The following is a 57,671-nucleotide window of genomic DNA, read 5'->3' as shown; positions in this document are numbered from 1 at the left end:
TGTGGCGGCCCGGACCCCAGCGGATATCGGTGCCGTGCTGCTTCAGACGATGCGCACCGCGGAACATGTCGTCCACCGTCAGCATGTCGTAGGCGACATGGTTGAGGCACGGCGGCCCGGGCAGGATGGCGACGCGGTGGTGCGCTTCGTTGCAGCGCAGGAAGCACATGAAGTCGCCCAGCCAGTCGCTGACCTTGAAGCCCAGCACATCGGTGAAGAACTTCACCAGCGCCTGGTGATCCGGCGAGTGCATGACGATATGGCTGATCTTGACCGGCATGCCTTCCCAGCGCTCCATCGATCGCTTGGTCGAACGCTCGACATCGGCGGAGATTTCAAAAGGCAGACCATCGGGTGAGAAGAAGCGGAAGCCATAGCCGCCGCCCGGTGCGGTGAGATCACGGGGGCCGTGAATCATCTTGCAGCCTGCTGCGACGACCTTGTCGTGCAGAGCATCGACGTCGGCACGGGTATCTGCTGCGAACGCCATCACTTCGACGTAGCTGGCATCGGCCTTGTGCAGGCGCACGACGTGATGTTCATCGTGGCCCTGCGTCTTGAACCATGCCATGCCGTCTTCTGCTGCCACTTCGGTCAGGCCCCAGTCGTCGATATAAAAGGCGCGTTCGGCGTCGAAGTCCTCGACACCATATCCAACATAGCGGATTTCGGTTACTCGGGTCATGGGTCAGTCCTTGCGTAATCAAATGGGCTGCGAGACGACGGCAAACATCTCGGCTGTAGCTTTGTGGTTATCGACCGGCGGCCCCTTGCCGATCTGGCCGCGGCAGATCTCCAGCGACTTCTCGACGATATAGCGGCAGCGTTCGAAACGGCGGTCGCGGTAGGCGGTGAAGGCGGCCTCGGGATCGTCATGGCGACCGAGTTCCTCGGCCAGCACCAGCGCGTCCTCGATCGCCATGCCGGCGCCTTGCCCCAGATGCGGCGTCGTCGCGTGGACGGCATCGCCCAGCAGCACGACCCGGCCCGCATGCCAGGGCCCCTCGACCATCAGCCCCTCCAGCGGGCGATAGACAACACCGGCATCGTCGGTGATCTGCGCGGCCAAGGCCTGGATCTGAGGCGCGGTGTTCGCCAGCTTCGAGCGCATCGCGGCGGCGAGTCCCTCGCGCGGATAATGCGGGTTACCCGGCTCGGGGCTGGTGGCGAAGAGGTACATCTGCTCTGCGCTCATCGGTACCAGGCCGACGCCGATCGGGCCGTTGTAGACGTGCAGGGCGTCGAGATCGGCCGGGCGCGGGAAGTTGTAGCGCCATACCCCCTGACCGGTAAACTCGGGAGCTGCGGCATCGGGCAGGATCGCCTCGCGCGTCTGCGAGTAGACTCCATCGGCGCCGACGACGAGATCGAACCGCTGGGTGCTGCCGTCCGAGAAATCCACAGCGACACCCTTTCCGTCGTCGTCGAAGCCAGTCGCGGTTACGCCAAGCCGGATCTCGGTGCCCAGCGCCTTCGCGCAGTCGCCCAGGACTTTTTGCAGGGCGCGCCGGCCGATGCCGACGTTTGCCGGCTTGCCGGACACCAGACTGGGGGCGGGAATACGCGCCACCCGCGTGCCGTCGGGAATATAGATTTCCACTGCGTCGAAGCCGCAGGCGGCTTCCAGAAACGCGTCGAGGACACCAAGCTGGTCCATTGCCCGCACGACATTGGCCTGCTGGATGATGCCGACACCGTAGACAGACCACTCCGGGTCGCGCTCGATCACCGTTACCGCATGGCCCGCACGGCTGAGCGCGATTGCTGCGGAAAGACCGCCGATCCCGCCGCCGATAACGAGGACGTTCAGGTCATGCATGGCGGACAACGACCTCTCCTGCGACCCCACGAATTCGCCGCATGCTTCTCTCCCGGGACTCATGGTCCTGATCGGCGAGGCCTGATACCTCGGCTCGATAAATTAGAACGATATTTCTAATTATTGATTTGTAGGTCGTCAAGAGATTGACAGCACCGCTGCCCGCGTTCAAATACGAATTTCTATTCCAATTAAAGACGGCCGCAACGCCGCGTATCCGGGAGAAGCGACAGGCCATGGCCGAAAGCGCTTTCGTATGCCGCTGCGAACCGGCCCCTTCGAAAGGGCCATAATGTCCAAAATCCAGCGGGGTGTAAGTCTCTACAGTTTCCAGGAGGAGATGTTCCTGGGCAAGATGAGCGTGGAGGACGTCGTCGCCTTCGCCGCATCGATAGGTGCACCGGGCATCGAGATTCTGCCCGAGCAGAACATGCCGACGTTCCCCAACATCACCGATGCCCAGATCGGCGAATGGCAGAACCTGCTGGCCCGTCACGGTGCGCACTTCACCTGCTACGACATGTTCCTCGACACCAAGCTGCGCAAGGGCGAATTCCTGTCCGACGAGGAGCAGGTGGAAAGCATCAGGCGGGACCTGACTCTGTGCAACCGCCTCGGCATCCGCAACATGCGCGTGCTGATCTTCGTACGCCCGGACATTCTCGAAAAGTGCGTCCCCTATGCCGAGCAGATGGACGTTCACATGGGCGTGGAGGTCCACGCTCCCTGGCATCTGGAACATGCCTGGATCCTGCGCACGATCGATGTCGCCGACCGTCTCGGCACCCGGCACCTCGGCATCCTGCCCGACATGGGCGTGTTCATGAAGCACTACCCACCCGAGTTCCGCGCCCGCTTCGAACGCCAGGGCGCCCGCCCGGAAGTCGCACAGTTCATCGTCGACCAGCACGAACAGAAGATCATGTGCGAATACACGATCTACGAAGTGGCGGTGAAGATGGGCGGCAACAAGGCGGAGATCGCCATGGCCGAGACGCTGCGCCACGCACCTTACGCAAATCCCAGGCGGATCAAGGACTATGCTCCCTATTTCCGCCATATCCAGGCCAAGTTCTACGGCATGACCGAGGACTGCACCGACCCGACCATCGCCTACGACGACGTGATCCCAGAACTGGTCAAGTGCGGCTGGCAAGGCACGCTTTCCAGCGAATACGAAGGCAACCGCTGGATACAGGACGTGGAAGAGGTGAACAGCCGCGAACAGGTGCGCCGCCAGCACGTCATGTTCGAAACCCTCATCGCCAAGGCGGAAGCTGCGCTGGAGACCGCCTGATGTTCGACAAGTACCTGATCGACGCCGCCAGCCTGCGCAATACCGGCCCGGCCGACGCCCCCACCGGCTTCGCCTTCGAAGCCAAGCTGGGCTACTATCGCGGCCTCGGCCTCTCGATGATCGAGAAGCTGGACGTCGCGATCGACGGCGAGACCATCGCACGCGAGGCCGTACGCTTCGACGAAGGAAACGGCGCCCTGACACTGGACGAGATGGAGCTGGCCTACGACCGTCGCTGGCCTTTCGGGACGCCCGCGACCATCCTCGTCGACCGTCCGGGCGGCTTCCCGGCGGGCGAACACGAACTCTCGCTGCTGCAACAGTTGCGTGTCTCCTATCTGCCCTTCCCTTCGGTCAATACCGACAAGAAGACCGTGACGGTGGCCGCATGATCGATCGGCGCGATGCCCTGCGCCTCGGCGCCCTCGCGGGACTGGCGGCGGGGAGCGGCTCCCCTGCCCTTGCCGCGGCAGCGAAAGCCCCTCCTGCAGGCGTCGAAGGCCAGCGCCGTGCCGATCTCGGCGACGGGACTTATCTCAATCCGATCCTGGCGGGCGACGACCTTGCCAGCCTGCGCCCCGCGCTGTTCGCCAGCGGCCGGGGCATGGCGCGCTTTCGCGACTACCGCTACCGTGCCCTGAAAGAGCGTTGAGAGAGGGCTGAAGCATGACGATCGACAGGCGCGGGATGCTGGCGGGTACGATAGGTGCGGCCCTTGCCATGCCGGGCAAGGCTTCGGCGGTGGACTTCAAGCCGATCCCGCAGCGGCCCTCCGTGCGGGTGATTGCCGACAACGACTACGCCGGTGATCCCGACGCGCTCGTGGCGCTCGCACATCAGGTGCTCAGCCCGAAGGCGCGCACGGTGCTCGTCACCGGCTCCGCGCTCGATCGTAAGTTTCCCTCGCAGGTCCCCGCCGACCAGACGGCCCGGATCGGCACCGGCATCGCCGCCGAACTGATCGAGCGGCTGGGCCTGCCCGCCATCCCGACGGTCGCGGGTTCCGAAGCGCTGGGTGATCTCGGTACCTCGCCAGCCGCCCAGGCTATCGTTGCCGAAGCCATGCGCGAGGACAAGCTGCCGCTCGTCTTCACCTGCGGCGGGCCGCTCACGAACCTGGCGGCAGCGCTGGAACTGGAACCGCGCATCGCCGGACGTTTGAAAGCGTTCTGGATCGGCGGCGGCGATTATCCCGAGGGGGGCTGGGAATACAACCTGATGGCGGATCTCCCAGCGGCCCGCCGCGTGCTTGGCGATCCGTCGCTGGAACTGACGCAGATACCGCAGTCGACCTATCGGCAGATGCAGATGTCGATCGCCGACATGCAGGCCCGGCTGCGCCCGATCTCTCCCTTCACCCAATGGCTCTACGACCGCTTCACCTCGCCGCCGGATTTCGTCGATGTCGGCGGGGCCTGGCCGATGGGCGATACGCCGACAGTCGTGCTCGGTACGCTGACACAGGAAAGCAGCGCATTCGAAACGGTCACGGCGCGCACGATCAAGGACGACGGAAGCTACGGCACGGAAATTCCCGGTCGCCGTCTCCGGGTCTGCACGCGGATCGATGCGCGACTGGCCTTCGACGACTTCCTCGCGCTGCTGATACTGAACGCCCGGAAGCAGTAGAAGCGCGAGGGTCGCTCGCGCTTCCGGCCGATTACGCAGCCTCCGCCCGGCGTAGCTGCATCAGCCGCCTGCGTGCCCGGATAGCCCCCGCATCGGTTTCCAGGATCGCCGGGCGCGCCTCCCAGAAATCCTGCGTGCCAAGCGCTTCCTGCGCTGCCTCGATCATCGGCTCGTCCTCCTCGACGAACACGCGGCGGGCCAGTGCCTCGGCCTCGGGCGTGGCTTCGTGATCGTAGAAGTAGTGCGAACTCGTCTGCGTTTCCGGCGTGATGATGTGCGGGTTGACCATCTGCGGCACCACGAGGTCGGCCCGCTGCGTCCCCGCCCGCGCGAGCCCCACCGTCAAAGCCATCGAGGCCGGAGCGTGCCAGCGCATATGCAGCCACTGGTCTACCCGCTCGCCCTCGGCCAGCATCGGTGCGGCCCACATCGGCGGCGTGACGGCTTCCATGTCCCAGTTGTTCCAGATCGCCTCGTCCGGGTCGTTTCGAACCGATTGGACACCCTCGAATATCGAGCCGTTCACCCCGAAGCTCGCGACGTGAAGGAACTCGGCATGGGTCAGGTCCATGAGGTTGTCGCTCACCAGTTCGTAATTCCCCCCGATGGTGAGGCTGCTGCGCTGCATCCCGGCGCGGTCGACGAAGGAGAAGTCCGGAATGAGCGCCGGATCCGCCCTGTCGGGATCGCCCGGCCAGAACCACAATCCGCGATGGACATGAACCACCGGCATCGTGCGCGCCCGCGCATGGGCGGGCGGCGGCGCGGGAAACGGATTATGGACGCAGGCGCCGGTGCGATCGAAGCCGAGGCCGTGATAGGGGCAATGGATCACATCGCCTTCCAGCCGCCCCCGACTCAAAGGCACGAAGCGGTGCGGGCAACGGTCCGCCAGCATGGTGTAGCTGCCGTCGGACAGGCGCGCGATCAGCCACTTCCCGTCGAGCAAGGTGCGCGACAGCATGCCGCTCGCCGGGATTTCGTGATCCCAGGCAGCCATGTACCATAAGTTGCGCACATATTCGGGCATCGTCTTCTCCCCTCTCGGTCATGGATCGGGGAGGAGGTGCGCCTTTTCACAACTGCATCGCCCCATCCCGATCGGGATCGTCCCGAAGGACACGGGGCCTGCAGCTGACGGCGCGGAATGCGCCGCCGTCCCAAGCGGTCGCAAGACCGCTACCAGGCTCGGTTCAAAGAGTAATTGGAACAAAAATTCCAGTCAAGCATCATGCTCGGGAAACAGCCGCACGGGCAAACGGATTGCGAGCAGCAGGCAACTTGCCAGCAAAACCTCGATCGCCGAGAGGGCAGGCCATACAGCGCCGACCTGACCTTTCGGCGCTCCGGCGAAAAAGGCCGTACCGACGATCGCTATGCCCAGCGCCATGCCGAGTTCCTGAACCGTCTTGATAAGCCCGCTGGCCGCGCCCGCATGCCGGGTATCGACACGGGCAAGGATTATCGGCGTCAGCGGCCCGGTGGTCATCCCCATGCCCGTTCCGGCCAGAGCCAGACAGGGCAGCGCCCATATCCACGGGCTTCCCCAGCCGACCCATCCGAGCGAGGCGCCCGCGAACACCGCCATGACTCCGGTGCCCAGCACCAGGACGCCCTTGCCGCGACTCATCAGCAGCTTACGGCCGAGGAAGGCAATTCCCAGCATCACGCCCGCACTGAACGGAATGTGCAGGAGGCCTGTTTCCAGCGGAGAATAGCCCAGCAGCTTCTGCGCCCCGAACGCGAAGACGAACAGGAACCCGCCGGTCGCCGCGCCGAACAGCAGGGCCATGGCAAGCCCCAGCGCGAACTGCCGCTCGGCGAAAAGCTCGGGAGCGAACAGGGTGGCCGCCCCTCTCCCCGCCCGCGCAGAGGTTCGCCGCCAGACCAGCACCAGCAGAACCGGCGCGGAGGCCAGCAAGGCGAAATGCCACACCTGCCAGCCGAAGTCGGCGCCGCGCACCAGCGGGACCAGCAGTGCCGCCATCGCGCCTGCAAACAACAGCGTCCCGCCGAGATCGACACCCCGCGCATTCGGCGATCGTGCGTCCGGCAGCAGGCGCCAACCGACCACGATGGCGAACAGGCCCACCGGTCCATTGATCAGGAACACGCTGCGCCAACCCAGTCCGAACATGTCGGCATGAATCAGCAATCCGCCCAGGATCGGTCCGCAGATCGCCGAGAGCCCGCCGATCACGCCAACCCATGCAAGCTTGGCGACGCGCTCCAGCGGCTCGAACAACACTTGCACCAGCGCCATCACCTGCGGCGCCATCATCGCTCCCGCCGATCCCTGCAACACGCGCGCGGCGATCAATTCTTCGGGGCTTCCGGAAAGACCGCATAGGATCGAGGCCAACGTGAAGCCGCCCACCCCTCCCACGAAAAGCCGTCGGTAGCCCAGCGCATCGCCCAGCCTTCCCCCCAGCATCAGCAACAGCGCAAAGGCCAGCGAATACCCCGCCGCCACCCACTGCGCCTGCGCCGCCATGGCCCCGAAATCCCGCTCGATTACCGGCAAGGCGGTATTGACAATAGTGACGTCGACGATCTCCAGCACCAGCGCCACCATCAGCGTCAGATAGGCGAGAGACTTCTGCCGGTCGCCCAGACCCGAACCGTGCTTCACCGCGAGCGGCGGCGACGCGGCAGCCGTCAAATCGCACCTTCCCTGAGCATCCCTACCGCCGTGTGGCAGGCCCGCGCCGTGAGAGCCATGTAGGTGAGCGAGGGATTCTGGCAGGCCGAGGAACTCATCTGCGCGCCGTCGGTCACGAAAAGGTTGGGCACGTCATGCGCCTGGCTCCAACGGTTGAGCACGGAAGTCCCTGGATCCCAGCCCATGCGGGCGCCGCCCATCTCGTGGATCGAAGTGCCGCCGTGGCCCGGCCGGTCGAAGCCCATGACGACATGGCCGCCCGCAGCGGTCAGCATAGCTGCCGCCTCGGTCTTGGCATCGGCCAGCGCGGCGAGTTCCTCCTTGCCGTGCTCGAAAGCGATTTCGAGTTGGCGCACGCCGCGCGGATCGATGCGCTTGCTCAGGGTCAGGCGATTGCTGGCGCGCGGCATCGAATCGGCGAAGACCACCAGCACCATCGTCCAGTGTCCGATCTCGTGCAGTGCGTCCTTGTAGGCATCGCCGATCCCGGCCATGCGCTTGCCGCGCGTCCAGGTACCCTGCAAAGCCCCGCCCTGGAACGAATAGCCGCGCGTGAAGCCCTTGCCGTCCAGCGTCTCGAGGTTGCGAAAGCGCGGAATGACGATCCCGGTCGGTCGGTTACCGAACGTCGTGCGCCCCTCGAAGCCCGGCATTACGGCCATCCCCGCCATCGTGTTGGCATGGTCCATGATATGCGTGCCCAGCACGCCGCTGCTGTTGGCAAGACCCTGCGGCATCGCCTCGCTCGCCGAGTTGAGCAGGAGGTGGACCGAGTTGAACGCCCCGGCATTGAGGAACACGATGCGCGAATGCGCCCGCTTGCGCTCGCCGGTCTTCGTATCGATCCAGTGAACGGCGGAGACGCGCTTCGTCGCCGGATCGTAGTCGAGCTTGTGGACCTGGGCGTCCGTCACCACGGTCAGCCGCCCGGTCTTCTGCGCGGCGGGCAAAGTGGCGGACTGGGTCGAGAAATAGGCGCCGTAGGAGCACCCGCGCGCGCAGATGCTGCGATACTGGCAATGGGCGCGCCCCTGTTCCGGCCGTGCTTCGGTGAGATTGGCGGTGCGCCCGATCGTCATTACCCGGTCGGGATACTTGGCAAGAATCCGCTCGCGGGTTGCCTGCTCGACGCAGTTCAGCTCCATCGGCGGCAGGAAGCGCCCGTCCGGAAGCTGCGCCAGCCCCTCAGCCGCCCCGGAGACACCGACGAATTCCTCGACCTTATCGTACCATGGCGCGAGGTCGGCATAACGGATCGGCCAGTCGGTGCCGAAACCGTCACGCTTGTTGGCGCCGAAATCGTAGTCGGACCAGCGGTAGCACTGACGCCCCCAGGTCAGCGAACGCCCGCCCAGCTGATAGGAGCGGAACCAGTCGAATTCCTTGCCTTGCGCTTTCTGGTAAGGCTGCTCGGCATCGTTGACGAAATGGTTTTCGGTGAACTCGTTGAAATGCCGATTGAGCATCTGCACCGGATATTCGCGGGCATAGAGCGCGGCATCGCCTTGTCCGCGAAACGGCATGTCCCACGGGGCCTTCGTCTCGGTCTCGTAGTCGACCTGATGTTCGATCTTGCGTCCGCGCTCGATCATCAGGACGGTAAGTCCGGCCTCGGTCAGTTCCTTCGCCGCCCAGCCCCCGGTAATTCCCGAGCCGACGACGATGGCGTCGAATTGCGTGTTGTTGCCTGTCATCAACCAAAGTCCACTGCCGTCCAGTCGCTGGAGAAAGCCCGCATGCCGGGCGTGATCGGAATGTCCCATTCCCATTTGCCGGGCACGAGTTCGTAGCGTAGCTCCTGCGATCCGCCCGCCTCGCTGGTGTAGTAGCCGGTCAGGATCAGGCCCTTGATCGCGGTCCAGGGCGAGAAGGCCGCGCCCGGCGCGAAAGCCCCGGCATCGAGCGCAGTGAGCACTTCCACCCTCCGCTCGCGGGGCTGGCGCAGAAAATCGCCACCCGCCGCGCGATCGAGCGCATGTTCCAGCCAGGCGAGATGGCGCAGCGAACCGTCACGGCGGCGGAACGGCGCCAGCGCGGCGCTTGTCGTAGCCGCCGTCATGGGCGCGCGGGTGCCCCCCAGGCCGTGTGCCAAGGCAAGGATGACGAAATCCCCCACGCCCACATCCGCCGCGCCGGGCGTATCGCTTCGCGGGATGACGAGTTCGGAAACGTCCACCATCAGTCGCTGCTGGCGATCGCTGGGCACATCCTCTGCGGCCAGGTCGGTCAGCTTCACGGCGGCGGCGGGAATCCCCAACGCCAGTGCGAAGAGAGCGACACCGCCGGTAAAGTCTCGCCGGGTCCAGCCTGCGTTTACGGCCCGGTTCACCGATCGATTCCTGCGATTCGAACAAGGCAGACCTGATTCAATTCGCCGATCATACCCATCCGCAAGCGCCCTATCATCTGAACCTCAGCCCATTTTTATAATTATCATTCTAATTTTTAGAACGCGATGTCGTCAAGTCCGTTCCGGCGAAACAAGTGCATTGACCAAGCGCCTGCAGGCAGATACCAAAAAGCGAATACAAATTCTAATATGCGCCACTCCAGAGCGCAGTTGGGAGTAGCATGAACCCGGTATCCCGTTTCTTCAGCAGGCTGACGATGCGCCCACAGGGCGTGACCCTGGTGGCCGCAGCGTTCCTGCCCATCTTCGCCATCGTCTCGATGTTCCCGATCGTCGCCTCGATGATCCAGCACTTCGCGACCGATCCCGATGCGGCCTCGAAAGTGCCGCTCATGGTCACCGCGCCGGGCCTGACGATCGCGATACTGGCCCCCTTCGCCGGTTACTTCGTAGACAAGTTCGGACGGCGACGCCTGCTACTGGGCTGCACGCTGTTCTACGGCCTGTTCGGCACGGCACCGTTCTTCCTCGACGATCTCGACCAGATCTTCGCCACGCGCCTGATGCTGGGCGTCTGCGAGGCCGGAATCCTGACCATCGTGAATACCCTGATCGCGGACTACTGGGACGATACCGGCCGGCGCGACTGGCTGTTCCTTCAGGGCGTGGTCGGGCCGTTCCTTGCCTCCGGCGTGATCCTGCTGTCGGGCACCGTTGCCTCGCTGCGCTGGAACGGCGGTTTCCTGGTCTATCTGGTCGCCGTGCCGATCTTCTTCTCGATGCTGGCCTTCATGTTCGAACCGAAAAAGACGACGGCTTCCCGAACGGCGCAGGCCGCGGCCCCAAGTCCGACCGTCTCGATCTTCCCCGGTGCAGCGGCGGCAATCGTCGCGGCGGTCACGCTGTTTTCCTCCGCACTTTACTACGTCTTCATCGTCAACGGCAGCATCGCCTTCGGCGAAGTCGGCGTGAACGACCCGGCCACGGTGAGCCGGATGAGCTTCCTGCCCAGCCTGTTCGTCATCCCCGGCGCACTCCTGTTCCGCCTGCTGTCGAACCGTTCCAATGCGGCGCAGCTTGCCGCGTTCTTCGGCATCCTCGGCACCGGCCTTGCCGTGATCGGCCTCGCCCGCACTTCCGGCGAAATGGTCGTCGGCCTGGCCATCCAGCAGACCGGCGCGGGGATGGCAGTACCGATGCTGGTGGCTTGGGCGCAGACCAAGTTTCCCTTCGAGCATCGCGGACGCGGCATGGGTATCTGGACCGGCGCGTTCTTCTTCGGCCAGTTCAGCTCGCCGTGGATCGTTCATCAGCTCAATCTTGCCAGCGGCTCGATGCAGGGCGCCTTCGTCATCAGCGGCTGCGCGGCCCTGGCCGGAATGATCGCGGCTATCGCGATCGCCCTGCGTGGCGGTCATGGTGCACCCCGCACCGCCTGACGAGGTTATCTCCTATCTCAAAAGAAGCGGTCGGCAGGATGAATATCCTGCCGACCGCTTCTTTGTGCCGCGTTAGCCTGTCAGAGGAAATCGGCGACCGCGATTTCCACCGGGAAGCCTTTATCCTCACAGTGGCGCGCGATGCGAACCGTCAGTCGGTCCGCCACCGGCTCCCAGCCCTGGGTTCCCCAGATGCGCAGTGCCTTGCCTTCGAGCGGAACGCGAAAGCGGCGGGTCTCGCCCGGCGCCAGCACGGCCCGAGCGAAACCGACGAGCGCGCATTCCGGAGCGTCGCGATAGACCTGCACGATCTCGCAGGTCTCGCGCGCCCCCGCATTGCTGAGCGCGACCGACAACGCGCCGTCCTCCACCCGCGCGTCGGACCAGTTCACGGGCGTATAGCCCATGCCGCTGCCGAAAGGATGACGCGCCGGGCGCCCCGCGGCCATCATGCCCCGATAGCCGAAGCGGGTACCCTCAGCGTATACCAGCGTGCCGTCGCTCGCCGGCTGGAGCGCAAAGACGGGATAATCCGCTTCGGCAGCCGCAATCGAGACGGGCAGCCGCCCGCGCGGTTCGCCGCGCCCGGAGAGCACTTCGGTCAGGGCCTCCGCAAACCCCTGCCCCGGATACCAGACCGACAGGACGGCGGCGGCATTCTCCTCCCAGGCGCAGTCGAAGGCATGACCGACGTTGACAATCACCGCCGTGCGCGGATTGACCGCGCAGACCTCGGCAATCAGCCGCTCCTGCATCTGCGGCAATCGGGTATCGTCACGGTCCTTGCTCTCGACGCTCGAATCCGAAGTCTCACCGACCAGCAACAGCACCGCATCGGCACCGCGCGCCGCCTCCACCGCACGGGCCAACATGGCCTCCGCGCTGTCGGGGCTGCGCACCCCGTACCACAGCCCCTGCACACGTCCGCCAACCCAGTCGAACTCGACGGTGACGGTAACCTGCTGTCCTTCGGTCAATTCGATCGCCGCTACGTCGGCATCGCCGCGCTTGAGCACGCCCATGATCTCGGACGCCGGTACTTCCCCGCCGGCAGCAAGCACTTCCTGCCCGTCGACAAGGATGCGCGCCTTGCCCGTCGAGCCAAGATGGAAGGCATAGTGCCCCGCCGCCCCGGCCGTGAACCGCCCTGTGGCGCGCAGCGAACCGGGCCGGGTGAACTCCGCCTGATCGTGCACGCCCACGAACCAGACCAGCGAATTGGTATCGCGTGTCTCGCGCGAGAGCACTTCGCCGCGACAGCCGGGCCCGGCGAAATACTCCAGCGACATCCCGCGCGCAGCTCCATCCCCGATCTCGATTGCCGGGACGACCGGCATCGCCGGAAGGCGCGGCTGGGGATCGACGCCCGGCTCGAACACCAGTTCGCAGCTGCCGCCATAAGTCTCCCGCAGCGTCTCGACCGGCGTCGGCGCATCGGGCGAGATCGATATCTTCGCGAAAGTCCCGCCCTGGAAGCACGGCGCATAGGCATTGGGACCGATCACCGCCAACCGCTTCACCGTACCCGGCACCAGCGGGAGCATGGCTCCCTCGTTGCGCAGCAGCGTGAAACCGGCGGCAGCGGCCTCTACCAGCAGGGCTTCCGCCGCTTCGCGCGGTGGCGGCGCAGCTTTCGTCGCCTTCAGGCGCTGCGCCACGGCAGAGACGCGTGCCGCGGCATCCTCCACGCGGGCGCGCAAAACCGACCCCGCCTCCACCGCCGCCTCGACTTTCGCCCCAAGGAACCGCGCCGGTCCGGGCATTTCAAGATCGAGACCGGCGTTGATCGAACCCTCGGTCGAATGGGTGCCGAACCAGTCGCTCATGACGAGACCGCCGAACGCCCACTCGCCCTTGACGATGCCGGTCAGCACATGGGCCTGCTCCGCGCACCACGAACCGTTGACGCGGTTATAGGCCGCCAGCATGCCGACGCAGCCGGCAAGCGCCGCGTATTCGAAAGGCAGCAGATAGACTTCGCGCAAGGTCCGCTCGTCGACGCGCACATCGACCTCATCGCGCGCCGTCTCGCTGTCGTTGCAGACGAGATGCTTGGCGACCGCGCCGGTGCCTGTCGATTGCAGGCCTGTCGCCCAGGCGGCACCGAGGACACCCGCGAGGACCGGATCTTCCGAGAAATACTCGAAGGCACGTCCGGCCAGCGGACTGCGCGCGAGATTGAGATTGGGGGCCAGCACAGCGTCCACGTTGCGTGCGACCGCCTCGTGCCCGACAAGCTCGCCAACCCGGCGACACAAGTCACGGTCCCACGTTGCCCCCAGCAATGTCGAACATGGGCTGAGCAGCGCAATATCGCGCTCATCCACCCGACCGCTGGCAATACCGAGCGGACCATCGGACATCGTGAAGGCGGGAATGCCCGCCTCGGGCAACGCGACCGAAGACCACATGGCGCCGCCCGCCGTAAGCGCACTCGCCTGTGCAAGCGTGATGTCCGTCATGCCGCTCCTCCGAATGCAAATCCCATGATCTGCTGCGCCTGTGCACGTACCGCGCGGGCAATGCTCTCGTCTTTAAGCGCCCCGTCGGGCGCGAACGGCCGTTGCTCGACCGAATTGACCGCAATGCCGACCGGAGTCGGCCAGCCACGCATCGCATGGACGACATCCCGCAGCGCCGAAAGCGTCGTTCCGCAGGCCTGCCAGCCTGCCGCCGTCACGACCAGACCGACCGGCAGTCCGTCGAAATAGACGCGGGCATCCCCGCGCAACTCCTCAAGGAGATCGACCGCGTTCTTCACCAGTCCGGAATAGCCGCCGTGATAGCCGGGGCTGCCGATGACCAAAGCGTCACAGGCGCGCACAGCCTCTACCAGAGCCCGCTCCTCCTCGGTCCGGTCTGGATTTTCCGGATTGAAGTGGGGCAACCGCGCGAGCGAGGGACCGTCGAACATCTCGATCTCGGCGCCCATCGCCGCGCATTCGGCAAGGACCGCCCGCACGATCCGCTCGCTGGACGAAGCCTGACGGAAAGTCCCGCCAAGCCCGACAACCCGTTTGCCGCGGGGGGATGAATTTCCGGTCACTACGCGCTCTCCTGGATATGCGGGCGGCCTTGTCGCGGCACCCTGTCGTCTTGATCGTAATTGTCGCCTCGGAACGCTCAGCCCCTGAGAGCGGGCATCACCTTCTCCGAAAGCAGACGCAGGGTCTGGTTGCCCAGCTTCAAGCGCTCTTCGGTGAGCGGGCCGGTCGTAGTCCCGCACAGGACATTGCCGATGCCAAGCTCACGGTAGGGCAGCAGATGTTCGGCTACCGTTTCCGGTGATCCGTAAAGGCACCAGGTCCCGATCCAGTCCTCGGTCAATGCGTTGGGCGTGCGATCGGTCTTCCTGTTGGCGTCGTCGCTTTCGGCGCGGGCGTTGAATTCGGCCTCGCGCTCGACCGCTTCCTGATAGCTGCGCAGGATCACTTCCAGTTCCTCGCGCGCCTGATCGTCGGTCTCGGCGACATGGACGACCTGGTAGGTATGCGTCGTCCAGTCGAGTGCGGACGCGATCACCTCCTCGCTGTGACCGGCTTCGAGCAGGAAGCCCTTGTAGATGTCGAACCACTTCTTGACGTGGACGAATGGCTCGGTGCCACCGATCTTGGGCGGAGTGAAGGCCGGAATGAAGGCGGGCCAGCCGTTCTCTGCCGCGCGCCGCGCGCTGGCCTCCTTCATCGCCACGGGCATGAGCCGCGCGTGGCCGGGCGTGTATGCCGCGGGCGTGATACGCTGGAGGACGCGGCCGTTGTACGGTCCGTTCTCGATCACCACGGCAGGGTCTTCCATGCGCTTGGCCCAGAGCTGCTCGGCGATCGCAAGATTGTTCTCCGCGATGGCACCGGCATCCCTGTAGTCCACGGCAAAGCCGATCATCTCTTCCGGCGTAGTGCCCGAACCGACGCCGACGAGCAGCTTGCCGTCGGTCAGCTGGTCGAGGACATTGATCCGCTCGGCAAATCGCACCGGATGGTGCAGCGGCACCGAGACGACCGAAAAGCCGAAATGCATGTGCGGCATCTGCGCGGCGAGATAGCCCGCAAAGATGAAGCTGTCGCTGGCCACCGGCATGTAGCCGTTGAAGTGGTGGTCGGGAAGGAAGATGGCATCGTAGCCAAGCGAGGCGGCAAGTTTCGCGTGCCCCTCGAGATCCTTCATCAGCTTGCGGTCCTGGTCGGGACCGAGCGAACGGGCGTTCAGGAAGACGGAAAAGCGCATGTACCCTCCCAAGGGAATCATCGCGACAGAGATATGCCGCTAAATTAGAATTGACGTTCTTATTTTGATAATGTGTTTATTGCCGTCATGTCAACACGCTCCAAATCCCGCACCTCGGAAAAAAAACTCGCTGTCGAGACGCTCAGCCGCACCCCGCAACAGGGGCGCAGCAAAGCCTCGTTCGAGCGGATGCTGGTCGCCGCCGAAAAACTGATGCTCGAACGCGGGAGCGAGGAATTCACGCTTCAGGACGTGAGCCAGAGCGGCAACGTCTCGATCGGCTCGATTTACCTGCGCTTCAAGAGCAAGGAGAACCTCGTCCGCGCGGTGATCGCCAATCACCTCGAACGTATGGCCGCGGACGAGGATGCGATGATGGCGGCGGTCAAGGCCAAGGCGACCTCGCTCGACACCTTCGTACCGCGCTACGTGCAGGCCTTTGCAGAAGTGCTGCGCGAACACGCGCCGCTGCTGCGCCTGAGCATGCAGCGCGCCTCTTTCGACCCGCTGGTGTCCGAGCCGGGCAAGCAGAGCGCGAACCGCGCCGCTGCGATGGGCATCGCCGCCATGCTCGAATATCGCGAGACGTTCGGCGGAGACGACCATGAACTGAAGGCCTATGCCGCCTACCAGATCATCTTCGCCACGCTCGCCCGCCAGTTGAGCCTCGGCTCCACCACCGAGTCCGCCTATTCTCACGACTGGGGGCAATTGGACACCGAACTCGGGCGGATGTGCCTTGCCTATTTGAAAGCGTCTGTCTGACGGCAGGCGCCCGGTTTTCCGGCCGTCCGTCTCCGACAGACGATGGAATAGAGGGGCGCGGCAGAGATGCCGCGCCCCTTCAGTTTGCCGCAAGGCCGCAAGGAGGAGAAGGCGCGGCCCTGCGACGAAGACTTTCCAAGCGTCAGAAGTTGACGCTGGCACGCACGCCGTAAGTGCGCGGCGGCTGGAACTGATAGTTGTTGGTGTGTGAGACGAAGTTCTGCTGAGCATAGGCCAGCACGTTCTTGTCGAAGATGTTCCTCACGAACGCGATCACCTTCCAGCCACCGCGATCCGGTTCGTAACCGAGCGAGGCATTGGCGATGACGAAGTTGTCGGTCGAGATATCGTCGAGGTTGAAGGCCGAGAAATAGTACTTCGACGAATACTTTGCATCGGCATGTGCCGTGATCTTGCCAGAACCGATGGCAATATCCTGGTCGAACGAACCGGTCAGCGTGAACGATGGCGCATTGGGCAGCCGGTTGCCGCTGATGTCCTGCGGATTGCCGTCTCCGTCGTTGACGACGATGTCGTTTCCGAACTTCGTATGCAGGTAGGCCGCATTCACACCTATGCGTGTGCCCTCGCCCAGCAAAGCCTTGACCTCGGCCTCGGCACCGAAGATCTTGGCCGAACCGACGTTGAAAATGCCACTTCCCTGCAGCACATCCGAAGTCTGCGACGCCTGGTAGCCCCGGTACTTCGAATAGAACACGTCACCGTTGATCTGTAGGGTATTGCCCAGCAGCGAGTTCTTGGTACCGATCTCGAAGGCATCCAGCTGTTCGGGATCGTAGGGCACCGATGCAGAACTGCCGTTCGAGTTGAACCCGCCCGACTTGTAGCCGCGATCGTACTTGGCATAGATCAGGGTGTTCGGCATCGGACGATAGTTCAGGCCGGCATGCCAGGTAGGCTGGCTGTCGCTCAGATGTCCGTCGCCGGGGGTGGTGAGACGCAGCGCCGGGGCGAAGGGACTGGCAAGCGCGGGCAGGAACAACAGGGCCTCGCCGGTACGATCCTTCTTGTCCCAGGTGTATCGGCCACCGAGGCTGATCTCCAACTGGTCGGTCAGATCGTAATCGATCTGTGCAAAGACTGCCTGCGAGCGTGTACGGATCTTGTAGTCGAACTTGATGCCATACTGGTCTGGCTGTGCCAGAGCCTCTAGCGGACCGCCCGGCGCAAACAGGCCGGTCATGTCGAGATTGAACAGCCCGGAATCGACCGTGTTGTTCTCGGTAAAGCGGAAGTAACCCGCCTGGAAAAACAGTTTGGAACTGCTGTCGTTGCTCACCCGAAATTCATGGTTCCAGGTCTTTGGGCGTTCGTTCTGGCGGAACTGGCGATTGGCCGGATACTCGGGGCCGGTCGCATCCAGAACATTGACCCAGTTCTGGCTGTCGTAGCCGCCAGCATAGATGAAGTTCAGGTTGTTGTCGGTCGAATAGGCGAGCTCCCAGCGAATGCGGTCGCCCTCCAGCGTGGTCTTCTGCGAAGCACTGCCCGGGAATGCGCCCAGATCGCCGAAGCTGGGCTTCGGTCCACCCAGAGTGCCGCGCAGGATCGCATCGCCGTTCACCGTGCGGGAATCATGCTGATACGAAACCCAGGCTGAAAGGCCGCCGGAGTTGTAAAGCGCCTGGATACGGCCCGACGCAAAGTCCTCGTCGTCGCCGCTTCTGGTAGGGCCGTCGATCTTGCGATAGCCGTTATGGCTGAGATAAGTGCCCGAGGCGCGGATCGCGAAAGTATCGCTGACGGCAAGGTTGGCGCCCATTTCACCGTTGAAGGTTCCGAAGTTGGCGGCCTCGACCGAAGCGTAGCCTCCATTTTCGAACTTCGGCCGGTTGGTAATGATGCTGACCAAACCACCCGTCGAGTTGCGGCCATTCAAAGTGCCCTGCGGCCCCTTGAGAACCTCTATGCGCGCAAGGTCGTACATCGAGGAATTCAGCGAGAACGAACGGTTGGTGTAGAAGCCGTCGCGGGCGACAGGCACCGAGGGGTCGCCGATCTCGGTCACGTCGGTTGAGGCGATGCCGCGCACGGCGACATAGGCCGCCCCTGCCGACGGCGAGATGTTGACGCTGGGATCGATCGCCGCGAGGTCTCGCACCGATGCGATGCCCGCATCGCGCAGCGCGTCTCCAGAATAGACGTTGAGCGCCGTCGGCGTGTCCTGCGCGCTGGAAGCAGTGCGGTTGGCGGTGACGATGATGTCACCCAGACCGGACTGATCCTGCGATTCGCCGCCCGCATTCTGTGCCATGGCCGTAGCTGGCAGTGCGAATGCGGATACGGAAACAAGCAGGAAATTCAGCTTCATAGACTCCTCCCCAATTGTACCGGCCGTCCTTGTGGACAGCCTTTATAAAACCAGAATGCCTATTCTAATTATGAAAAGCAAGATCGATCGTCAAGCGGAACGCAGTCAGATCCGGAACGATGCTGGCTACCCTCGAATCCAAGTCGCTCAAAAAGCGCATGGACGCCCTTTCCGGCGCCCAGAGAATCCCAGTTCGATATCGAGAGGCACCGCGCCCTCAGCTTCTTTGAAAAGCCGGAATGCTCGACCCCGGCCAGCGATCGGGGCCTCTTGAACTTTGCCGGGCTTGCCTGCCTGAGAAAATTAGATCATTCATTCCAATTAACAGCATCGCGCAGCAAATGCTGACGAAAACATCAGGAGAGAATGCATGATCGACCGCCGCACCATGCTGGCCGCTGCGACTACAGCAGCCGCTGCTGCAGTTTCGCCAGCGTTCGCCCGCCCGCGCTATCCGGTCGACTCCCGGTTTCCGGATGACTTCCTGTGGGGGGCGGCAACCGCTGCTCATCAAGTCGAAGGCAACAACGTCAACAGCGATGTGTGGGCCATGGAACATGCCAGCCCGACGGTCTATTCCGAACCTTCCGGAGATGCCGCCAACAGCTTCGCGCTCTGGCCGGTAGACCTGGACCTGGTGAAGGGACTCGGCCTCAATACCTACCGCTTCAGTCTGGAATGGGCGCGGATCGAACCAGCAAAGGGCGAGTTTTCGCCGGCTATGCTCGATCACTACAAGGCGATGATTGACGGCTGCCACGAACGCGGCCTCAATCCGATGGTCACGTTCAACCACTTCACCACCCCAGCCTGGTTCGCCGCTCAAGGCGGCTGGTCCAATTCCGAGGCCCCTGCCCTCTTTGCCCGCTACTGCGAGCGCGCAGCGCGCCATCTCGCTGCTGGAATCAGCCACGCCACCACACTGAACGAGCCCAACCTCAGCGGCCTGCTCGACGTGGTCCTTCCGGGCGACATCGGCCCGCGTCTATTGGGGGCGGACAAGGCTATGCAGGAAGCCGCCGCGCGCGAACATGGCGTCGCCCGCTTCCTGGCCGGCAACCCGCTCTTTGTTGCCGATCCGCTTGTGGTTCAGGCCAACTTGCTGGCTGGTCACAAGGCAGGACGCGATGCGATCAAAGCCGTACGCGGAGATCTGCCGGTGGGCGTGAGCCTTGCTATCATCGACGACCAGGCCACGGGCCGGAACAGCTTGCGCGACGCCATGCGCGCGAAGCTCTATCAGCCTTGGCTGGAAGCGGCGCGCGGCGACGATTTTGTCGGCGTCCAGAATTACGAACGCACCGTCTGGAACGACAAGGGCCGACTTCCCGCTCCCAACGGCGCTGAGACAAACGATGCAGGATCGGAAGTTTACCCTGCCTCTCTTGCTGGAGCGGTCCGCTATGCCCATGCGGTAAGCGGGGTGCCGGTAATCGTTACAGAACACGGCATCAATTCCGCCGACGACGACAAGCGCGCCCGCCTGATTCCGGCCGCATTGGCCGAACTGAAGCGCGCCATGGTGGAAGACAAAGTACCTGTGCTGGGTTACATGCACTGGTCGCTGGTGGACAATTTCGAATGGGTTTTCGGATACAAGCCACAGTTCGGTTTGCACGCGCTTGATCGCACGACCTTCAAACGAACCGCCAAGCCGAGCGCAGCCGTACTGGGCAACATTGCACGGCGGAACTCGCTTTAACATACTGCGGGGACAGACGCGAAAACGGTCGTCATTTCCGATTAGATGTCAAAGACTTGCGCCAATACAAACAGTAGAATGCAGCTGACCGTCTTCGCAGACCGTTAGAGACAAGGCGCTTCGAGGATGATGGACGCGGTTAGGGTAAAGATCGATGACCTTCTCGATACCGAGGCGCTGGAGCGAGTTCTCAGCCGCGCTGCGAATGAATTCCGGGCGATTGTCGAGGCTCCAGTCGTCGGCCTCTCAGGCGTCCGCGCATAGCCGAACTTGGTGGCGATCACCGCCCGGTCCCGGTTCGCCTGGATGAAGGGCGCCAGGAAACATGGCCAAGGGCCTGCTGAGGCCCGAGCGCAGCGCACGGAAAGGCGGAGCCAATCCCTATCAGGTGTTCAGCGCGGACGACGTGACCGCTGCCCAGATGATCCGGCTGCAGCAGCCGCTCGGCTACTCGCTCTCGGAGATCGGCGCGCTCGCCGAGGAATACCGCCGAGGTGCCGGCTCGCCGGAGCGGACCGGGGAAGTCTTGCGCAATCAGATCGTCAGGCTTGAGGAACGCCAGTGCGAACTCGATGCCGCGCTGGCGTTCCTCAAGGGCAAGCTGGAATGGGTGGAAGCAGGCCAGCCCGGCACAGCTCCCCAACCCAACGCCTACTTCTGCTGATCTCCGCCGGCGGAAGCGAGGCGCTTGAGCTCCGCCATGCCTTCGTCGACCGAAACCACCGGGGCATATCCAAGATCGCGCTTGGCCTTGGTGATGTCTAGCGTCACCTCGACCGCCATCGTCGCCAGATCCTGCCGGGTGACCGGAGGCTTGATCCGGCCTCCGGAAAGCCGTGCCGCGAACTCACCCACGCGGGCTACGGTGCCGACCAGCCAGGATGGCACCGCCTTTTCGGGTGGAGCGATCCCCTGCGTTTCCAGCAAGCGGGAGACAAAGCTGCGGAACGTCGAGGGTTCGCCGTCGGTGATGAAGTACGCCTCGCCTGCACGGCCCTTCAGCAGCGCCAGTTCGATGCCATGGCAGGCATTGGCAACATGCGTGGCTGACGTCAGGTATTCGCCGCCGTTGATCCACGCCAGCTGCCCCGAGCGCGCCGCTTGCGTCAGGATCGGCAAGGCGGTGGTGTCGTCGCGCCCCCAAACGAAGCGCGGCCGCACGATGACAGCCTCGAAGCCATTGCCGCTCTTCGCGCGTACGATACGCTCCGCCTCGGCCTTGGTCCGCGAGTAGGCGCCGGGAAAGCACGCCGGCATCGCCCGGTTCTCATCGACGTTGACCAGCGCCCGGCCGTCCAGAAGAACCGATTCCGTACTGACGTGCACCGCCCGCCGCACACCTGCCTGCCGGGCCATGGCAAATATGGCGCGGGTTCCTTCGACATTGACCTGGACATGCTCGGGCGTCTCGGGACCATGGCCCGTATGGGCCGCAGCATGGACCAGCGAACGACACCCTTTTATGGCCTCGGCCACGGCCGGGCTGGAGAGCTGCGCGACAATGGGCCTTGCGCCGAGCGCGCAGACCAGATCGGCGGACTTCTGCGAGCGAACGAGGGCGACGACCTCGAAGCCCTTGGCGACGAAATGGCGGATCAGGTTCCGCCCGAGATAGCCGCTGCCCCCGGTCACAAAGAGCGGAGACAGCAGTTCCGGATCGGAGGCGCGATCGCCTCCGATGGCTTGGTAGTCGTTCATGGGATTTTATGCCTTGTAGGTTACGGGCAAAGGCCCGGCACGATCAGCCCGGAGGGCCGGATGCGAGCCAGCGGATATCGTCGAGCAGCGCTTCGCGCTCTTCGTCGGACCATTGGTGGTAATCGAGGGTTTCGAGCAACTTGAGACCTTCGAGCGCGAGATAGGCGAGCATCGGTCCTCTCGCCGGCCCCGCTTCCTCGCGAATGCGGTCGATCACGGCGGTCTGGTTCTTCTGGATGGCAGCGCGTAGCGAGCGGTCCTGGGCCAGTGCCGCGCAAATGTTCAGCGCGACCGCGCGAAACTCGTCGGGAAACGGCTGGCTCGCTGCGGATATCCGGCCCTTCAGCGTCGCGTTGTCGCTGCCTGCAAAGGGTTCTGCGGCGGCCTGGTTGAAGGCATTGTCGCGCACGACCGCACGTTCGACCATCGCCTCGATCAGGGCCTGCTTGGTGCCGTAGTCATAGACCACGCTGCCCTTGCTGATCCCGGCCTCCTGAGCGACCCCATCCAGCGTAAGGCGCGCTGCGCCTACCCTGGCAACGACGACTTCGGCCGCATCGAGAATGCGGTTCTGATCGATACTCTTCTTGCGCCCCATCGATGCCATCCATTTATATCTGACCAGATGGATATAAATTTGTGATGCGGGATCGTCAAGTCTCCAGCCTCTCAACCGGTGGGGCGAAACCGCGCATTCAGCCCCCGCTCAAGAGAGTCCACGCTAGCGAACAACCGCATGGTGATTGCCGCTAAGAAGAGACCCCGGGGCCTATGGTCGCGACCTGTCGATAGCGCCCTCCGCCAACGGAACAGCCATTCGCCGATCCGGTTCGACCACCTCAAAGTTGTCGTACGTTTTTGGCCTCGAATGCGATCCCGGTTTTTCCTTCGATTACGCTCTCAGCGATCGATAGAACTTCCGTGCGGCCATCCGCGCGAAGATAGCGAACTGCCGTGTCTTGCAGGTCAACAGCCGTAATCGAACGCAGACGATCGGTCGCTCCCTCGAACCGGGAGGTGCGTTCCGGCTCCGATTGCGACCGCGCGACAAGGCGCATCCAGCTGCCATTGCTTTTGAGCGCGTTGGCAAGCCGCTGCAGCATGGGTTCACGGGCCCGCTGCAGGGTGTCGGCATCGACGGGACCGGCGCGCAATCCGGCAACGACCTCCTCGATCGCGTTGCGGACCGCTGGGATATCGACGGCATCGATCGACGCGTTGACCTGGAAATATCCGTACCCCTTCCAGACATGCGAGGTGAAGCTGGCCGACCCGGGCGAATAGGCCTTGCCCAGCTTTTCGCGCAGTTGATCGGTCAGCCGGATATTCATGACTTCATGGAGCAGTTCGAGCCGTGCCACTTCGAGAAGATCGGTATCGTCGCGAGTGGGCCAGAGCACTCGCAGGATCGCCTGGTTCGCCGGCCCCCTGTGACGGACCACGTGACTGGCAGCGGCTTTCGGGAAAATGCGCGGCGGCTGTCCGTCATGCGTGCCAAAGGCCGCCTCGCGCTGGGGGAGTGCGCCAAAAGTGCGCGCAACCAGTGCAATCGCGGGGTCCTCGTCAACGTCACCGACAAGGCCGATCTCGATCGCGCCGTGAGCAAGGCGATCGCCGATATCGGCCTTGAGGCGGCTAAAAGAGAGGCTGCGATAGTCGTCGGGCGATCCCAGCGAGAAACGCGGATCGCCGCTGCTGGTGATGTTGCCAAACTGAGCCTGCAATGCCGATCTGGGGGTCGCATCGATCTGGGCGAAGCGGTTGTCGATCGACTGGCGATAGCCGACCTCACCCTCGGGCCGATAGCCTGGGTCGGTAATAAGCGCGGCCAACAGCTGCAATTGCAGTTCCAGATCGCGCGGGATGGTGACGCCCCCGGCATCGAAGGAATCCTCCCCGCTGCCCAGCCCCATGCCGACACTGCGCCCGGCAAGGATGGACCGCAATTCGTCGGCACTGTGCCGACCAAGGCCGCCTCCTGCGAGGCTGGATACAAGCTGGGTCGCGCGCGGATTTTCCCGTGTATTCAATCTACTACCGCCGTCGAGCGCGAGGCTGAAACGGATGCGCCCCTTTTCAAGCCCGGTCTTGCGCAAGTTGACCATGACCCCGTTGGCAAAACGAACCTGGCGGATGCCCAGATCCGATCGCTTGTCACTGACGACCTGCCCCGCCGGACCGAACGTGGTGTAGGCAAAAGGCCGTGGCTTCGCCTCGCCGCCTTTGCCGATCTTCGACTGCTGGACCGAGGCCCATGCGGCCCGCAGTGCGCCCTCGCCGCCTTCAGGCGCCTTTCGCCCGGTGAAGCGGATCAGCGGCTGTTCCAGCGGGACGGCCTCGCGAAGCATCGCCTGCAAGACATCCTCGGGTGTGATCCGGGGCGCCAGTTCCTCAATGCGCTCCAGCGCGGATTGCGGCGTTGAAGGCACGACCCGGCCGTCCACCAAGCCAAGTGCCAGTTGGGCCAGCCCCTTGTTGCTGCGGGTCTCTGCCGAGGCGGCGGCATTCTGCGCCCCGGTCAGCAGCCGCGCGACCTGCTCCGCCACCTCGGCCTCAGTGAAGCCATGTTCCAGCGCGCGCCGGTATTCGAGACCGGCCGCGTTCATGCCCGCCCGCCACGCGCCGTCGACGGTGCTGATGCCAAGCACCGTCGCGCGCGCCGTTTCGAACAGATCGCCGGTTCCGAAACTGGCGCTGCGGAAGGGAGGCTTGGTACCGTTGGCAAGCCGGCTCAGGCGCCGGTTGACGATGGCATATCCTACCGCGCGCAGAATGGCCTGCTCCCGGTTTTCCAGCGTGTCCGCCTCATCGATATAGGCGCCGTTACGCTGGATCGTCACATGTTCGGACAAGGCCGGTGCCGTGTAGATACGCACGCGGTCGGCATCGGCGGGATCGATTGGCCCCGCACCGGGCTGGGCTTCGGCAGGGCGTGATTGCCAATCACCGAAGAGGCGCGCGATGTCCGCCTCCACCGCATCGACATCGATATCGCCCACAACGATGAGCGTCGCATGTGCGGGCACATATTCGCGTTCATAGAAGGCACGAAGCGACGCGGCCGTCGCGGCCTCCAGCGTCTCGGTCGTGCCGATCGGCAGACGCTGCGTGTAGAGCGAACCGGGATAGAAGAAATCCATTCCATCCAGGGTGCTGCGGAATGCGGGTGAATCGCGGTCGCGCATTTCCGCCAGCACGACCCCGCGTTCACGCGCCACGGCATCCTGCGCGATCGTGAGATTGCCGGCCGTTTCCCGCATCAGCATCAGGGCAGTACCGAGAAGCGCGGGATCCGCGCGCGGCAGGTCCAGCTTGTAGAGCGTGCGATTGAAATTGGTCGAAGCGTTGGTGTCCGACCCGAACGCCAGCCCCGCCCGCTCCAGCAAGGGCACCATCTGGCCTTCCGGGACATTGCGCGATCCGTTGAAGGCCATGTGTTCGAGGAAATGCGCAAAACCACGCTCGCCGGGTGCTTCATCCAGCGAGCCGACATTCATGTCCATGCGCACGACCACCGTACCCGCCGGCGTGCCATTGCGGCGCAGCACATAGCGCATGCCATTGGCGAGGCGGCCGACGCGGAAGCCCGCATCCATGGGAACATCGCTGCTTTCGAACGCCCATGAGGTATCGTCGATAGGGGCGGGCTCAACTGCCGCGAGGGGGCTGGCGGCAAGAAGGAATGCGATGGGAATAAGCGAGGTTTTCATGGTCTGGCACGAGGCTCCGTTGGAGAGGCTGCAAGCCTGGAGCGGGACAACGGTCATGGGTCCGTTGCCCGCTCATCGGCGTGATGGCTGAAAGGGTTTCGGCTGGCGCCGATCGGCGCGAACGACGGTGTTCAGGTTGAGGGGCGATAGGTCATGGGTACGAGGAAATGGAGCTGCGCGGCGCTCAGCTCTTTCGGCGGACGGGGATAGGGGACCGCGCCGCGGATCTGCTCCAGCGCCAACCCGTCAAGCGCGGCAACGCCGCTGCTCTTGACGATGAGGATATCGATGACCTCACCCGCTCCCGTGAGGTTGAAACGCACGAGCACCCGGCCGCGAATGCCTGCCTGAGCGAGACGGGAGGGGAATTCCTTCTTCCTCAGGATATGACGGAAAACCTTGACGGCGTAGCTGTTGCTACCCGTGCTGGATCTTGCCGGAGCGGACGTCTCCGATGCCGCGGAGGCAGCGTCAGGACGGCAGTCATCGGATGCCGCGACCGATGCCTGCGGCGATGCTGCCGCCGAAGCCGCATTCGGGCTCTCCGCACCCTGCTTTCCCCCGCCCTCGGAAAGCTGGACCGGCCTTGGCAGCGGCAGCTGCGAAACCACAGGGCGTAATGACGGCAACGAGAGGGACGGCGCCTGCGATGCAACCGGCTCGGCCACGCTCTCCGCCTCGCGCGCCGGCGTCTCCTGCTTTGGTTGCGGTTCGCTGGCTTCGTCCGGCGCGGCGGCAACCGACACGGTGGTCAAGTGCGCGCCACCCACAGGGCCTTGCATTCCCGCTTCAGGCGCGTGCCACACTGCCAGCAGCAGGAGCACGGCGGCGGCATGAACGGATATCGCAAGACATGCCGATGTGATCCGGGAACTCATCGGGCCCGAACCTCGCCAATTTGCCACTGGCGCGCGGTCAAGCCCGTCGCTGTAGTCGACAAGTTCATAGTCACAGGACCTTGAGGAAAGCCACGAGCGCGTCGCGCTCCTCGCGCGTAAGCTTGAGCGGCGTCAGCAAAGGATCGTGGAGGGGGGCGGGCACGTCGGCCTTGCCCTTGGCCCGATCCTTGCCCCCTCCGGCATTGTAGAGCGACACCACATCTTCAAGGCTCGGAAACAGGCCATTGTGCATGTAAGGCGCGGTCCGGCTCAGTCCGAGCAATGATGCGGTGCGAAAGCGGCCCACATCGGCCGGGTCGCCGGTCACTTCATAACGCCCGAGGTCTTCGCGAGGACGCCCGTAGAAGCTGATGCCGAGATTGTGGAACTGCCCGTCGCTCAGCGTCGGTCCGCTATGGCAGGCCGCGCAGCCCGCCTTGGTGCGGAACAGGTGCAGGCCTTCGAGTTCCTGATCGGTCAACACCGAAACGCCCCGTTCCATGACCCGACTCCAGCGCGAGCGCGGCGGCCGCAAGGTCCGCTCGAACGCCGCGACCGCGGTGGCCGCGTCCTGCAATGTCACCCGGCGATGGCCGCCAAGCGCGCGAAAGGCCGTGCGGTAATCCTTGTCCCGATTGATGCGCGCCTCAATCAGACGGGCCGTGCCCGCCATTTCCTTGCCATCGAGCATGGGGCCGATCGCCTGATCCTCCAGGGTCGCGGCGCGCCCGTCCCAGAACAAAGGGCCCATCCAGGCGGCGGCATAAAGCGACTGGGCATTACGGCGCCCGCGCTGCCGGTCATGCCCGAATGCGGTGCGCAAGCCGTCCCCCATTCCCAGTTCCGGGCTGTGACACGATGCGCAGGCGATCTGTCCGGAGCGTGACAGCGCGGGATCGTCGAACAGGCGCTTGCCGATATCCGCCAGCGCCTTTTCGCGTGGCATGGGTTCGGGCAGCCGGGGGAGAGCGCCGAACTCGGTGAAACGCGCCCCCTCCCCCAGCCGGGGGCGCGGCCATGTGGCTGGCGCGCCCGCATAAAGCGCGCGCAATGCTCCTGCCTGCGGATCGCCGCCATCGATTGCCTGCTGCGCACGCCCCACGACACTCCCCGCGATCGCCAGGATCGCGAGCGTCATCACAAGGCGCGGCAGGTTAGGAAAACGGAACATCGAAAGGATCAGAACCGGTAGTTGAGACCAACCCAGAACGAGCGTCCATACTGGTAGGGCTGCGATGTCGCGGTGCTGTTCGGCGAAGGAATCCGGTCGAACAGGTTCGCCACGCGCACATCGGCGGTCAGCACGCCGTAGCTGGAACGGACGAGTTCGGCCTGCGCGTTGAGGTTCACGTCGATGGAACGCGGATACTTCACATAGTCGTAGACGTCGTAGCTGGTGCCATCGATCGCCTCATTGGCGCCGGTATCCTCGATACGCTTGAACTTGTCGGTATAGCGCAAGTTGACGTTGGTGGTAATCCGATCGTCCAGCCAGAGCGCGGTCCAGGTCATGTTGGCCATGAACGGCACCGCCATGTCAGGACGCTGGTTGAGCGCGATGAGCTCTGAATAGCTCAGAACCTTGCCCTGGAACGATACCATCAAGTTCGCAAGGTCATCGTCCACGTTCACCATGTAATCGTCGTTGGAGGAGGTAGTCTTTGAGAAGTTGGTATTGAAGGCGACCGAATGCTTGCCGAAGCTGCGGACCCATTCAACCGAAGCGCCCCGGTACTTGCTGTAACCGTCGTTGGCGACGACGTACTGCGTATAAGTCGAAATCTTTCCGTTATCGAGCGTCTTGGTCACCTTCTCACCGGCAGAGCGGGTAAACTCGTCATGCCCTTCGCGGTAAATGCCCTTGATCCGCAGGTTGCCGCCAAGAATGCGCGCCGACAGCGCGGCTGAAAGTTCGTCCGAATAGGGCGTCTTCTTCTTGCCATCCGAATAGCTGGTCGAATGGCTGGTGGAGGACAAATACCAGTCTGCGTCGGAATACGTGGTGAGCCCTCCGCTCGTGACACCCTTGCGCATATAGACATAGTTGTCCGGGTACTGCTCACGCAGGGCATACCCCAGCATGGAACGCCCATAATAGCGGTTCGCGCCAAGGGTGACGCTCCAGCCGTCCCACGGCAGCGCGTAAGTGGCCGAAAAACGCGGCGATACGTTGTGGTTGCCCAGGAAGCTCTCGTAATCGTAGCGCAGTCCCCCGCGCAGCATGAAATTCCCGATCTCGGCAGTGTACTCGGCCCAGCCGGCCACGCTGTCGAGGTTCACGCGGGCGCGGTAGGCCTGATAGAGCGAAGAGGTCGTCAGCGCGTATTCGCCGGTGGTGCAGGTCAGGCTGTCCGGCTGCGCGCAGACAATGGTGGCGGCCGCGGACTGGGCCGTCGTCCCCCGGTAGGAATAGTTGTCCTCAAGGCGGCTGCGCATCGCCTCGATCCGCTGGTAATCGAAACCGGCAGAAAGACGGCCCGGCCCAAGGCGCATCGACCAGCGCCCGGTCAGCGCATAATTGTTCTGCCACTGCCGGATATCGCCGAAGCTGCCGATCACGCAGTTGGTCGAGGTCGAGCATCCCCTGCCCGCTTCGGTCCACGAGGAGATGGTATATAGGGTTCCGGGTGCGTCGCGGCTGGTGTCGCTGTGCGAGAAACTGGCGGAGAGCGACCAGTTAGTTTCGCCTGACTTCGCCAGTTCAAGCCGGCTGGTCACGCCCCCGCCGTGCGAGACCATCTGTGAATCGATGGAGTTGTCGACCTCGGCTTCGCTCTCGTAAGGCGTGTAGGAGAACTGCCCGGTCAATTTCAGGTCGCCGGCAAGGTCCGCGTCTGCCTTGGCGAGGAAATTTTCGCTGGTGCTGGACTGGCCGTAAGGCTTGCTGCCGTAGGCTGCCGTCTTGGTATAGGTCACCCGCGATTGCGAACGGTTGTAGCCGAGCAACAAACCGACGGCGCTGCTGATGGGAAGATCTACAGTCGCACCGTAGCGCCACTTTTCGAACGAGGGTTTTGCCGGAAGCTCCCCGTCCAGCTTTTCGCGCGATCCATCGGAAATCTTGAAGTTGGTCAGGGCGTCGGCACTGTAGGACACCGAGCTTGAAAAACCGAACTCGCGCTTCGGGGCACGGGTCTTGATATCCAGCGCGCCGCCGGTGAAGCGGCCATATTCAGCCGAGACATTGGAATCCCTTAGCGTCACCTCGCCGATCAGGTTGGTATCTACCCAGAGCGCCTGCGCGGATGCGCCTGTCGGTTCGGCATAGTCAGCTGTCTTGTTCTCCGTGATATCGACCCGCGCATTGGCATCGATGCCGTCAAGGGTGATGAGGTTTTCATAAAAGCGCCCGCCCGAGATCGAGATATCGGAAGGGCGGATATCCTGGATATCCTCGCGCGTGGCCATGTTTTCGTCGCGGCGGAACTGAACGGTCGGCAACGCCTTCAGAAGCTGGTTGGCATCGCCCGAACCCGGCGCGCGGACGCGGATTTCCTTTTCGGTGATGCGCGTGGTGCCGGCTTGCGCTCCGGTGCCCATGACATAGCTTTCATCGGCACGGTCGCCGTCAGCCACGACTTCAGGGAGTGCCTGCGCGCTGGCTTCATTCGTCACCACCGCCTTCTGGCCACCGCCCGCCGAGAACGAGGCGACCAGCACGTTGCCCCTCGCGGCCTGAGCAACGGGCTCCAGCGCCACGGTGCGATCGTCGATCCAACGCCAGGCGAGGCCGGTTCCCGACAGCATGATCCCGAGCGCTTCCGACGTCTCGAAATCCCCGGTGACCGCCGCCGCGGTCCGGTCCGAAACAAGTCCGCCTTCGGCGGTAATCTGGATGCCCGACTGGCGGTTGAACTGCGCGATAGCGCGTAGCAGCGGTTGCGAGGGAATATCGAAACGGCGCACCGCATTGCTCTGGGTCACGGCGGGGGCGGCAGTCGCCGTCATGGCCATTGCCGAGGTTGCCAGGAGCGCGGCAGCCATCACGGCCCGCTTCATTCCCCTGTTGCTCACTGCCCCACGCATCGATCTAATCTCCTGAAAAACGAATTTGATGCTATTGCGATGCAATTGCACAAATCGGTTGGTCAGAGTGAGACGACCGCCACGCCCGATTTTCCAAAAAAAATTTCAGGCCACGAAACAAATTTCCGCAAAAAGCCCAGAAAACGCCGATTTTCAGGAGATCAAGATTATCCAAGGCGTAATGCGCTGCACCTTGCCGCCCCCGCGCGCGACCATCGCCGCCAGCGCGCTTTCAGGTTCACGGGCATTGAAGACACCATCGATGCGGCTGCCCCCAAGCGCACGGTTCAAGAGCACGATGCGCCCCCCAAACCACGGCCGCAGTTCGTCGATCACTTCTGCAACCGGCCGATTGCGGGCAATGATCGCCCCGCCCTGCCACGCGCCAAGCAGCGCCGGATCATCCTCACCAGCCTCAACCCTGTGCGCCTCGTCAACCCGAACCCATTGGCCGGGAGACAGGTCCCGGGCAGTTCCCTCAGTCGTCACCCGCACGCGCCCACGTTTCAGGGAAACCGCGGTCGCACCGCCGACGCGCCGGACATCGAAGCTGGTTCCCAGCACGGTCGTCCGCACGTCACCGGCGATGACGCGAAAGGGCACTGCGGGATTGTGCTCGACATCGAACCAGGCCTCACCCGCCAACAGCCGAACCGAACGTGCCTTGTCACTATAATTGACGGCAAGCGCGCTGCCCGGCCCCAATTTCACGGTGCTGCCGTCCGCCAGTGTCACGCTGCGAAGTTCACCGGGCCCCGTCACATAGTCAGACTGCAGGTGCAGCACGGCGGCAGGCGCGAACCAAAGCGCAAGCGCCGCTGCGACTGCACCCACGACAGGTCGGCCGGGCCGAATGGCTGCTAAACGGCCGGAGTTGCGCTGTCGCCATCGCGGCACACGCAAGGGCGCTATGGCCACCTCCCGCCACTGACCATCAAGTTCCGGCCCGACTTCGGAGATTGTCTCGAAGCTCTCGGAAATGGCAACCCATGCGCAGGCATGCACGGGATCGTCATCGAGCCAGGTCTCGAACCGCCCCTGGAGCGAGGCGCTCTCCGGTTCCTCACGCAGAAGAATGAGCCAATCGGCCGCCTGCTGTTCGGCGGTGCGCGGGCTATCATTCACAGGCGATCTCAATTCCGCGTCGGACAACAGCTTCAGCCGTCCGATGTGCTTCACAAAAGAGCGGCGCGCAAACCTCATGAGAGCAAGACGCTTCAGTGTATCGATTTTCCAGAGAAAAGTTTCTCATGAAAAATTCCCCCGGCCGATACCGCACCTTGTGGTGCAGGCCGCGAGGCCGTCTGCGATCAACACGTGGGCAAGTGACACGGAAATTCCCAGATGATCCGCGATTTCGCGCAACTTGTAGTCGGCAAACCGATACATCTCGATCGCTACGCGCTGGCGCTCCGGCAAGCTGCGAAGCACACACATCACACACGCGAGATCGCGCCGGACGAAAGCTGTCTTTTCGGGATTCGCCTGCCCGTCGACCGCGGAACGGGCCGCGCTTTCCAAATCGCCGCCCATCAAACGGGACTCACGGACACGTTGCCGCAGCGTGTCGATAGCGAGGTTTCGGACGGTCGTACGCAAATAGCCGAGAGGCTCGCGCACATCATTTTCCTCACCACGCCGTGACAGCGTCAACCAGGCTTCTTGAACGATGTCCTCGGCCTGTTCGCGATTGCCGACGACCTTCGAAGCATAGTCAACGAGCGCTGAACGATGCGCCATGTAGGCACGCATCGTCGGCGGTTCGACTTCAGGGGCTGGCGATTTGCGACTCTTCAACGGGCATCCTTTCGTGCCCGCTGATACCGGAACGATCGAAGGCCGGCCATTATTGCGATTCATTCGCAGGCGCAACAGTGAAAGGCAAACATCATTCAAGATGCCTGAAAGTCAGTTCAAACTAATGTCGCTTTTCCGGCACCGGAACACGCTAACGGAGCCGGCGGGTGTGGCGGCATCCAACCTAGAACATTTGCTCATAGCGCGTCTTACCCGGGAGAAAGGCTGCACATCGCAGGGATGCCGGCCGCGCTTGGAAAGCTCTGAGATGCTCCCGCTTTTCTGGACAGGATAGCAAACTAATCCCCGACCTGATGGATTGGTACGGGAATGAAGGCGACGGTGGCGCACCGCTTCCCGCGCCGATCATGCGGGATCTGCGCATCTACATTCGATGTGATGAGGGAGAAGCGGTCGATGCCTGCTGGTCCGCCGTATACCTTGCGGTCGATGGACTCATAGCATCATGGGAAGCGCCCCTACCCCCTCTTAGAATTTGCCCGTCAACGTTACGCGAAAGCTGCGCGGCGCGCCCGGCGTGGTCCAGACATTCGTATAGCTGCTGGTAATATAGTAAGTGTCGAAGAGATTATCGACGTCGAACCGCGCCCCAAACCGATCATTGATTTCGTACGACAGGTCGGCCCGGGCGATCGTGTAGCGCGGAAGAATGTAGCCCGACGCATATGGGTCGCCATTCCGTTCTCCCACGTAGCTCACGCCTGCACCGACAGCGAGACGGCCCAGGCGCTGGTTGGCATAAATGGCCGCCAGGTCATTGGGCACATTGCTGAGCCGGGTGCCGATGAGAGCGGCATTATTGTCATTCTCGACCGTAGCCTTGAGGTGCGTATAAGTAGCGCTGACGAAGAGCCCGCTGGGAAGATTGAGCGTAAGTTCCGTCTCGACACCGCGCGAGCGCTGCCGCCCAATCTGGGTCTTGATAAACGGATCGGTGGCATTGGGATTGAGAACGTTGCGTTTGTTCATATCGAACAGCGCGACTTGCCCGGAGAGCCTGCCTCCGAACAGCCTGTACTTGGCACCGATCTCGGCGGAATCACTTTTTTCCGCATCGAACGTGCTGACGCCATCCGACGGGTTGAGCCGAAGCGATTCACCCCAGCTCGAATAAAGCGACAAACCGTCCAGCAATTGCCATGTCAGGGCCGCGCGCGGCGTAAAGCCGCGATTCTCCGTTTGCAGCAAGGCATCGCTTCGCAGATGGTTCGTCAGGGTTTCGCGGAAGCTGTTCCAACGCCCGCCAAGCAACAATGTAAACTGCCCCAGCTCGATCAGGTCCTGGGCGTAAATGCTCTCGCTGCGGAAGGAATCATGCCAGTTCTGAAGGGGGGCGAACGAACTGCTGGTCTTCCCGTAGACCGGATTGAACGCATCGATGGTCAGGATCGGAGCTGCCGCCGTGCCTCGGGCTTGCGTCATCAGCTTGTCCAGGCCGTGCCGCACGCGATCAAAGCCGATGCGCACATCATGGGAAAGGCCGAGGAAGTCGAATTTGGAAACCAGTTCAACCCGTGCCGAAAGATCGTTCCAGGAAAAATCGTGGTAGCGGCGCATACGACCGATGGTGCGACCGTCCGCCTGCAACCCCCTCGCGCCGAAATCGGCGATCGTTCCATAGCCGCGCAGGCTGCCGATACGATGCGATAGCCCCACTTCGAGAGACAGGTTCTCTGCAAGCGAAGCGAACATGCTTCCCTGTTGCCAGAAGATCTTCTGGTTCATACGGCCGTCACCAGGCTCACCCAGGAATGTATCGCGATCCATGGCACGCGCGTCACCGCCGATCGCGACCACGCCCCGGTCCATGTGCGCGCGATTGCGCATATATTCGGCCTGATAAAGAAACCGGAGCTTGTCGCTTGGCGTGAAAGCGATGGACGGAGCAATCAGCTCACGGTTGCTGTGAACGTAATTGCGAAAACTGTCCTTGTCTTCGACGACGCCGATCAGACGCACCGCAAGCATGTCGTTGATCGGACCTCCGATATCTCCCGTCGCGCGGAAGGCATTCCAACTCCCGTAACTCAAGCTGGCGTTTGCCTGAAATTCCTCGGGCGGTGCCTTGGTGACAATGTTGAGCGAGCCGCCGGGCTCCCCTCGCCCTGATAGTGCCGCGGCGGCTCCCTTCAGGAATTCGAAACGCTCGACCGTCGCGACATCGATCGGAGGTGTGAAACCCAAGTTGCTGGCGAAGCGATTGATCAGAATATCCGGACCGCCGTTCTCATCACCCGCGAAACCGCGGATGGAATACTTGTCCCAAAGTCCGCCAAAATCGTTCTGACGCGCCACCCCGCCGGCCAGATCGAGCGCCGCGTCCAATCGCGTTGCGCCGATTTTTTCGAGCATTGCGGAATCGATGACGCTGATACTTTGCGGATAGCGGAGAACGGTAACGTCGCTGCCGGTGATGCTCGCATTCGCATCGCGAGAACCCGTGACAACGATATCCGCGTCGTCATTGCCCTGGGTCTGCGCAAAGGCCGATGGTCCCAGTGTCAAGGCAGACATGATTATGGCAAACGATGATGCTCGGTACTGGTTCATGGATCCCTCGAAGGCAAGGTAGCTGCGCGGATACCCGCCCCGCAATGCTAATGCGAGCTAGTCGCACATGCGCAGCTGCCGTTAACAATGGTTGGAGAATTGTCCAGCCGCTAATGCCTGCATTGGGAAAGTGTAATCTTCGTCCCTTTGCGAAGGCTTCCCGGCATGACGCCGGGACGCCGCGCCGCTCAGGTCTTCGCCGCCTGAGCGGCAAGCTCGTCGGTCGGTCTGTCCTTCGGCAGGGTCAATCGGACCAGAATAGGCATCGCCAGCAGTACCACGCATAGCCTGGCCTGGCCCACCAAGTGCGAGCACCGCCATCGTAAGCGGCATGTACCCGTCATTATCGACGATATCCTGAGGAAAGGCTTGGTACCAGCCATCACCCGTCCGGATGGCCTCTCGTGACCTGTACGCCGTAGCATAGACGTTTCGGTCGAGCGCCCTGAAACGCTTCATCGGATGTCGCGGCCGTCACGATCGCGCTGGGCGAAGCCGCCAGGGCCGAGCCTGCTGCCATTGCGGGGCTCGCCGAAAGTACCAGGAGTGCAATTCGCAAAGTGAAGTTCCGGATCATGTTGTGCTGCTCCCTGAGCCTGAATGGCTGCGGCGTCGGTGGGATTCGAATAGCGCAGAGCACAATGCGCGCGCTGCCAGCCGCATGGCCATCAACCTCGTCCATGCGGCTGCCTAGCTCATTCCTGGGTATGAGTTGCTTGCGGCTAGCGCCCGCCGCCGGATGACGGCAGGCGGGTGCTTGTGAACCACGGGAAACCCGATCAGATCTGAACCTGACCGCCATCGACGAAGAGTTCGACGCCGTTGACGAAGCTGGCCTCTTCCGAACTGAGGAACAGCACGGCCTTGGCGATTTCCGCGGGCTGGCCGATGCGTCCGGCCGGGATCAGCCCTGCAAGATAGGCCTTGGTGTTCTCGGCATCCTCGCCGCCGCCGAACAGTTCATCGACACCCGGCGTATCGGTGACGCCGGGGCTTACCGCGTTGACGCGGATGCGGCGTTCCTTGAGGTCGAGGATCCAGTTGCGCGCGAAGTTGCGCACCGCTGCCTTGCTGGCGCTATAGACGCTCAGCGCAGGCGTGCCCGAAATGCTGACGGTCGAGGCGGTCAGAACCACCGAGGCCCCGTCGCGCAGCAAAGGCAGCGCCTTCTGCACCGTGAACAGCACGCCCTTCACATTGGTGTCGAAAGTCCTTTCGTAGTGTTCCTCGGTGATCGCGCCGAGCGGTGCGAATTCGCCGCCTCCGGCATTGGCGAAGAGCACGTCGATGGCAGCATGCTGCTGCTGGACCGCGTCGTAAAGGCGGTCGACATCGCCCAGCTTGCTCATGTCCGCGCGCACGCCGGTAACTTTGCCACCGATCGCCTTGACTGCTGCGTCAAGGGCTTCCTGCCGCCGTCCGGTGATGAACACCGAGGCGCCTTCCTCGGCGAAGGCCTTTGCCGTCGCCAGACCGATTCCCGTCGTGCCGCCCGTGACCACGACAATCTTGTTTGCGAACTTGTCAGCCATGTCATTCTCCATTCTGCTTTCGGCGGGAACCGTTTCCCTGCCGCTGAAGAACAAATGCATCCGGAACGATCTTGGCTGTAGATGGCAAAATCGCTACCCATCGTTCCACTAGAAGAACGATGGGTAACCTGCATGGCCGACTTCAACGATTACGCCTATTTCGCCGAAGTCGTGAAACATGGCGGCTTCGCGCCTGCCGGGCGCGCCTTGCGCACACCGAAATCGAAGCTGAGCCGCCGGATCGCGGCGCTGGAGGAGCGCCTTGGCACCCGTCTGATCGAGCGATCCTCGCGCCGCTTCCGCGTCACCGAAGTCGGCGAGGCCTTTTACGCGCGCTGCCGCGCCATGCTGGAGGAGGCAGAGCAAGCCGAGGCGCTCGTCGCCCAGGTGCAGGCCGAACCGCAAGGCAGGATCCGCTTCAGCTGTCCGCGCGGCATGGTCGAAGTGCTATCCCCCCATATTCCTGTATTCCTTGCGCGCTACCCCAAAGTCTCGTTGCAACTCGTCGCCACCGACCGCCCGGTCGACCTCATAGCCGAGCGCATCGATGTCGCCCTGCGTGTGCGCGTTACGCTCGATACCGACGCTTCGCTGACGATGCGCACGCTCGGTCAATCGCGGCGAATACTGGTCGCAGGTCCGGCGCTGGCAGCGGGCCTGCGCGACGATGCAATAGCCGGGCTTGCTACTCTGCCCACGCTGGGGTCGAGCGACGAGATCGGCGAAATCACATGGCATCTCTCCGGCCTCGACGGTTCGACCGTCGACCACCGTCACGAACCGCGCATGACCTGCGAGGACTTCGCTGCTTTGCGCGAGGCCGCCATGGCGAACCTGGGGGTCGCATTATTGCCCGACCATTCCTGCCGAGACGATCTCGCCGCGGGCAGGCTGGTGCGCCTATTGCCCGAGTGGGGCGGCCAGCGCGGCATCGTCCATCTCGTCTTCACCACGCGGCGCGGCCTCCCGCCCGCCGTGCGCGCCTTCATCGACCATCTCGCAGCGACATTCCGCGCATTGGATGCCGCAAGCTGAGGAGTTTTCGTCTCCGCAGATATTCCGCAGAGATCATGCCGGCCATACGAAGGGATGGTTTCGAATGGCGCGCCCTTCTGATGGAATCCCTTCCGAGCGAGCATAGACGGCTGACTCATCATTCAACTTCATAGAACCTCCGATGCGATTTTATCCCGCTTTTCCGAATGAGGGATCTCCGCCAGAAATCTCTTCAACGGGCGGCGAACAACGGCCCCACCCCATCTGCCTGATCACACCCACATGAAGGAATTCCCGCATGGCATATGTAACCACCAAGGACGGCGTCGAAATCTTCTTCAAGGACTGGGGCCCGAAGGATGCCCAGCCGATCGTCTTCCACCACGGCTGGCCGCTCTCGTCGGACGACTGGGATGCGCAGATGCTGTTCTTTCTTTCCAAGGGTTACCGCGTCGTCGCCCATGATCGCCGGGGCCATGGCCGCTCGGAACAGGTGAGCGACGGTCACGACATGGACCACTACGCCGCCGATGCCGCAGCCGTGATGGAACACCTCGACCTCAAGAACGCCGTCCACATCGGCCACTCGACCGGCGGCGGTGAAGTCGCGGCCTATGTCGCCCGCTACGGCATTCCGCAGGGCCGCGTCGCCAAGGCCGTGCTGGTCAGCGCCGTACCGCCGATCATGCTCAAGACCGAACGCTATCCGGGCGGCCTGCCGATCGAAGTGTTCGACGGCCTGCGCGCCGGACTTGCCGCCAACCGCTCGCAGTTCTTCCGCGATGTCGCCGCAGGGCCTTTCTACGGCTTCAACCGTGAAGGCGCCGATGTGAAACCCGCCGTGATCGACAACTGGTGGCGTCAGGGCATGACCGGCAGCGCCAAGGCCCACTACGACGGCATCAAGGCCTTCTCGGAAACCGACCAGACCGACGATCTGAAGGCGATCACCGTCCCCACCCTCGTGCTCCACGGCGATGACGATCAGGTCGTGCCCTACAAGAACGCCGGTGTCCTCCAGGCCGAGATTCTGCCGAACGCCACGCTCAAGATCTACGAGGGCTTCTCGCACGGCATGCTCACCGTCAACGCCGATACCATCAATCCCGACCTGCTCGCCTTCGTGCAGGGTTGAGCAATGAGCGCCGGGGCCTCTGGCCGCATGCCCCGGCGCCGCATTTGGCAGTCTGACGTCAGATCCACCGATGCCGGGATAGTCTCGTCGGCGATGCCGATGCCCGCTACAGTCCCGGTATGAATGATACGATGCCTATGCTGACGACGCTGGAACATCTGCGCATTTTCGTTGCCGTCGCCGAACGTGAGCACGTGACGAAGGCTGCGGGAGCTCTTCACGTCACCCAATCGGCCGCCAGCGGCGCCATCGCCATGATCGAGGCACGTCACGACATCAAGCTGTTCAACCGCGTTGGACGCCGGATCGAATTGACCGAAGCCGGCCGCGTGTTCCTGACGGAAGCGCGCGCCGTATTGGCACGGGCAGCCGATGCCGAAAGAACCCTGGCTGAATTTCAGGGCCTCCAGCGCGGTTCGCTGCGCCTCGTGGCCAGCCAGACGATTGCCAGCTATTGGCTCCCGCCCATTCTGGCCCACTTCCACACCAGATACCCGAAAGTTGACGTGTCCATTGCGCTCGCCAACACCGAAAGCGCTGCCGACACCGTTCTTTCAGGAGCGGCCGAACTGGGCTTCATCGAGGGGGAAATGGATGATCCCGCACTCGCGCACTGGCAGGTCGCAACGGACGCGATGGTGTTGGTAAGTCGGCATGGCGAAACTCCTCCAGTGACGCCAGCAACACTGCGGGAAGCGCACTGGATCATGCGCGAGAGAGGCTCGGGCACGCGGTCCACATTCGAGCAGGCGATGCGCGGAATGGAAATTGATCCGGACCTGCTCGACATCGCCCTCACTCTGCCCTCCAACGAAGCCGTCCTGGCCGCAGTCCGCGAAGGCGTGGGCTGCGCGGCCTTATCCCAGCGCGTCGTCGAGGCCGCAGTGGCAGCCCGGATGGTGCAAATTCTGCCGATTTCACTACCGGAACGCCCATTTTACGCCATTCGGCAAATCGAACGCTACCAAAGCCGGGCCGCGGATGCGTTTCTGGAAACCATCAAGCTGGCGACCGAACCGGGCGCCTGAAAATCAATCTCCTACCGAGATTGGAACCATACAAATTCACCGTTAGAACCCAATGCGCCGAGGGCTCATCTGCCTCTCCATAAAGGAGATGCTCAATGTTGCCCCTGACACTTCCCCTGCCTCAGCCCTCCGGTTCGACCGCGTTGGCCCGTGTAGCGCCAGGACTCGGCTTGTGCCTCGCAGTGACCGGGGCTGCGTATGCGCTACAGGCCATCGAATTGCATCTTTTAGGCCGCGCATGGCTCGAAGCGCTGGTTCTGGCGATCCTGACGGGGACCCTGGTACGATCTGTCTGGACACCTTCGCACCACTGGCACCCGGGGATCGGTTTCTGTGCCAAATTCTTGCTTGAAGTGGCCGTCGTATTGCTCGGCGCCTCGGTCAGCGCAGCGACTATTCTGGCGGCGGGTCCGTGGATGCTGCTCGGCATTGCCAGCGTCGTGATCCTGGCCATTGCGATCAGCTATGGCATCGGTCGCAGTCTACGACTCCCTCAACGAATGGCACTGCTGATCGCCTGCGGCAATTCCATTTGCGGCAACTCCGCAATCGCGGCCGTAGCACCTGTGATCGGCGCAGAGGGAGAGGATGTAGCGGCATCGATCGGATTTACAGCAGTGCTGGGCGTTGCCGTCGTACTCGGCCTGCCGCTGCTCGCCGCAGTGCTCCAACTCACGCCGCTCCAATCGGGTGCACTCGCCGGATTAACGGTCTACGCGGTGCCGCAAGTCCTGGCCGCCGCAGCGCCGATGGGACATGTCGCAGTGCAGATCGGCACGCTGGTCAAGCTGGTGCGCGTGCTGATGCTGGGGCCGGTCTGCCTGCTGCTATCGCTGCTCGCGCCGCGGCTGCGAGAAGAAGCGGACGAGGTCGAACCCGGTGTCACCACCGGCAACCGCCCTGCTCTCGGCCATCTACCTGTCCATCACCTCGTGCCGTGGTTCATTCTCGGTTTCCTTGCGCTGATCACGCTGCGTTCGCTGGACCTGGTGCCGCATGCACTGTTGGCTCCCGCTGAAACTCTTGCGAGCACGTTGACGGTTGTTTCCATGGCCGCGCTCGGCCTTGGAGTCGATGTTCGCTCAGTCGCCGGGGCCGGTATCCGGGTCACCGCTACGGTTGTCCTGTCTCTCGCCGGGCTGACCTTCATCAGCGCCGCGTTGATCGGTTTTCTCCATCTCGCCTGAGTTAGGCATTCGGGCGTGACGGAATCCGGTTGTTCCCTCATGCCGCGCATGTTTAGGAGAATGCAGTCAGTCACCCTTGAAGCCGGAAAGATGCAGCGATGATCCATGTACTGGTGGTCGACGATCACCCCGTCGTTTGCGAGGGCCCGAGAACCATCTCGCCAGCCAGGCCGGAAAGCCAAGGCAGATCGGATATGCCCTGCGTGAAGGAACCCGCGTCAGGATGGAAGCACCCGCGTCTGGTCGGGATTCGACCGTCAGGCTGGCCCCGATACTTCCCACACGCTTCTGCATCCCGATGAGACCATAGCCGGATTCGACATCCCTGCGACTGTCAAAACCCGAACCGTTGTCGGCCACGACTACCTCCAGAGCGCGCGCACCGAACCTCACCTCGACCGTGACGGTCTGCGCGCGGGCATGGCACGCCGCATTGAACAGCGCTCCGCCACGATCTCGCGCACTTCGCGGATGACCACCACATCGACCGGTCGAGCGTGCCCATTTATCGAGACGGACCGTTCAACATCGGCCGCAAACGGCAGCTCCATCATGACCTGCTGCAGCATGGCATGGAGGTCGGCTGGGCTGCTCTCCAGATCCAGGTCGTGAACGCGCAGTTTGCCCTCGGCAATGAGGGCATCGGCCCTGTCGAGACTTGCTCCAGTTCCTTTCGATTGGGATCGGGAGCCTGCATCCTGGAGGTAATCGCCTGAACGCGCATGACCGCCCCCTGCATGCCTTGCAACAGAGTGTCGTGAATATCGCGGGCGATATGCTCGCGCTCATTCGTGCGTTCGGCTGCCTGGCTACGAACCCGTCGCGCCACCTGTGCGACATGCCAGCGCACGGCAAGCCAGAGACCAACCAACAGGGCCAGCGCTGCGGATGCAGCAAACCACCAAGTCTGCCAGTAATGCGGCGCCACATCGAACTCGATGGTCTGGCCCCTGTGATTCCAGACGCCGTGAGAATTGGCACCTATGACTTCGAGCCGATAATGTCCGGGCGGCAACTGCGTGAACATTGCGGCGCGTCGCCACGGGATTGTCGAAATCGACGACGGCAAGCTGTATCCGCAGCCGTCCGGTGCCCGGCGGCAGCTCCAGTCTGGCGCTCACCGGCATGACCCGGTCATCTGCTTCGATTGCCGTCACGAGCACGGGTGGCGGCGGCCCGTCCGCAGGCGCGGTGGCGGGATCGAACACGGCGATCCCATTGCTCGTCGAAACCCAGATGCGCCCGCTGCCGTCGGCGGCCAGACCGGACATGTTCGCACAAGTCGGCGGACCGGGCACGCCGTCTGTCAGACACAAATTGCCATTGCCGATATAGGCAAGCACCCATCCGTCGCGCCACGCAGAATAGGTACGCACGGCCTGCCAAAAAATAAGGATTATCGTACCGCGTGATCAATCGACAGCTTTACCATTATATTCAAATGTAATCCCTACTACAATTCGCCTTCGGCATTCTGATTGGAGTTGAATTTCAGATAGTATCTCTCGATCAAGGCTCTGGCTGCTTTGCCGATCTTCGCGTAGTCAGTCTCATTGAGGTTGGCGAGCGAAACTCGTCCCGCCGGTGTCAATCCACCGAAACCGGTGCCAGGCAGCAGCACTACGCCGGAATCCTTCGCCAGTTCGAAAAGCAGCGAGCGCGGTTCGACGGTTCGCAGCAGCCACTCCGCAAATGGCTTCCCGAACGCCTTTGCGCTTAAATCACCAAGATCAAGCAGGGTGTAATATCCGACATCGTCCGGGTTTGCGTCAGGCGTTACCCCGATCTCGCGGTAGAGCGCGTGCTCACGGCCGCGGATCAGGCGCTTCATAGCTGCCTTGTAGGTGTTGGGAATGTCCATCAGCGCGAAGAGCGAAAACAGTACCATCTGTACTTGCTGCGGCGTCGAGAGACCTGCGGTATGGTTGAGTGCGACGGTGCGGCTGTCGGCAACGAGACGATCGATGAATTTCAAATCGCGGGGCGTGGTGGTGATCGACGAATAACGTTCGTCGAGTTCCCTTTTCACGTCGTCCGGCAACGCGGCGATCGCACGGTCGAGAACATTGTCGCTGTGTGTCGCGATCGTGCCGAGGCGCCAGCCCGTCGCCCCGAAATATTTCGAATAGGAATAGACGAGAATGGTATTGTGAGGTGCCACCGCGAACAGCGATACGAATTCGTCCGCGAACGTGCCGTAGACGTCGTCCGTCAGCAGGATGAGATCGGGCCGATCCTTCACGATCGCCGCGATTTGCTCCAGCGTCTTTGTCGAGATGCGCGCGGAAGGCGGGTTGCTCGGATTGACGAGGAAGAAGGCTTTGACGGCGGGATCCCGAAGCTTGTCGATCTCGGACGCGGGATATTGCCAGCCCTGCGCGGGGTCAGCTTCGATCAGGACTTTTTTGAGCCGGTAGTCGTTGAGGTCCGGAATTTCGATATAGGGCGTGAAGATCGGCATGCCGATAGCGATGCTGTCGCCGAGTAACAGCAGCCGGTTTTCGCGCATGGTATTGCGCCAGCGGTTTGATTCAAGGCTTCCTTTTGGAGGCAGGCTTGAGCCGGGGGTGATCTATGCGAAGCGGCATAGCGGCTTTGAAAGACTTGTTTGATGCATTCCGCTCGTGGATGCAGTTTCGCGGGCTTATGGATTCAAAGAGGGATCACAACAAATGAAAGTGGAGGACAGGAGGCGTCATTAGGCGGCCGCTCACAGGCTCGGTCTTGTTACGGGCAAGTAACCGGAATGGGCGCCGAACCGCCAAAGGCCTTCCCTCCCCCCATCTGAAGCCGCCGACAGAACGGTCGTTGACCGGGGCAAGCGCCTCCCCGAATGCTGCCCTTCGTTCATGCGGCTCGTCAGGCCGCAACGAGAATATCCGGTAAAGAGGAGCAATTACGCGTCCTTTACTATTTGACCATCGTATCGTGGTGATACGCACGTTCGACATCTGTAATTACGCCAAGCAAATTAGCGGTTAACTAGAAGGACGATGCGTTACGGATTTAACAGTGTGCGCATGATAAGCAAGCGAGGGCGGTTTCGATCGCACTCGCTGCTCATCATACTCGCGTATGCCTACTTCCCTGCCACCTTCGGCTTGCGGAAGCGCGCCCGGAAGTCGGTGAGATCGATCGTGAAATCGTCGGCCTGCATGTATTCGGCATCGGTCAGCTTGGGCTTTTCCTCGGCCTTGTACCACTTGGCGTAGTCCGGCGCGTCGACGCTGTTGACCTTGTAGTGCGTCGAATAGGTGCGGACCTTTACCTGCGGCACCTTGGCGCCCATGTCGAAAGTCATCAGGCGCAGCCAGCCATCGCCGATGCCCATGCCAGGCTGCATCGTGGCGCCCGCGTCCTAGGCGGTCTGTGCGCGGTCCTGATAGTCGGCCAGGACCTGATAGACCGGATGCCCCAGCTTGTTGGTATCGGTACGAAACGCCTGCGCGTGTTCGTGACCGCAGAGGACCATGAAGATCTGGTCGTTCTGGCTGATGAACTTGTCCCAGATCATCTGCGGGCTGTTGTCTTCCGGATCGACCGCCGCGTTGTCGATGATCGGGTTGGGCAGGCGGTTGCCGGCGGTGTCGAGGAAGTCGTGCATCGAAACGATGGTCGGCAGGCCGGGATAGCGCTTGATGATTTCTGCCGCCCACCGGAGCGAGGAATTGGGCGCATCGAACTGAAGACCGATATGCAGGAAGCGATAGCCGCCTGCGGTAAAGATCTGCGCGCTGTCGGCACCGTCGTCATGGCTGGCAACGTACCAGGACTGGCCCTTGAAGTACTTCGACTGGTCGGAGAATACCTTCTTCCAGTTGTTCAACCCGCCCGAATGCAGCATGCCCACGTCTGCCGCGCTGCGCACCTGGGGGGCTGGCGGATGGTTTGAATCCGTCCACATCGCATCGTAGTCGTGATTGCCGGGTACGACGGAGAACGGAACCTTGCCGATCAGTTTGTCCCAGCCCTCGCTAACAGTCGGCATTTCCACGGTGTGAACCTTCTCGGTCGGCGCGAAGTGAGCGTCCATCATCGGGTTCGGCGCCCTCTTGAAACCGCGCGCGGCATGGGCCGGGTCGATCATCAGCGACTGGTGCTGCCAGTTGTCACCCAGACCGTCGACGAAGGCGATATCGCCGCCGGCGCTCTTCAGGTTGGCGGCGACGAAAGCCATCTGGTCGAGGAACAGCTTGCTGGCGTCGAAAGCAAAGCCCGCGCCGGTCTGGTGAGTATAGTCGACGTAGTTCTGCGTGTCCGGGATCACCGCGATAGTGAAGCTGTCGTCGGCGGTCTCGTCCACCGCGCCGGCGGGTACGGAGGCAAAAGCGATGCCGGTAAGGCAGGTGCAGGCGGCGAGCAGGCGGGAAAGCGGTTTCATGTCAGGATGGCTCCGATGAATTTCAGGAAAGGGTTCAGAACGAAAAGCGCAGCGTCGCGCCGTAAGTCGCCGGATCGCCGAAGAACGCGACATAAGTCCCCGGCAGGACAGAGCCGTAGTTGAAGTAGTTGGTGGCGTACTTCTTGTCCGTGACATTGCGGCCCCAGACCGAGAGATCCCAGCTGTCGTCCAGGCGCACGCCCGCGCGCAAATTCAACAAACCGTAGCCGCCGGTGCGGGTGAGCTCGGAATCGTCGAGCGAGCCAAAGTATTTCGAGCGATAGGAGAGTTCGGCGCTGGCATAGCCGGTCAGCCCGGATGCGATTTCATGCTCGTAGGAACCGTTGATGCCGGCCGTCCACTTTGGCGCGCCGGCGATCGGGCGGCCCGAAAGGTCGCAAGTCGCCTGCCCGGTGGTTTCCACCGGGCACGGGCCTTCGGCGTATTCGCGGTACTTGGCATCGTTGTAGGCAACGAAACCGTGGAGCGTGAAACCTTGCACCGGGCGCAGCGTCGCTTCGGCTTCCACACCTTGCGTGCGGGCGCTGCCGGCATTGGTCAGAAGTTGCACGACCTGCCCGCCCACTTCCATCAGCACGTTGGCCTGATAGTTGCGGATGTCAGTGCGGAATACGTCCAGATTGAGCGTCAGCGCATGGTTCAGGAAGTCGCCCTTGATGCCGGCTTCGTAGCTGGTGGCCGTCTCCGGCTTCACCTTGAGCGCATCGGCACCCAGTCCCGTTGGCGGCAGCGTGGTGTTGAGCCCGCCCGCCTTCTGCCCGCGCGACACAAGCGCATAGGCCATGATGGAGGGGCTGAAGCGATAATCAGTGCTGATCAGGAAAGACGGCGCGGTGTTTGAAATCCGCGCATGGATCGGCCCCGCCGCCTGCGATGCCAGCGCGGAGACCGGATCGCCCGTCGTATTGCTGACCGGCACCGGACGAGTCACGTCCTCCTGCTTGGTCTCGTAAGTCAGGCGCAGACCACCGGTCACGTTCCACTGCGGCGTAACGTGCCAGTTGACCTGACCGAAGCCGGCGATGCTGTTGGTCTCCGGCGCGGCCTTGGTATCCCAGCGGGTGCCGTTATAGGCGAGCAGAGTCGCCAGTGCCGCCGAGTACGGCGCATAGGCCTTGATCGTCGCGGTCGGCATGCCTGCCAGCCACGCAGCTGCATCCTGGCCATAGGAGACGTACTGCGTCGTATCGACCTTCTGGTAGAAGTAGTAGAGCCCGGCGACGGCATCGACGTTGCCCATACGCGGAAAGGCCAGGCGGACCTCCTGCGTGAACTGATCGTTCTTGATGTGATAGCCGCCGTACATGACATCGGCGCTGCTGCCTTCGGTGTCGGACGCACTGTCGTACTGCCAGTAGCGGTAGGCGGTGAGCGAGGTGAGCGTGAAGCCGCTGCCGAAGTTCCAGTTCACCTCAGCCGAGCCCGCACCCTGCCGGGTGCCCGTGCTGTAGGGGCCGCCGGCGGCCGTGGTCAGTCCGTTCGGATCGATGGTCAGCGTCGCGCCGGTGGCGTTCAGCTTGGTCTGGATCGCGGCCGGGGTTAGCCCCCAGCTTGGGATCACCGTCACCGCGCCGGAGCTTTGCTGTTCACGCGCATATTCGCCGATCAACCGCACGCTGAGGTCGCTGGACGGCTTGTAGAGCAATTGAAGCCGCGCACCGCGGCGCCCCAGATCGCTGACCTTGTCGCCATTGCTGATGTTCTTGACGATGCCATCGCGCGTGGTGTCATAGCCGGTCAGGCGGAACGCCAGATCCTGACTGATCGGGCCGGTGACGGTGCCCTGGTACTGCTGATAATTGAAGCGCCCGTAGGTTACCGCCGCGCGGCCGCCCCAATCGAACTTCGGCAGCTCGGTGGTGATGTTCACCGCACCGGCCGTCGTGTTCTTGCCGAACAGCGTGCCCTGCGGCCCGCGCAGCACTTCGACTTGCGCGATATCGATCAGGTCGCTCGCGGCCATACCGGGGCGACCGAGATATATGCCGTCGATAAAGACGCCCGCGCTGTTTTCCAACCCATCGCTGCCTGGGTTGTTGCCGACTCCGCGGATCGAGATGCTGGTCTGGTGACCATTGGTGACGACGACATTGGTGCTGGGGACGAGCTGGTTGAGGTCCTCCAGCCGGATGTGGTCGTTCCGGCGAAGATCCTCCCCGCCGATCGCGGTAATGGCGAGCGGAACGTCGCCGATTTTCTCCTTCACCTTGCGGGCGGTGACGACGATGTCGCCGGCAGAACCATCTTCCGCCGGCAGAAGTGCCGAAGGGGTCTCCTCAGCGTAAGCCTGCCCAGCGCTGAGCGCCAGAACACTCGAGAACAAAGCAAATTTTCCGACCACGACCCGAATCCTCTTTTACAATTCCGAAATACGGGACGATCGTGTATCGTTATTATGTGACAGATTTGTGAGACTGAATCGGCTAGAGGGAAATCGATGACAGAAGAAACGGAAGCACCAGCACGGGGTCGCGGGCGCCCCCGCGATGAGGAAAAGGACGTGGCCATTGCTGAGGCCACGTGGCGGATTCTTGCCGAAAAAGGCTATGAAGGCCTAACCTTCGAAGGTGTGTCCGAATTGGCAGGCTGCAGCCGTTCCACGCTCTATCGCCGCTTCGCCAACAAGGCCGAACTGGTTGAGGCGATACTCGGCGAGACCTCACGTCGGATTGAGCCGAAAACCGACGAAACAATGATGCCGCGCGCAATCCTGCTCGCCCACGCGCGCGCGTTGTGCACTTACATGGCCGGTCCACGCGGTCCGGCCACACTGATGATGTCGGTCAGTGCGGAATACCACCCTGACCTTGCCGCTGCTCTCGGCCGACACGGAGAGAAAGAGCAGGCGTTCTACTTGCGCGAGCTGGAACGCGCCCGTCCCGGTACCAGCGAACAGGTGCGCGACTTCGCCTTCAACACGCTAATCGGCAACATCATTTTTCACGTTGCTGTGCTGCGCACCACACTAACTGAACGGCAGATCGAGCGCCTCGTCGACGGTGCACTAACGCTGCTGGAAATGGAGCCGGGTTGATCGATGCACCTACAAGCCGTCGGTATCGGCAGGTCTTGTGAATGGCTTGGGTCATAGCAACGGCCAAGACGGGCGCAGAGCAGCCGCCACGCGGTAAGCCCTGGGCCCTTTGCAACGGCAAGGACCCAGGGCAGTTTCAGATTTCAGTGCCCTCTGCGAGCGTCAAAGCGTCCTCCACGTGCACGCCGAGGTATCTGACCGTGCTTTCGATCTTCGTGTGCCCAAGCAAAATCTGGACGGCGCGAAGATTTCCAGTCGCCTTGTAGATGATCGACGCCTTGGTTCGGCGCAAAGAGTGGGTGCCATAATCTTCGCCGGGCAGTCCGATCCCCGTGACCCATTCGTCAACAAGGCGAGCATATTGCCTGGTGCTTAATGTGGGCTGCGTGATCGGTACGGCTAGGAAATGCAAAATCCTCCAAGGATCCACCTCTCAGTTCCAGCCATTTGAGCAGGCTGGCGCGAGCATCGGTCATCAGTTCAAACTGAACAGGTCTGCCGGTCTTTTGCTGTACGACCGTGGCCCGTGTTCGAATTTTCCGATCACAAACGATATCGCTGATCCTGATCTTGACCAGATCGCATCCGCGAAGCTTGCTATCGATGGCCAGGTCGAAGAGGGCACGGTCCCGAATCCGCCCATGCTGGTCGAGAAAGAAACGGATTGGCCATATCTGACGGGGCTTTAGCGCTCGCTTCGCACCAACCTTGCGCCCGGCGTTCCAAGATACCCGCTCGCGAGCGGCGGGATCAAACTCTGATAATCCCATGACACATCTCCTGTGGCCCTGACGGCGATAGGTAGAACGCTTCAGGAGAGGCCGGCCCAATCCGGATGCTTAGTGGTCGTCTTGAAGACACCAGAAGCCGACGTTCGGTTTTGCCAAGCAAGACGATGCGATTCTTCGGCAGGATCCAACTGCCGTTTTCGAATTGGCTTGCTCCTAAGTTGACCCGATGCCGCTCGCAAACATGCCCTTGCACCTCTCAGAGACGGCGACCATCAAGGAAGATCGTCGAACTTTGGAGCATCGACCATCAGATCCTCCCAGGCTGCGCGACTGGAGAAGCAGATATGAGCATCCGGCGAAATGGTAATGCCGTCGTCAAGGCTTCCCGCGGGCACCACAAGCAAGGCACCATCCATCTGGATGCTCGGCACAGCGGATCCGCAAACGGAGCAGAAACTCCTGGCATGGCGTGTTGCAGGAATTTGATAGTGGGTGATGTGGCCCGCTCCCGAGTGCCACACCACAGTTGCCGTTGATGAAAACAGATTCGATGCTTGTGCCGAGCCAGTATCCTTGCGGCAGCGGCGGCAGTGGCACAGGAAAAAGCTCTCGAATGATCCCCGGACGTCGAACCGCACTGCCCCGCATTGACAGGAGCCGGATGTCACTGCCGTCATCACTGCGTCCTCGCTCGGTTTGCGTTAGATCAGAAGCTCAGGCTGAAGTTGGCGCTTACCGATTGGTCGCTGGTGCCCGCGCCGAACTGGCCGCCATAGGCAATACCAAGCCTTGCTCGGGATGCCAGCGCCACAGCGATTCCGGCATCGAGCGCGGCTGCATTGCGCGCGATCGGAGTACCAGCGATGCGGAAGGTATCGCCGCCATTCGCGAACTGCATCGCGGATAGCGGCTTGACGTCCCCGAAAGCATGGCGCCAGCCCAGTGCGCTACGGACAGTAAACTTCGCACCGCCAAGCGAGACCGAGGGCGCGGCACGCAGGCCCAGCGTGGCAAAGCCAGTGTCACTGTCCGCCGAGGCGACCTTTAGCGCGGCGGGACCGCCTGTTTCGGCACTGCTGTCGGTGGTCGCACGAACATAGGCCATGTCGGCAAAGGGCTCGACCGGGATGGCGCCCAGCTGGATCCGATAGGCGAGTTCACCGAAGACCTGGGTCGTACCGGCATCCTGCTTGCCCTTGAGACTATCCGTGAACCCGGGGAACGTAACCTGGCGTTTCGTGTCGAGCCGGTGCCAGCCATGCGACACGCCGATCCGTACGGCTGCCGCACCAAGATCCGCACCGCCATAGATGCCGAACTCGTAGCTGTCGCGCGTTCCCGACGAACCGCGCGCCTTCGTGTCGAAGCTGGCGCGGCTGTAGCTCGCCACCAGGCCGATCCTTGCTTGGCCAAGTATCGACGCGTCGGCACCGAGAAGGAAACCATTGACCGATCGGTCGAGACGCGCAGCGTTACCGTCGTTCGACCAATGCCCCCACGAACCGAAGCCGTTACCCCATAGGGCAAAGCCAGTGTCCGCCACGCGCAGACGATCCCTGACCGCGTCGCGCAGGAACCGGCTGTCCTCAATCAATGCCGTGCGTGCGGAGGCATGGATTTCGCCTGAAAGCTGATCGAAAGCGGCGCGCGCCTGTTCGCCCGAGAGATTGACGGCCGCAGCGAACACCGGGCTGTCCCAGCCCAGGTCCTCCGCGGCGCCGCCGGACGCAATCTGGTTCGATGTACCGCCGACGCTGGCGAAGCCGATGTCGTTGCGCCGCAGCTGCAGGAAGACATTGTTGGCGTCATAGCTGAGTGAAGGGTCGAGAAACGCAAAGTTCGAAGTCACGTCGCCGAACCGGTCGGTGCCGGCAATGCCTCCATCGGCATGGAGGATCAGATAGCTGGTCTCCGGCCGATAATCGCCGCCACCGGCCAGCACCGAGACGGTGCCGCCATTGATCGTAGCGGTTCCCGATGCGACGATACGGTCAGCCTGACCCGCAGGATTGACCTCAACCTCATAGACAGAGCCTGCATTGAAGACGATGTTTCCTGCGACGTTCAGCGTACCGATCGAATTGCCGGGCGCGACGGTGCCGGAAACGGTGGCGCTGCCCACCGTGCCGGTGCCTTGCAGGCGGCCCGCCGTCAGTACGTCCACGGTGCCGCCAAGCCGGCCGTTCACGGCCAGCGTTCCAGCCGCAATCACCGCGGTGCCTGCGAACGTGGAAGAGTCTCCGGACAATTCGGTACGGCCCGATCCGGACTGACGGAGGGTGCCGGCACCGCTCAACGCGCCCGCGAAAATCACATCGTTCGAGCGATTGAATACGAGCGTGCCGTTGTTGTCGACATTTCCAGTCACCCCGCCGGTCATGCCGCTGCTGCCGAGTTGCAGGGTCGCACCGCCAGCAATGGTCGTGCCGCCGGTATAGGTATTATCGGCAGTGAGCGTGACAGCACCGCTCAGAATCTGCACCGCGCCCGCACCCGAAATAGTACCGCCAAAGCTGGCGGCATCGGAGCGGGCGAAGGCGAGCGTACCGTTATTGGCAACGTCGCCGATGATTGAGCCGCTGGTCCCGGCGTTGCCGAGCTGCAGCGTGCCTCCCTGAATGGCGGTGCCACCGGTGTAGCTGCTCGTGCCGGTGAGTACCAGCGTCCCTGCTTCGGTCTTCGCGATGCCGCCGGTTCCGGTAATTGCGCTGGCGATCTCGGCACGGTCGGCTAGCACGCGGATTTCGCTGCCAGCAGGATCCGTGACCAATTCGCCGCTTCCCTGCAGGACGTAGCCCTTGTCGACGAACTGGATGCCGAGGAACGACTGCGCACCTTCCACCGTGATCATGCCGCCGATGAACCCGTCCGCGTCCTTGAATACGGCGTGGTTGCCCGTCCAGCTCACGGGGGCAGTACCGCCCTGGTTGAGCCACTGGCTGCTTGCGGCGTTCCAGGTTCCGTCGCCGCCCTGCCAGTGCTGCAGCGTATCGTCGCCGACGATCAGCGACGGGCTGATGAACAGGTCTACACTTCCGCCGCCGACCTGTAGCTCGTAATTGACGTTGCTGAGTCCGGGCGTGGTGCCGATCACTGCGGTGTTGCTGGCGATCTGGTGGGTATAGCTGATCAACCGGTAATAGCCGATCCCCGCCGCACCATCGGCCGGGTTGCCGCTCTGGCTCAGGTTGATCGTGCCGTCGAGCGCGAGGTCGCCGCCCGAGACGACGATCCGGTCGCTGATTCCGAAAAGGGCCGTGCCGCTGGGTCGGCCCAGCTCGAAATCGAGATTGGCGCCCGCCGCGACCGTGAGGCCGCCGACGACGTTCAGCGTGCCGACCGAGTTGCCCGGGGCGAGATGGCCACCGCTCTGCACGATCGTGCGACCGATGGTGCCGGAGCCGCCAACGGCAGCGCCGGAGGCCACGGTGACGCTCGAGCCGAGCCGGCCATTCACCACCAGCGTGCCGGCATCGACAAAAGTCGTGCCGGTGAGCCAGGATGAATCGCCGGTCAGCGTGAGCCGTCCGGCGCCTGTCTTGTGCAGGTCGCCGGCGTCCACGAGCGTGCCGGCATAGCTGGCGTTGCCGGTCTGGCTGAAGGTCAGCGATGCGCCGGCCAGGATTTTGGCGTTGCCGGTGAAACTGCTCGCATCGGCGATCACGCCGCCCTGGTTGATCGCCCAGTCGACCGAGGAACTGCCGGTCAGCGTGACCGTGCCGCTGCCCATCTTGAGCATGGTGCCGGTGCCGGAGATCGTACCGGCATAGCTGCCGTCGAACGTCTGATTGAACGCCACGACGCTGGTGAGCGGGGCGGAGGTGAATGTCAGGTTGCCGCCCAGGCTGTTGGTGTCGCCGATCAGATTACCGCCGGTGATCCGCCAGTCCTGGTTGCCGGTGCCGGTGAGCGTCCAGGTGCTCGCCCCCGATTTCTCGTAGGTGTCGAAGCCCAGATAATAGTTGAAGCTGGCAGTGGAGCCGATCTCCGTGACGTCGAAGGAGGAATCGGCGCTGCCGCCCAGTGCCAGCACATTGTTGACGCCGGCCTGGACCACGACGCCGCCGTCCATATAGGAGCCCGCCCGCAGCTCGAGCCGGTTGTTGTCGCCGTACAGGCCGATCGCAAGGTTGCGCTGCGACGATGCGTTCACGCCGCCACGGATGATGCCCGAATTGATGATCGTGGAGCCGCCATGCTCGGCACCCACCACGCCCATGCCGCCCGCGCCGACCCTGGTGCCGAACGCATAGCGTGGGCCACCCGCGCCGCCATTGATCTCGCCGGCATTGGTCAGCGTGACGGCCTGGCCATCCATCAGGCCCACGCCCGCGCCGCCCCTGCCGGTAGAATCACTGGGGTTGCCGCTGTTGTTGTAGCCGCCCCGGCCGCCGACGATGGTGCCCGTCGCGCTGTTCTCGACGGTGCCGCCCCAGGCCCGCACGCCGTCGCCGGCAGCACCGCCCCGGGAATAGCCATAGCCGCCTTCGCCGCCGGCGATCGCCCCCTCGTTGACCACTGTGCCGAGATTGCTGAGCACCCCGGCGCCACCGGTGCCACCGTCAGTAGTGAAGGTGCCGCCCTCGCCGCCTGTAACCTTGTTGCCGTTCCGGATCGTCAGCGTGCCGCCGTCATAGAGGAATATGCCGGCACCCGAGCCGCCATATTCCTGCCCGATGCCGCCCGTGATCGTGCTGAATGCACCGCCCGTGCCGCCATCGACCGTGACGCTGCCGCCATTGAGCAACACCAGCGCCGCGCCGCCGCCGCCGCCGCTACCCTGACCTGTACCGCTGCCGCCATTGCCGCCAACCACGTCATAACCCTGTGTCGTGACCTGGACATTGGCGCCGGTCAGCACGAGCCCCGCGCCGCCGCCACCGGCCGAACCGCCCGTGCCCGTGCCGCCGTTGCTACCCAGATAGTCGATCGCGAAGGCGAAATTGCCGGTGGCAGCGACCACATTACCGGCGCCGCCATCGCCGCCCGTCGCACCGGCGCTATTGCCGCCCGCGCCGCCGCCGCCGGCCGCGATGTCGTTGGGTGTACCGGGCTGGCCGCCCGCGCCTCCGCCCGAGCCGATGCCGCCTGCCGACGCCGTGTCACCCGGGGCCTGCGCTGCTGAACCGCCGGTGCCCCTGCTGGCACCGCCGCCGCCGCCGCCGATACCGCCCTGTCCAATGGTTCGGCCGGTGATCCAGGCGCCGTTGCCGCCGCCCTGGGTGATCTGCTGGGCATGCACCACCGAGGGCGCCAGGCCGATCCCGAGGGCGAGCGCCGCCAGCGAAACCGAACCGCGCGCCGTAATCGCCGCACGCGTCTTGTAGAATTGATGATGCATAGCCCGCCCGCTGGTGGCCCGTATCGGCGGGCCAGATTGCATGTTGAAAGTCCGACCTGTTCGCCCCGGTTTCCCCGACCGGCGGCGACGGCCTGGCTGCCGCTTGCCACAAGGGCAAGGTGGCCGACTATGCAATTCCGGCATGAATGCGCCGATGGGCGCGAGGGGTACTATGCGTTCCTGCGCAGGGTATCGGAAGGACGTTCGCCGAAGCGAAGTCGATAGGCCTGGGCGAACCGGCCAAGCTCCCAGAAGCCATAGTGCATGGCGACGCTGGTTATCAGTGTCGAGGCAGGATCCGATGCCCTCAGTATCTCGCGCACCCGTTCGAGCCGGCGATTACGGGCATAGTGCATCGCGCTTTCGCCTAAAAACTCCTGACATGCCAGGTTGAGGGTGCGCTGCGACACGCCCACGGCTGCGCAGATGGCGCCGAGCGAGAGCATCTCCTCCGGCCGCTCCTCCACCGTACGTTCGAACCGAGCGACAATCTCGCGGTGGCGGCGTAGTGCCGCCCGATCGGTGCCAATTTGACTATTGGCGAGGCAGCCGAGCAGGCTGTCGAGGATCGCGCCGGAAAGCGCCCGTGCCGGTCGGGGTGCCTCGATGATCCAGGGAGTCTTGCGGATCACATCGGCGAAATCGCGCATAAGCCCTGTGAGCTGCGCCAGAACGGCCGCCGGGGCGTGGAACATCCGGTCGTCATCAAGGGGGACGCCTTGATCGGTCCCTATCAAATCTGGCGCGTGACCGGCTAACACGTCGAACGGCATGGCGATAATGCCGAAGGCCCAGGGCATGCCCGCAGGCGAACTGGTAACCGTCCGCTCGTCGGGGCGGAAATGGAAGATGCGTTGACCGAACAGTTGCCGTCCCGAGACATGGCGGACGATGCCGGGCTCGGTGGCGAACATGAAGGTATGAACATTGGGGATGGCCGCGGTCTGGGAGATGCCCCGAGCGAATTTTCCGACGCCGATATTGAGCCCGTCCAGAACCGCGCGGGCGAGCATCGCGTGGAAGTTGCCCCCTGCGCCGCCAAGCGGGTTCGGGCGCGTCCCCGAATTGATCTCCCCAATCGCCGATGCCATCGCGTCCGGATCGGAAAAGGTGCCGAAATAGCTTCGCGAAGCAGTATCTGGGCTGGGATCGAGGGACATCGTTACGCGGGTAGCCCTGTCCACGGGCCTTGCCAACAAATTTAGACGTTTAGGGCGTGGCAGTAACGCGCCCATACCGGTCATTTAACCACGCCGATGTTACATCTGAAAGCCGCCGTTCTGCGGAGAGGGCAGGAGTTTGTCCGGCCAACTGGTCTTGGCCGGATCGGGCTGTGTCGTCAATCAAGGTGAAGATGGGTTGCCATGAAATCCACTAAGGCGCGCAGTTTTGGCGTTTCGTTGCGGGTGGCAGACCATAAAATGCTGATCTTCTCTGTCTCCACGATATGGGCCTCAAGAAGGGAGACTAGGCGGCCGTCCGCCATGGCGTCACGGACAGCGAAAGGCGGCAGGCACGCTATGCCATGCCCCGACAGGGCGAGGTGTATCAGCGGATCGACAGCAGTGGCTACCATGGTTTCTGCCACGACGGTACGGCCTGTGGCATCCGGCGTGAAGGGCAGGGTCACACCTTCCCAGTCGTCGGCGACCGTCCGCGCAGGCAATGGTGATTTCTAAGCTCTACGGGCGTCAACGGCGTACCATGACGGTCCAGATAGGACGGTGCAGCAACGATCTTCAGGCGGAAATGCCCCAAGGTGCGGCTCATCAACCGGCTGTCAAAGGGCTGCCCGGTACGCACCACTGCGTCGAAGCCCTCGTCGATCATATCCACCAGCCGATCGTTGGAAGCCAAATCGAGGCGGATGTCGGGATAGGCCGTCATGAAGTCCGCCAGCACCCGGCTCAGCAGCATGGCCACTAGGGGCAGGCTGACCCGCAAGCTCCCCGATCGACGCTTGTAGCCGATCTGCGCCTTGATACCTGCCAGCCTGGTCAACCGGGCAACACGGTTCGGGCAGCAGGTCTCGCCCTGATCCAGTAGGTCGTCGTGCAACTTGCGGTAGCCATAGACTTTGTCGCTGTCGTTCCAGGCTTGCCGGATCAACTCTGTCTGCCGAGCATCTTCCTGGGCCCGAGTGCTCAGTGGGCTCTTCTGCCAAGCATAGAAACCGCTGGGCTGGATGCGCAGGTACCGACACATCGACCGAACCCGGAACTGATCACGATGCTCGGCGACAAATGCGTATCTCACTTTGCATCCCTGGCGAAATACGCGGTGGCTTTTCTAGGATGTCGCGCTCCTCGGTCACCTGGGCCAGCTCGCGCTTCAGCTGACGGATCTCGGCATCCTTGCTGGCATCGCCAGACGCCACCTTCGCCAGTTGCCGCTTCCAGGCATACAGCGAATGCTGACTGACGCCGAACCGCTTGGATACCTCCGCTACCGGATATCCACGTTCGGTGATCTGGGCCACCGCATCGCGCTTGAACTCATCGCTAAAATTAGGCTCCCCCATCGCCGTCTCCTGTCCTCAAAATTAGGATAGAAGCCGTCCAACTGACGCCTGAGGAGGATGAGTTGGTCATCGATGTCCAAGGCGACTTGGCCGGTATCCTGACGATCGCCGCAGAACGCAAAAAACCCGCCAAGAAGAAGGCGGGCTCGGAGGGCGATAGGCAATTTGCTATGGTTGCGGGGGTAGGATTTGAACCTACGACCTTCAGGTTATGAGCCTGACGAGCTACCGGGCTGCTCCACCCCGCGTCACCGTATGTGCGTCTTGTAGAGACGCGAAGAGGGCCTCGTAGGCCCTCTTTGGGGCACTTGTGTGCCCTTTGTCATTGTGATGGGTTTTTTACAGCACGCCGGCTTCAATGCCTGGCGACGTCCTACTCTTCCAACGCTTGAGCGTTAGTACCATTGGCGCTGTCAGGTTTCACGGCCGAGTTCGAGATGGGATCGGGTGGGTCACTGACGCTATGGTCACCAAGCAATGGAGACGGCGTGCTGTTTTTCAATCGATGTTGCCCGTGCTGCTCCATTTGGAGCTGATATCTGGCTGGATGATCGTCCGATCATCAAGACCGCGCTGCTTGTTGGCAGGGCTGTCATTGATGGTGGGATTCATCAAGCATGAACAGAGTTATTAGGACCGGTTAGCTCCATGCGTTACCGCACTTCCACACCCGGCCTATCAACGTGATGGTCTATCACGACTCGAAGATACCTAATCTTGAGGGAGGCTTCCCGCTTAGATGCTTTCAGCGGTTATCCCGTCCATGCATAGCTACCCTGCTGCGCTCCTGGCGGAACGACAGGTACACCAGAGGCATGTTCAACCCGGTCCTCTCGTACTAGGGTCAACTCCTCTCAAGTATCGA

The 57,671-nt window shown here is 62.9% G+C and carries 42 protein-coding genes, 1 tRNA gene, 2 rRNA genes and 3 pseudogenes (2 of these 48 running past the window's edge); 13 read left to right on the top strand and 35 right to left on the bottom strand.

Annotation, left to right across the window (positions count from 1 at the left end; all coding sequences use genetic code 11):
* Both AC4D6D_RS19765 and AC4D6D_RS19760 read right to left on the bottom strand, forming a co-directional pair.
* Positions 1 to 685: the 5' portion of a VOC family protein gene (locus AC4D6D_RS19765; protein WP_491327272.1), read on the bottom strand. The gene continues 218 nt to the left of window position 1, outside the view; 685 of the gene's 903 nt are visible here — the first part of the coding sequence; its start codon is at positions 683 to 685; the stop codon falls past the left edge of the window.
* Positions 686 to 703: 18 nt separating this feature from the next.
* Positions 704 to 1,819: an FAD-dependent oxidoreductase gene (locus AC4D6D_RS19760; protein ID WP_491328778.1), complete on the bottom strand. Its 1,116-nt coding sequence runs from the start codon at positions 1,817 to 1,819 to the stop codon at positions 704 to 706.
* 292 nt (positions 1,820 to 2,111) lie between these two features.
* On the opposite strand from AC4D6D_RS19760, the gene AC4D6D_RS19755 reads away from it, so the two are divergent.
* From AC4D6D_RS19755 to AC4D6D_RS19740, 4 genes are read left to right on the top strand one after another with little or no spacing between them, the layout of a single operon-like run.
* On the top strand, positions 2,112 to 3,116 hold the full coding sequence (locus AC4D6D_RS19755) for a sugar phosphate isomerase/epimerase family protein (RefSeq protein ID WP_491328717.1): 1,005 nt from the start codon (positions 2,112 to 2,114) through the stop codon (positions 3,114 to 3,116).
* On the top strand, positions 3,116 to 3,508 hold the full coding sequence (locus AC4D6D_RS19750; RefSeq protein ID WP_491328716.1) for a C-glycoside deglycosidase beta subunit domain-containing protein: 393 nt from the start codon (positions 3,116 to 3,118) through the stop codon (positions 3,506 to 3,508). Before AC4D6D_RS19755 ends, AC4D6D_RS19750 begins: the two co-directional genes overlap by 1 nt.
* Positions 3,505 to 3,768 (top strand): hypothetical protein, encoded by a 264-nt coding sequence (locus AC4D6D_RS19745; protein ID WP_491328715.1) that lies wholly within the window; start codon positions 3,505 to 3,507, stop codon positions 3,766 to 3,768. The genes AC4D6D_RS19750 and AC4D6D_RS19745 overlap by 4 nt, the downstream gene beginning before the upstream one ends.
* A 14-nt stretch (positions 3,769 to 3,782) precedes the next feature.
* On the top strand, positions 3,783 to 4,745 hold the full coding sequence (locus AC4D6D_RS19740) for a nucleoside hydrolase (RefSeq protein ID WP_491328714.1): 963 nt from the start codon (positions 3,783 to 3,785) through the stop codon (positions 4,743 to 4,745).
* A 31-nt stretch (positions 4,746 to 4,776) separates the two neighbouring features.
* Here AC4D6D_RS19740 and AC4D6D_RS19735 read toward each other — a convergent pair whose 3' ends face one another.
* The 4 genes from AC4D6D_RS19735 to AC4D6D_RS19720 all read right to left on the bottom strand — a co-directional run bounded on the left by AC4D6D_RS19735 (position 4,777) and on the right by AC4D6D_RS19720 (position 9,736).
* Positions 4,777 to 5,775, bottom strand: coding sequence for a Rieske 2Fe-2S domain-containing protein (locus AC4D6D_RS19735; RefSeq protein ID WP_491328713.1), 999 nt, complete (start codon positions 5,773 to 5,775; stop codon positions 4,777 to 4,779).
* Positions 5,776 to 5,967: 192 nt separating this feature from the next.
* Positions 5,968 to 7,407, bottom strand: a complete 1,440-nt coding sequence (locus AC4D6D_RS19730; protein WP_491328712.1) for an MFS transporter — start codon at positions 7,405 to 7,407, stop codon at positions 5,968 to 5,970.
* Entirely contained in the window at positions 7,404 to 9,101 is a 1,698-nt protein-coding gene (locus AC4D6D_RS19725) for a GMC oxidoreductase (protein ID WP_491328711.1), read from the bottom strand. The genes AC4D6D_RS19730 and AC4D6D_RS19725 overlap by 4 nt, the downstream gene beginning before the upstream one ends.
* Complete coding sequence (locus AC4D6D_RS19720; RefSeq protein WP_491328710.1) at positions 9,101 to 9,736, bottom strand: gluconate 2-dehydrogenase subunit 3 family protein; 636 nt, start codon at positions 9,734 to 9,736, stop codon at positions 9,101 to 9,103. Before AC4D6D_RS19720 ends, AC4D6D_RS19725 begins: the two co-directional genes overlap by 1 nt.
* Before the next feature lie 242 nt (positions 9,737 to 9,978).
* On the opposite strand from AC4D6D_RS19720, the gene AC4D6D_RS19715 reads away from it, so the two are divergent.
* Positions 9,979 to 11,196 (top strand): MFS transporter, encoded by a 1,218-nt coding sequence (locus tag AC4D6D_RS19715; RefSeq protein WP_491328709.1) that lies wholly within the window; start codon positions 9,979 to 9,981, stop codon positions 11,194 to 11,196.
* Positions 11,197 to 11,276: 80 nt separating this feature from the next.
* Here the strand turns inward: AC4D6D_RS19715 and AC4D6D_RS19710 are convergent, their stop codons facing one another.
* From AC4D6D_RS19710 to AC4D6D_RS19700, 3 genes are all read right to left on the bottom strand, one after another.
* Positions 11,277 to 13,658 (bottom strand): beta-glucosidase, encoded by a 2,382-nt coding sequence (locus AC4D6D_RS19710; RefSeq protein WP_491328708.1) that lies wholly within the window; start codon positions 13,656 to 13,658, stop codon positions 11,277 to 11,279.
* A complete protein-coding gene (locus AC4D6D_RS19705) occupies positions 13,655 to 14,242 on the bottom strand; it encodes an NADPH-dependent FMN reductase (RefSeq protein ID WP_491328707.1) in 588 nt (195 codons plus the stop codon). The genes AC4D6D_RS19710 and AC4D6D_RS19705 overlap by 4 nt, the downstream gene beginning before the upstream one ends.
* 77 nt (positions 14,243 to 14,319) lie before the next feature.
* On the bottom strand, positions 14,320 to 15,420 hold the full coding sequence (locus AC4D6D_RS19700; protein ID WP_491328706.1) for an LLM class flavin-dependent oxidoreductase: 1,101 nt from the start codon (positions 15,418 to 15,420) through the stop codon (positions 14,320 to 14,322).
* Between the two features lie 87 nt (positions 15,421 to 15,507).
* Between AC4D6D_RS19700 and AC4D6D_RS19695 the strand changes: the two genes are divergently transcribed.
* Positions 15,508 to 16,185, top strand: a complete 678-nt coding sequence (locus tag AC4D6D_RS19695) for a TetR/AcrR family transcriptional regulator (protein ID WP_491328705.1) — start codon at positions 15,508 to 15,510, stop codon at positions 16,183 to 16,185.
* A gap of 142 nt (positions 16,186 to 16,327) precedes the next feature.
* Here AC4D6D_RS19695 and AC4D6D_RS19690 read toward each other — a convergent pair whose 3' ends face one another.
* Positions 16,328 to 18,460 carry a TonB-dependent receptor gene (locus AC4D6D_RS19690; RefSeq protein ID WP_491328704.1) on the bottom strand — a complete coding sequence of 711 codons (2,133 nt, stop codon included), beginning with the start codon at positions 18,458 to 18,460 and terminating at the stop codon, positions 16,328 to 16,330.
* Positions 18,461 to 18,887: 427 nt separating this feature from the next.
* Between AC4D6D_RS19690 and AC4D6D_RS19685 the strand changes: the two genes are divergently transcribed.
* Together AC4D6D_RS19685 and AC4D6D_RS19680 are read left to right on the top strand one after the other, a co-directional pair.
* The gene (locus AC4D6D_RS19685) at positions 18,888 to 20,219 is read left to right on the top strand and encodes a family 1 glycosylhydrolase (RefSeq protein ID WP_491328703.1); all 1,332 of its coding nucleotides are present in this window, start codon (positions 18,888 to 18,890) and stop codon (positions 20,217 to 20,219) included.
* A gap of 325 nt (positions 20,220 to 20,544) precedes the next feature.
* Positions 20,545 to 20,883: a MerR family transcriptional regulator gene (locus AC4D6D_RS19680; protein WP_491328702.1), complete on the top strand. Its 339-nt coding sequence runs from the start codon at positions 20,545 to 20,547 to the stop codon at positions 20,881 to 20,883.
* Here AC4D6D_RS19680 and AC4D6D_RS19675 read toward each other — a convergent pair.
* The 10 genes from AC4D6D_RS19675 to AC4D6D_RS19630 form a co-directional block, all read right to left on the bottom strand.
* Positions 20,871 to 21,917, bottom strand: a complete 1,047-nt coding sequence (locus AC4D6D_RS19675; protein ID WP_491328701.1) for an NAD-dependent epimerase/dehydratase family protein — start codon at positions 21,915 to 21,917, stop codon at positions 20,871 to 20,873. The genes AC4D6D_RS19680 and AC4D6D_RS19675 overlap by 13 nt on opposite strands.
* A gap of 43 nt (positions 21,918 to 21,960) precedes the next feature.
* Positions 21,961 to 22,515 carry a TetR/AcrR family transcriptional regulator gene (locus tag AC4D6D_RS19670; protein ID WP_491328700.1) on the bottom strand — a complete coding sequence of 185 codons (555 nt, stop codon included), beginning with the start codon at positions 22,513 to 22,515 and terminating at the stop codon, positions 21,961 to 21,963.
* Positions 22,516 to 22,756: 241 nt separating this feature from the next.
* Entirely contained in the window at positions 22,757 to 25,627 is a 2,871-nt protein-coding gene (locus tag AC4D6D_RS19665) for a M16 family metallopeptidase (RefSeq protein WP_491328699.1), read from the bottom strand.
* Between the two features lie 131 nt (positions 25,628 to 25,758).
* Positions 25,759 to 26,451, bottom strand: a complete 693-nt coding sequence (locus AC4D6D_RS19660; protein WP_491328698.1) for an energy transducer TonB family protein — start codon at positions 26,449 to 26,451, stop codon at positions 25,759 to 25,761.
* Between the two features lie 124 nt (positions 26,452 to 26,575).
* Positions 26,576 to 27,676, bottom strand: coding sequence for a cytochrome-c peroxidase (locus AC4D6D_RS19655; protein WP_491328697.1), 1,101 nt, complete (start codon positions 27,674 to 27,676; stop codon positions 26,576 to 26,578).
* 8 nt (positions 27,677 to 27,684) lie between these two features.
* Positions 27,685 to 30,519, bottom strand: a complete 2,835-nt coding sequence (locus AC4D6D_RS19650) for an energy transducer TonB (RefSeq protein ID WP_491328696.1) — start codon at positions 30,517 to 30,519, stop codon at positions 27,685 to 27,687.
* A 165-nt stretch (positions 30,520 to 30,684) separates the two neighbouring features.
* Positions 30,685 to 31,710, bottom strand: a complete 1,026-nt coding sequence (locus AC4D6D_RS19645; RefSeq protein WP_491328695.1) for a FecR family protein — start codon at positions 31,708 to 31,710, stop codon at positions 30,685 to 30,687.
* 69 nt (positions 31,711 to 31,779) lie between these two features.
* Positions 31,780 to 32,391: a sigma-70 family RNA polymerase sigma factor gene (locus AC4D6D_RS19640; RefSeq protein WP_491328694.1), complete on the bottom strand. Its 612-nt coding sequence runs from the start codon at positions 32,389 to 32,391 to the stop codon at positions 31,780 to 31,782.
* Positions 32,392 to 32,817: 426 nt separating this feature from the next.
* Entirely contained in the window at positions 32,818 to 34,899 is a 2,082-nt protein-coding gene (locus tag AC4D6D_RS19635) for a TonB-dependent siderophore receptor (protein WP_491328693.1), read from the bottom strand.
* A gap of 779 nt (positions 34,900 to 35,678) precedes the next feature.
* Positions 35,679 to 36,431 (bottom strand): SDR family NAD(P)-dependent oxidoreductase, encoded by a 753-nt coding sequence (locus tag AC4D6D_RS19630; RefSeq protein WP_491328692.1) that lies wholly within the window; start codon positions 36,429 to 36,431, stop codon positions 35,679 to 35,681.
* 132 nt (positions 36,432 to 36,563) lie between these two features.
* Between AC4D6D_RS19630 and AC4D6D_RS19625 the strand changes: the two genes are divergently transcribed.
* The 4 genes from AC4D6D_RS19625 to AC4D6D_RS19610 all read left to right on the top strand — a co-directional run bounded on the left by AC4D6D_RS19625 (position 36,564) and on the right by AC4D6D_RS19610 (position 40,777).
* A complete protein-coding gene (locus AC4D6D_RS19625; RefSeq protein ID WP_491328691.1) occupies positions 36,564 to 37,466 on the top strand; it encodes a LysR substrate-binding domain-containing protein in 903 nt (300 codons plus the stop codon).
* A 259-nt stretch (positions 37,467 to 37,725) separates the two neighbouring features.
* A complete protein-coding gene (locus AC4D6D_RS19620) occupies positions 37,726 to 38,562 on the top strand; it encodes an alpha/beta fold hydrolase (RefSeq protein WP_491327992.1) in 837 nt (278 codons plus the stop codon).
* Between the two features lie 137 nt (positions 38,563 to 38,699).
* On the top strand, positions 38,700 to 39,590 hold the full coding sequence (locus AC4D6D_RS19615; RefSeq protein ID WP_491328690.1) for a LysR substrate-binding domain-containing protein: 891 nt from the start codon (positions 38,700 to 38,702) through the stop codon (positions 39,588 to 39,590).
* Between the two features lie 95 nt (positions 39,591 to 39,685).
* Entirely contained in the window at positions 39,686 to 40,777 is a 1,092-nt protein-coding gene (locus AC4D6D_RS19610; protein ID WP_491328689.1) for a YeiH family protein, read from the top strand.
* Positions 40,778 to 40,843: 66 nt separating this feature from the next.
* Here the strand turns inward: AC4D6D_RS19610 and AC4D6D_RS19605 are convergent, their stop codons facing one another.
* The 5 genes and pseudogenes from AC4D6D_RS19605 to AC4D6D_RS19585 form a co-directional block, all read right to left on the bottom strand.
* Positions 40,844 to 41,218: a sensor histidine kinase gene (locus AC4D6D_RS19605; RefSeq protein ID WP_491328777.1), complete on the bottom strand. Its 375-nt coding sequence runs from the start codon at positions 41,216 to 41,218 to the stop codon at positions 40,844 to 40,846.
* 109 nt (positions 41,219 to 41,327) lie between these two features.
* Entirely contained in the window at positions 41,328 to 41,804 is a 477-nt protein-coding gene (locus AC4D6D_RS19600; protein WP_491328688.1) for a histidine kinase, read from the bottom strand.
* Positions 41,805 to 42,230: 426 nt separating this feature from the next.
* On the bottom strand, positions 42,231 to 43,286 hold the full coding sequence (locus AC4D6D_RS19595) for a bifunctional aspartate transaminase/aspartate 4-decarboxylase (RefSeq protein ID WP_491328687.1): 1,056 nt from the start codon (positions 43,284 to 43,286) through the stop codon (positions 42,231 to 42,233).
* A gap of 570 nt (positions 43,287 to 43,856) precedes the next feature.
* A pseudogene (locus tag AC4D6D_RS19590) lies at positions 43,857 to 45,158 on the bottom strand (metallophosphoesterase family protein).
* 34 nt (positions 45,159 to 45,192) lie between these two features.
* The gene (locus AC4D6D_RS19585; protein WP_491328686.1) at positions 45,193 to 47,502 is read right to left on the bottom strand and encodes a TonB-dependent receptor; all 2,310 of its coding nucleotides are present in this window, start codon (positions 47,500 to 47,502) and stop codon (positions 45,193 to 45,195) included.
* 114 nt (positions 47,503 to 47,616) lie between these two features.
* Between AC4D6D_RS19585 and AC4D6D_RS19580 the strand changes: the two genes are divergently transcribed.
* Positions 47,617 to 48,213 (top strand): TetR/AcrR family transcriptional regulator, encoded by a 597-nt coding sequence (locus AC4D6D_RS19580; protein WP_491328685.1) that lies wholly within the window; start codon positions 47,617 to 47,619, stop codon positions 48,211 to 48,213.
* 136 nt (positions 48,214 to 48,349) lie between these two features.
* On the opposite strand, the pseudogene AC4D6D_RS19575 reads toward AC4D6D_RS19580, so the two are convergent.
* The 10 genes and pseudogenes from AC4D6D_RS19575 to AC4D6D_RS19530 form a co-directional block, all read right to left on the bottom strand.
* Positions 48,350 to 48,983: pseudogene (locus AC4D6D_RS19575) on the bottom strand (tyrosine-type recombinase/integrase).
* Between the two features lie 233 nt (positions 48,984 to 49,216).
* Positions 49,217 to 49,621 (bottom strand): GFA family protein, encoded by a 405-nt coding sequence (locus AC4D6D_RS19570; RefSeq protein WP_491328684.1) that lies wholly within the window; start codon positions 49,619 to 49,621, stop codon positions 49,217 to 49,219.
* A gap of 29 nt (positions 49,622 to 49,650) precedes the next feature.
* Positions 49,651 to 54,285, bottom strand: a complete 4,635-nt coding sequence (locus AC4D6D_RS19565) for an autotransporter domain-containing protein (protein ID WP_491328683.1) — start codon at positions 54,283 to 54,285, stop codon at positions 49,651 to 49,653.
* A gap of 170 nt (positions 54,286 to 54,455) precedes the next feature.
* Positions 54,456 to 55,445: an AraC family transcriptional regulator gene (locus AC4D6D_RS19560; RefSeq protein WP_491328682.1), complete on the bottom strand. Its 990-nt coding sequence runs from the start codon at positions 55,443 to 55,445 to the stop codon at positions 54,456 to 54,458.
* Positions 55,446 to 55,624: 179 nt separating this feature from the next.
* Entirely contained in the window at positions 55,625 to 55,915 is a 291-nt protein-coding gene (locus tag AC4D6D_RS19555) for a LysR substrate-binding domain-containing protein (protein WP_491328681.1), read from the bottom strand.
* Positions 55,912 to 56,256, bottom strand: a complete 345-nt coding sequence (locus tag AC4D6D_RS19550) for a LysR substrate-binding domain-containing protein (RefSeq protein ID WP_491328776.1) — start codon at positions 56,254 to 56,256, stop codon at positions 55,912 to 55,914. The genes AC4D6D_RS19555 and AC4D6D_RS19550 overlap by 4 nt, the downstream gene beginning before the upstream one ends.
* A pseudogene (locus tag AC4D6D_RS19545) lies at positions 56,233 to 56,806 on the bottom strand (transposase); the annotation flags it as partial. The pseudogene AC4D6D_RS19545 and the gene AC4D6D_RS19550, both read right to left, overlap by 24 nt.
* A 171-nt stretch (positions 56,807 to 56,977) precedes the next feature.
* Positions 56,978 to 57,054, bottom strand: a tRNA-Met gene (locus AC4D6D_RS19540).
* Between the two features lie 112 nt (positions 57,055 to 57,166).
* A 5S ribosomal RNA gene (gene rrf, locus AC4D6D_RS19535) occupies positions 57,167 to 57,281 on the bottom strand.
* A 135-nt stretch (positions 57,282 to 57,416) separates the two neighbouring features.
* Positions 57,417 to 57,671, bottom strand: a 23S ribosomal RNA gene (locus AC4D6D_RS19530); it runs 2,539 nt beyond the window's last position.

The sequence above is a fragment of the Novosphingobium sp. BF6 genome (assembly GCF_058273105.1).
Note: the sequence above shows the minus strand (reverse complement) of the source record. Positions and strands in the feature narration are given on the sequence as shown.

Coding starts and splice junctions, on each gene's coding strand:
- AC4D6D_RS19760 (WP_491328778.1), bottom strand. CDS start 1,819: ATGCATGACCTGAACGTCCTCGTTATCGGCGGCGGGATCGGCGGTCTT.
- AC4D6D_RS19700 (WP_491328706.1), bottom strand. CDS start 15,420: ATGCGCTTTTCCGTCTTCCTGAACGCCCGTTCGCTCGGTCCCGACCAG.
- AC4D6D_RS19610 (WP_491328689.1), top strand. CDS start 39,686: ATGTTGCCCCTGACACTTCCCCTGCCTCAGCCCTCCGGTTCGACCGCG.
- AC4D6D_RS19595 (WP_491328687.1), bottom strand. CDS start 43,286: ATGCGCGAAAACCGGCTGCTGTTACTCGGCGACAGCATCGCTATCGGC.
- AC4D6D_RS19710 (WP_491328708.1), bottom strand. CDS start 13,658: ATGACGGACATCACGCTTGCACAGGCGAGTGCGCTTACGGCGGGCGGC.
- AC4D6D_RS19580 (WP_491328685.1), top strand. CDS start 47,617: ATGACAGAAGAAACGGAAGCACCAGCACGGGGTCGCGGGCGCCCCCGC.
- AC4D6D_RS19665 (WP_491328699.1), bottom strand. CDS start 25,627: ATGAAAACCTCGCTTATTCCCATCGCATTCCTTCTTGCCGCCAGCCCC.
- AC4D6D_RS19745 (WP_491328715.1), top strand. CDS start 3,505: ATGATCGATCGGCGCGATGCCCTGCGCCTCGGCGCCCTCGCGGGACTG.
- AC4D6D_RS19565 (WP_491328683.1), bottom strand. CDS start 54,285: ATGCATCATCAATTCTACAAGACGCGTGCGGCGATTACGGCGCGCGGT.
- AC4D6D_RS19620 (WP_491327992.1), top strand. CDS start 37,726: ATGGCATATGTAACCACCAAGGACGGCGTCGAAATCTTCTTCAAGGAC.
- AC4D6D_RS19725 (WP_491328711.1), bottom strand. CDS start 9,101: ATGACAGGCAACAACACGCAATTCGACGCCATCGTCGTCGGCTCGGGA.
- AC4D6D_RS19685 (WP_491328703.1), top strand. CDS start 18,888: ATGATCGACCGCCGCACCATGCTGGCCGCTGCGACTACAGCAGCCGCT.
- AC4D6D_RS19630 (WP_491328692.1), bottom strand. CDS start 36,431: ATGGCTGACAAGTTCGCAAACAAGATTGTCGTGGTCACGGGCGGCACG.
- AC4D6D_RS19670 (WP_491328700.1), bottom strand. CDS start 22,515: ATGGGGCGCAAGAAGAGTATCGATCAGAACCGCATTCTCGATGCGGCC.
- AC4D6D_RS19570 (WP_491328684.1), bottom strand. CDS start 49,621: ATGACGGCAGTGACATCCGGCTCCTGTCAATGCGGGGCAGTGCGGTTC.
- AC4D6D_RS19740 (WP_491328714.1), top strand. CDS start 3,783: ATGACGATCGACAGGCGCGGGATGCTGGCGGGTACGATAGGTGCGGCC.
- AC4D6D_RS19600 (WP_491328688.1), bottom strand. CDS start 41,804: ATGTTCACGCAGTTGCCGCCCGGACATTATCGGCTCGAAGTCATAGGT.
- AC4D6D_RS19615 (WP_491328690.1), top strand. CDS start 38,700: ATGCTGACGACGCTGGAACATCTGCGCATTTTCGTTGCCGTCGCCGAA.
- AC4D6D_RS19680 (WP_491328702.1), top strand. CDS start 20,545: ATGGCCAAGGGCCTGCTGAGGCCCGAGCGCAGCGCACGGAAAGGCGGA.
- AC4D6D_RS19635 (WP_491328693.1), bottom strand. CDS start 34,899: ATGAACCAGTACCGAGCATCATCGTTTGCCATAATCATGTCTGCCTTG.
- AC4D6D_RS19755 (WP_491328717.1), top strand. CDS start 2,112: ATGTCCAAAATCCAGCGGGGTGTAAGTCTCTACAGTTTCCAGGAGGAG.
- AC4D6D_RS19640 (WP_491328694.1), bottom strand. CDS start 32,391: ATGAATCGCAATAATGGCCGGCCTTCGATCGTTCCGGTATCAGCGGGC.
- AC4D6D_RS19625 (WP_491328691.1), top strand. CDS start 36,564: ATGGCCGACTTCAACGATTACGCCTATTTCGCCGAAGTCGTGAAACAT.
- AC4D6D_RS19715 (WP_491328709.1), top strand. CDS start 9,979: ATGAACCCGGTATCCCGTTTCTTCAGCAGGCTGACGATGCGCCCACAG.
- AC4D6D_RS19655 (WP_491328697.1), bottom strand. CDS start 27,676: ATGTTCCGTTTTCCTAACCTGCCGCGCCTTGTGATGACGCTCGCGATC.
- AC4D6D_RS19695 (WP_491328705.1), top strand. CDS start 15,508: ATGTCAACACGCTCCAAATCCCGCACCTCGGAAAAAAAACTCGCTGTC.
- AC4D6D_RS19675 (WP_491328701.1), bottom strand. CDS start 21,917: ATGAACGACTACCAAGCCATCGGAGGCGATCGCGCCTCCGATCCGGAA.
- AC4D6D_RS19735 (WP_491328713.1), bottom strand. CDS start 5,775: ATGCCCGAATATGTGCGCAACTTATGGTACATGGCTGCCTGGGATCAC.
- AC4D6D_RS19750 (WP_491328716.1), top strand. CDS start 3,116: ATGTTCGACAAGTACCTGATCGACGCCGCCAGCCTGCGCAATACCGGC.
- AC4D6D_RS19690 (WP_491328704.1), bottom strand. CDS start 18,460: ATGGCACAGAATGCGGGCGGCGAATCGCAGGATCAGTCCGGTCTGGGT.
- AC4D6D_RS19560 (WP_491328682.1), bottom strand. CDS start 55,445: ATGTCCCTCGATCCCAGCCCAGATACTGCTTCGCGAAGCTATTTCGGC.